Here is a 57671-nt window from a genome sequence, read left to right on the forward strand (position 1 = left end):
TATAAAAAATAAAGTTGTAGCCTCTTTATACGTTTTATCGGCAGGAATATTATCTAAAAAATGATTGAGGTCGTCATAAGTTTGGTCTATGTGTTGCAAAATAGTTTCGGTACGCTGACGAAGCAAGTTTCCTTTTCTTTTCATAGTAGGGTCTCCTTCTAAAGCTCGGTAGTGTATGTCATATAAAGCCTCTAAACTATCAGCAGCTTCTCTATTTTGTTTCTCTAATTTTTCAAAATGCAGAGCAGGCGAAAAATCAGACATTTCTGTTTCTTCATTTTTATTTGCTTGATTTTCTGAGCTACAAGCAAGACAAAACAAACTCAATATTCCTATTTTAGAATAAAAAAAGAATTGAAAACTAAAAGAAGATAAAATTTTCATACTGAATAATGAGTTTGTTTTCTTTTACAAAATTTACAAGGAATTGAAATTTTTATTAGCAATATAAAAGTTATTCATTGCTTATCAAACGACTTTCTGGGTGTGGGAGTTGCCAACGTTTTTTGAGTTCTTCAGGCAAAGCTGCAATTTTTCTATTTTTATAATCAAAAAGAACCATTCCTGTCTTTACTTTCAAAATTTCTCTTCTTGATTCTTGGTCAATAAACTTATAATATAAATCAAAACCTGAAGAAGAAAGTCCTCCCACAGTTACATAAACTTCAAAAATATTTCCATAAAATCCTTCACCCTTAAACTGCATGGCTACATCTGCCATAATGACCCCTAAACCCATAATATCAAGCTCACTTTTAAAGCCTTCACTCATAAAAAATTGAACTCTAGCTTCGTGTACAAGACTAAGCATAGCATCATTTCCGATATGACCTCCATAGTTTAGGTCTGTAATTCGAACAGGAATTTCTGTCTTAAATAAAAACTGATCTGGTAACTCTACTTTTACTCTATTCATTATCTGTATAGTTTTGAGGTTAAAAAATGGTTTGACAATCTAAACAAATTTAAACAAAAAAGTTCTATATTTATAAATACAATGTAAAACAGGGAAGTAAATACACTGTTCAATAAATTGTCTTGTGTTTTGGATTATTTTATTCCTATCAGACCCTTTCATATAAAATTAACCGTACGACTTTGTTGGTATCCTTATCAAGAATAAATAGAAAAATAACATAGCTTTTATTGGTATTTTAGCATAGCGACACCAACAAACCTACTTATGAAATCTATTCTTAAACAGCGTTGTTGATTTTGTGTAGATTTTATAAAAAAAATCATTTGAAATTAGCTGTTTTTAACTTTATTCACAGATTATTTAGACTTGATGTACATTATACAAGACAGATTATGCAAACTAAAGAATTAGTTCTAAATATATTTTACTAAAAGAAGACTAATTAATTCTTGCATTTTAATAAAAAAATCATCAAATTGATACATTGATTAAATCCCTTACTAGAAATAATCAGAAATCAATTAAAATTGAATCCAAACTTCCCCTTTACATTCTTATAAAACTCAAATGAGAGTAGCATTTTATTATATAAAAACAAAAAGTAATGTTATTTATTCCCCTATAAATAATTGCTTGTCTTTGTTTTTTATAAATGTTTTTATATTTATTTCTTTGTCAGTTATTGCACAAGTAGATGAGACTTCGCCTTTTTATCAATTAGAAAAAGGAAATTATAATCAGGCTATTCGACACGCAAAAGCTGCACTAGAAGGCAGTAATAATGCACTTCAACGTGGGCAACTTCTTACCGTTATTTCTCGGGCATACCGTTATCAAGACGATTATTCTACAGCTCTTAATTATGCCGTTCAGGCAAATACACAATTTGATAGAGTCGAAAAGGAAAAAGAAAAAGCTGTTTTAGGTAAAGCTGAAATTTTTACAGAAATAGGACTTTTGTATCAAAACTGGCTTTCTTATGATAAGGCAATAGAAAATTTTGAGAAAGCAAAACAGCTTTATAAAGCCAACCAAAATCAAAAAGAAATAATAGAATTAAACAGAAAAATAGCTCATAATCAGTTTTTAAATGGAGAGTATGAAGAGTCTGAAAAAAACTATATAAAATTACTAGAAGAAGATAAAAAGACAGGAGACAAAGGGCTGATTTCTTTTTCGCTAGGAAAGCTGGCAATTGTAAGCAGAATTAATAATCCTGAAAATTCCCTAAAATACTCCATTGAAAAGTATAATTTAGAAGTAGAGAAAAACAATAACTTAGAGCAGGTCGCTTTTGCAGCAAATAGTATTGGTTATTTATACAGACAGTTAGGACAAGAAAAAGAAGCTGTTTCTTATTTTGAAAAAGCACTTGAGGCTTTAAATAAAATTGATAGAAAAGACGAAATTGTACTCAATAATTTGGGGGTGACTTATACAGCTCTAAAAAAATATCCTGCTGCACAAGAACAATATCAAGAGGCTTTAAAAATAAATCAAGAAAAAAATAACATTGCAGCTATTGCAGATTCATATAACTATTTAGGTGCAAATGAATATCTAGCAGCACATGCACAAGAAGCTAGAGTATATGTAGGAAAAGCAATTACGATTGCTGAAAAAAATAATCAACAACAGGCTTTGGCAGATTCATATTTGCTTTTATCTAAAATATGGGAATACGAAGGCGATTTTAGACAGTCTCAAGAAGCATTTAAGAAATATACAGATATAAAAAATAAGTTAGAAAAAGAAGCTTCCAAACAAAAAGAAGAGCTACAAAGACAACGTACAGAAGCTGAAAGACAAGAAAGTCAGCTTGTACAGTATGAAAATGAGAGAGAACAAGAACGTTTGAGATTGGAAAAAGTGAAAAGTGAAGCTGAAAAACAAGCAAAAGAAAATGAGCTTTTAAAAAGTGAAAATGAACTTCGCCAAAGTGAAACAAAAAATGCAGTTTTAAAAAATCAACAAACTCAACAAGCTCTTTTACTTGCCAAAAGTGAGCTTGATGCAGCCAAAAGAAAAGAAGATATTCAGCTCTTAGAGATAGAGAGACAAAAAAATAATGCAAAACTAAGAGAACAAGCTCTTGAAGCCGAACAACAGAAAAAAGAAAAAGAAATTCTTGAACAACAAAACAAACTTCAAGAACTGGAAACAGAAAAGGAACGCTTAGAAGCATCAAAACAAAAATCTTCTAAATATATTGCTTATTTAATCGCTGTGGCTGCCATTATTCTTTTTGCATTTGCTTTAATAGCCTTTATTCAAAATAAAAAGAAAAACAAAAAAATTGAAGCTCAAAACAAACTTTTAGAAAATCAAAAACAAGAAATCACACAAAAACACGAAGAACTTCAAGCATCAGAAGAAGAACTTAGACAAAATTCGGAAGAGCTTCAGACTACAAATGAACAACTTACTTTAGTCAAGATGAGTATAGAAGAAAAAAATCTTGCTTTAGGAGCTTCTTTAGTAGAATTAGAAAATCAGAAAGAAATTATTGAGAAAAAAAATCAAGATATTACTTCTAGTATCAATTATGCTAAGAGAATTCAGACAGCAATGTTACCTGATTTGGCTAAAGTAAAAAAAGCGTTGCCCGAATCATTTATCTTTTTTCAGCCTAGAGATATTGTCAGTGGAGATTTTTATTGGTTTAGTCAAGTGTCCGAACAAAAATGTGTGATTGCAGCCTGTGATTGTACAGGACATGGCGTTCCAGGAGCATTTATGTCCTTGATTGGAAATGATGTTTTGAATGAAACTGTCAATGCTAGAAATATACATGAAGCAGATAAAATCCTTCATGATTTACATTCTGGTGTTGTTAATGCACTCAACCAACGTGCTACTGATAACAGAGATGGAATGGACATGACTCTTTGTGTTATTGATAAAGAAAACAAACAAGTCCATTTTGCAGGTGCAAAAAATGAAGTGGTTTATATTCAGAATGGAAATGTAGAACAACTTAAAGGAGATAAAATGCCGATTGGTGGAGAAAGACTTGATATAGAACGCTTTTTTCACAAACAGACTGTTGATATAACAGCTCCCACTATATTTTATATGTTTTCTGATGGTTTTCAAGATCAATTTGGAGGCGACAGAGGACGAAAATATATGAAAAAACGATTTAGAGAATTTTTAGTCGAAATCTGTAATCAACCTTTTGCAGAACAAGAACAGATTTTAAAACTAGAGTTTCAGTCGTGGTTAGCAGGAGAGTATCAACAAATAGATGATGTACTCGTAATTGGCTTTAAGGTAAGTTGATTTATTACATCAAAGTAAATCACAATTATTTTTTTCATAAATTTATAGCATCAAAAAAAATATAAGAAGCGAACAAAAACTTGTTCGCTTTCTCTTTTTGCTTAGCAATCAAAAATATAATTAATACAATGAAACATTTTTTTTCTTCTGCTTTTTGGTTTGTCATTCTTCTTCTTGCTTTTACAAGTTGCCGTTCTTCTCAGCCTAATTCTTCAGACTCAGAAGAAATAGTCAAACTAACTTTTCTTCACATCAATGATGTGTATGAAATTGGAGGAGTGAGTGGGGGAAAATATGGAAACTTAGCACGAGTAGCACAGCTCAAAAAAGAATTATTAGAAGAAAATCCGAATACATATCTTGTTTTATCTGGTGATTTTCTCAATCCTTCTGTGCTAGGAACATTAAAAATAGATGGAAAACGTATCTCTGGAGCGCAAATGGTCGATGTTATGAATGCTGCAAAAGTAGATTTTGTAACCTTTGGAAATCATGAATTTGACTTAAAAGAAGATGAAGTTTTGGAAAGAATTAATGAGTCTGATTTTGAATGGATTGCTTCAAATACATTCTATTATGCTAATGAAAAAATTCAACCCTTTACCAGAGATGGAAAAAAACTTCCTATTTATCTAACCATAGAACCACAAAACTCGGCAGGAGAAAGTATAAAAGTTGGTATTTTGGGAATTACTACAAAATATAATCAACCTGAATTTGTCAGATATACAGATGAGTATGAAACTGCTAAAAATGTGCAGCAAGAAATAGAATCAAAAACAGATTTTACAGTTGCGCTGACACATCTTTTAGAAAGTGAAGATGAAAAACTAGCAGGCATTGTTCCTGAGCTTAAACTTCTGATGGGAGGACACGACCATGAAAATATGAAGTTTACCTATGGACAAACAATTATGGCAAAAGCTGATGCAAATGCAAGAACAGCCTATATCCATAGACTAACTTACAACAAAAAAACAAAGAAGGTACAAATAGATTCAGAACTTAAATCAATAGACAATTCTATTGGTTATGAACCTATTACTAGAGTAGCTATCGAAAAATGGGAAAATATTGCTGACTCTGCTTTTGAAGCACAAGGATTCAATCCAGACCGAGAAATTTATAAGTTAAAAGAAGCATTAGAAGCACGAGAAGCACTCATAAGAACAACACAAACAAATGCAGGAACTCTAATTGTTGATGCAATGGCAGATGTTTTTCCAGAAGCAGAGTTAGCTGTTTTAGGGAGTGGGTCGGTACGCTTAGATGATCAACTTTCAGGAGTTGTTACCGAATATGATATTTTGAGAATGTTACCTTTTGGTGGTAAAATATATCAATTCAATACTTCTGGAGAAGTTCTGATACAATTTTTAGATGCAGGAATAAAAAATAAAGGAAGTGGAGGATACCTACAATATCAAGAAAAATTGAAATTTGATGCACAAAAAGGTTGGCTATTAAATGGAAAAACAATAGAAAAAGAAAAACAATATACACTTGTTACAAATGATTATAACCTGACAGGAAAGGAAAATAATATGGAATTTATGAATGCTGAAACAAATCCAGAAATTAAAAATGTGATTTCTTCAGATGATATAGAAAGTCCTCAATCAGATATTAGAAAGGCAGTAATTGTATATTTAGAAAAATTATAAAATGTAGCACACTCTTTAGAGTGTGATTGTATAAATACACCAAAAATTTTAAGGTGTAAAGAATAAACAGCCATGCAATCAGAACAAACGCCAAAAGTTCAGAATACTTTAAAGGCACTAGAAGAAAAAGCAACCAAGATTGTTTTTGTAATTAATCCTGTTTCAGGAACAGAAAGAAAAGAACATATAGTTACCCTTATCCATGAAACGCTGAAACTTTCAGGGATTCATTACGATATTGTGTATACTACTTTTGCAGGACATGCTACTCAGCTTACTCAGCAAGCCATCGAACAAAAGTATGATGTTGTGGTGGCTGTTGGTGGCGATGGAACAATTAATGAAGTTGCGCAAGCTCTTATCAAAACAAAGACAGCTTTAGCCATTATTCCACAAGGTTCGGGCAATGGTTTGGCACGTCATCTAGGAATTCCTCTTGGAACAGAAGATGCCATAAAAAGACTATTAGAACCTAAAAAGATGTTGATTGATGCAGCTACTGCCAATGGAAATCATTTTTTTTGTACGTCTGGAATAGGCTTTGATGCCCATGTGAGTGCTTCTTTTGCTGCCCGTACTTTTCGTGGTTTGGGTGGATATGCTTATTTTACAATCAAAGAGTTGTTTTCTTACAAACCTCTCACTTATACACTTGAGTTTGATGGACAACAACTAAAAAGAGAAGCATTTTTAGTCGCTTTTGCAAATGCAACTCAATATGGAAATAATGCTTATATCGCACCACAAGCAGATATACAAGATGGAAAGTTAGATATTTGTATCATCAAACCCTTCTCAAAACTACAACTACCAAAACTAGTTTGGCAATTATTTAAAAGAACTCTTCCCCAAAATCAGTATGTAGAAACCTATAAAGCTGATGCAATAAAAATCACTTTTGATACTGCTATTCCTGCACACATAGATGGAGAATCAAGAGGATTAGGAACAAGTATAGAATACAAATCTATATCAAAGGCTTTACATGTCTGGGTGTAGACTTGTTTTTGATTGTCTGAGTAGTAAAATCAGTATCATAATAAAAAAGCCATTCCTTCATTACAAAGAAATGACTTTTTAAATTTTGTATTGTAACTTCAAAAGAGACTGTTTTTGCCATTATCGATGTCTTACCAACGATATATAGACTATTTCTAATCCCGAGTCCACATTATTTACTGAGTATAAACATGATTTTAATTTTTAAAAACGCATTAACTTTGCAAATCAAAATATTACTCTTCCCAAATAATATTTCCATCTAAACTAAGATAAGTAATTTTTCCAGCACGTTCTAGGCGAATAACATAACCTTGTACATATTGACGAGCCTCAAAAGAAGGTTTCAAAATCCATTTTCCATCTAAATTTGCATAACCATAAACACCACTTGTAATTAAAAGGGTAGAAGTTGGCAAAACAGAAACGGCTTCATAACGTGTAGGCGAAACAAAATTTCCACTTTCATTAATCATCAACCAGTAACCATCATCCACTTTTTCAAAACCTAAATCGACAATTGTTTCTCCATATTTAGTTTTTATTTTTCTATTTTTCTTATGCTTTAATTGATAATTTCGCATTGCTGTTGCTGAAAAATTCAAACGAACAGTATCAGGACTTTCAGTAGAGCGTCTTAACAGTTGGTATTTTTCACCTGTTTTGACAAAAGCAATTCCGTTTCTAAATTGTGTTAAGCTATCAAAATATGAGGGATAAAGGGCTGTTCCATCTTTTTTAATATGAATAAAGCCTCTTTCAGTTTCTAGTCCAATCACTCCATTTTCAAAATTGCCTATTGGATTTACATTTTGATAAGACAGTCTCTTAATTCTTTTTCCTGTTTTGTCTATCAAAAAATTCTCTCCAATTGCCATTCCTTCACCAAAATTACTTCCAGAAGTGTAAGCTGATTTAATGACAACTTCGCCTTTTTCATTGATATACGACCATTTTGTACCAGCTCTTGACAAATCTACTTTTGCCATATTATCTAAAAATGGAAAGGCTTTGTAATAAGCAAAATCGATTACTTTTTTACCGTTTTCATCCAAATAACCAAAAAGCTGTTTATCTCTTGATTTGTTGTTTTGCTGAACAGCTATTTTTCCTTCTGACAAAATTCCAATTTCTAAATAGTCAGGTTTTAAAACAACGTTTCCTTGATTATCAATGATTCCATAAAGTAGTTGCTTCGGATTTTTTGGGTCTTTAATTCCTACTTTTGCCCAAGAATTTTTGCCTACTTTTCCAAACTCTTCTATAAAATCATAAGAAGGATTTACTAAAAACGTTTCTGAATTTATATCTGTTTTGATTCCAAATTTCCCTCCTTGTTCTACAATAATTAAATTTTGGTTTGGATTTTCTTCAAGAAAATCTCCTTTTTCATCTAAATAAGAAACAACAGCAGAATCCAAAAATACTTCAATCAAAGCCTGTTTCGTATTTGGCTTCTGTAAATATTTTACTGACGAATAACGAATCGGAATAACTGTTTTGCCAAAAGGATTGATTACGCCCCAGTTGTTGTTTTGTTTGACAAAAGAAAGTGTATCATTTCTCTCGTCCATTCCTATAAAATCGTATTCGAAGGGAATGATTGTATTATTGTGTCTGTCTATTGTTCCATACTTTTTGTTTTGTTTTTGGGCAACTGTTACGGCATCTTTGACATCATAAATTCCATAAAAATCAGCTACTTTTGAAAATTCTAAAGGCAAGATTTGTTTTCCTTCGTGATTGATATAACCAATTAGATTATTCTTTTTCACTTCTGAAATTCCTTTTTTAGCAAAATAAATTTCCGAAAAATTGCTTTCAATCGCATCATATAAAGGCTCAACAATTATTTTTCCTGTTTTATCAGCATAACCTACTTTATTATTCTCTTCTATTAAAACAAGTTCTTGCCCTGCCTCAAAAATATCATCTTCAATAAAACTATAGTTGAGTTCTAAAACCCAATCTCCATTAGTTTTGATGATTCCATTTTTTTTATAAAAAGCATTTTTTGTTCCGTATCCATCTTCTTCAATATAGCGTTCCGAACTTACTTTTGCCATTCCATTTCTAATTTCATTAATAAAATCAGCTTTGATAGAAGGTTCTAAAATAACTTTGGGAACATTATTTTGATTCGATAAAAATCCCCACAAATTATTTTTTCTAATAATGGCTACATTTTCAGAAAACGTACTGATATATTGATATTCAAAAGGCAAAATAGGTTTGTTTTGCGTGTCTATAATTCCCCATTTTCCGTCTTTTCTAGCTCTGATAACTCCATTTTCTATACTTAATCTTTCATACTGAGGTTCTATGATTATTTTGCCTTTATTAGTGGTTACACCTACTTTTTTACCTTTTACAACTAAAGCCATATTGTTTTCAAAACTACCAATGTATTCATATTCTAGTGGCAAAATGACTTTTCCTGTGTTATCAATTATTCCAAAACTTTGCCCTAACTGAACCTTTGCCACTCCATTTTCGAAAGGCATAATAATTGAATAGGTTGGAGGCAAAATTACCTGTCCTTTTTCGTCCATCAGTCCATATTTTCCACCTGCTTTTATTGGCAATCGTTTTTCAGAAAAATAGGTCATTGAATCGATTGTAGCTCCTGCAATTTGAGTAACTAATAGTCCTGCTTTTGTCAGAATGGCATTTTCTTTTGTGCTATCTGCATAAGCTCGTGCTACATCTGCTGTTCTGAAATCTTCTAACTCAGCATAAAAAAGTTTGTTTTGGCTAATGAGTTTGCCATTTTTGTGGTCAATCAGCGCAGCAGCCGAAAGACTTCCATTTACATTATTTCTACCTAGTGTAAAACCTGCAATTGGCTCTACTGAAATTACATCAAAACCTTCTTTAAAAGCTGGTTCACGTTGTTTATTTAATAAATGCCATTTTTTGGTATTTGGATTCTGAAACCAACGGTAATCTGTCGAAAGGCGATTGGCTAGTTGTGCCGTAAAAACTTCTGGTTTATCTAATTTTGAATAATTGGAAGGCAAAGTTTGGAAAGAAGGAAAAACGGTTTCTTTCTTTTTATTGTTTGATTTATCAAATTCTAAGACAGTAATTTTTTCATTTTGATAAGCAAAAACAATCGTTTCATTTTTCTTAGGAGTAAAAATATCAATTCCTGTATAAATTGGATTCAAGATTAGCTTTCCACTTTTATCAATAATTCCGTCGCCTTGTGGTGTAGTTACTTTTGTGAAAGGAGAATATTCTGTAAAATCATAAACAAGGTCAAAATTTTGACTAAGAATTTTCTTTCCATTTGTATCTAAAATTGACCATTTATTAAGTTCGTTCTTTCCTACAAAAAGAAAATTTTGAAGGTTATAAATTTGAGAATAGATGGGCTGTAAAATAAACTTTGCGTCTTTATCCATTACGCCACAAGCTCCATTTTTACAGGCTGTAATTCGTATTTCTTTTTCATTATTTTTACCTGTATTGTCAATTTCTACCACTTCAAAAAATGAATATTCGGCTGTCGTAATTTCTTTTTTTGCCTTCAAATCGTACAAAGACCATTCTGCTGTCGGAGATTTCAATGCCAAATAATCCATTGAAAGCGCAACAATAGAAGCATATTTTGGCTCAATAACTACCTGTCCATTTTCATCTGCAACTCCCAACGGACGACCAGCACCAAAACTGGTATAACCATTTGGCAGTAGTGTAATGTTGTAAAGTGATTTTTGAGCTAGAGTTTCATTTTTTAGATTGGGCAAATACTCCTCTTTTCCTTTTTTGGCAAGAATGACATTACTCTGAACTTTGATAGTTGGACTATTTAAAAAATAAGCTGTATCAATAGTTGAAATTAGAATGGTAGCTTCTGGACTAATCAAACTGTACTTTTTAGTTTTAGTATCAAATCCTAAAGCATAAGAATTTCTCATTTTATGGATTCTATCAAAATTAGCTGTTGTTTTGCTGCCATTTTTACTCAAAAAAGTATATTTATTTTCTTGATTTTTATAGGCAATCAGTAGAGAATCGATTACTTTTATTTCAGTAGCATTTTCTGTAAAAGATAACAGAGGTTTTCCATTTTGGTCGGCTGCAATCCATTTACTTTCTGTTCCATTATCTTTTTTAAGAAGTAAATAATTAAACTCTGCTACTTCTACAAAATCGTACTCAATGGGAACAATCGTTTTTGAATTTTGGTCAATTACTCCCCACTTTCCATCTTTCCGAACAGGCAAACGAGTAGTTTCTGAATTATTATTTTGAGAAAAGGAGGGAATAGAAAAAGCAAATAAAAAAATAATCAGTAGTAGAAAACGCATATTTTGATAGAATTAAGTTGATAAATTTTCAGATGATTTATGGAAAGTGAACGAGTGAATATACAATAAATTGCCTGAAAACTCATCAGGGTTATAATTTTATTATCTTTGATAAGCAACATTTAACTAATAGAATTAAAACCTAAATCATTTAATTTTTAAGTAAAAAAACTAATTTTATATTTTTTTTCATACTTTGTTACTTTCAACTTATTACAAATAGGGTTGTAAAAATTTAATCTGTTTCTTGAAGATAATAAAGGTTTTACGTGGTTTGGCACAAAAGACGGACTTTGTAGGTATGATGGTCATGATTACAAAACATACACAATAAATGAAAAACAAACTCACTTACTCTATTCTAATCATATCAATTCATTAGCTTTATGTTAATGATTCATTGATTTATGTAGGTACAGAAGCAGGATTAAATCTACTTAATATTAATCAAAATACAATTCTGCCAATTAAACAGTTTAACAAACTACCTATCTCTCAAATATTTATCAATAGTAAAAAGAACATTTGAGTAATAAGTATGAAACAGATTTTTCATAAAAATGAAATCAGATAAAATATGAAGTTTATTTCTAGAGAATAATAGTAGTTTCAGTAACAAAAAACGGTTGAGTATTATAATACAAAAAGTAGATAATCAATCAAAAATTTTTGTTGTCTGACAATTTTTGTGGTGTAAATAACGTGAACTCGGTAGTAGAATTTATGTATTTATCAGTCTATGCTTAAGGTAAACGCACGAAAGATTTATGAGAAAATCAGTTTTTCTAAGTAGTCTTTATTTAAGCTTGCTTTAAATCTTCTTTTTTTTAGACTTAATTTTTCATCCGAACGCTTTACTTTATTTAAAGCTATTTTTCTTAAAATATTTAGATTCACTTGTGAATGAGCTGTTCTGCTTCTATTTTTATCTTCCTCAAAAGTCATATCTAAATGCCAATGAAGTTGATTCTCAATACCCCAATGTCCTCTAATAGCTGTATTAAAATAGTCAGCAGAAGCTAATTTACTGCTTACATAATACCTTGTATTACAAAATGTTATGTTATTTTCTATACGTTCATAATCTATTCTGATAATTGTTTTCAAATGTGTCCACTTTTCTATAAAGTGAGTCACTAAAAGTTCTTCTGCTTTCATTATTTTACATTTCCTTATTTCTATTCTACCATGCGTTGTTTCTCTTGTAGTATCTGTATTTTCTTCTTTTACTTGCGTCCAAATGAAAGCATCATTTACTTCTCCGAAAAATTTTTTTTGAGTTGAAAGTATCGTGAGAAGGAATACCGTTAGGAAGTTCTATAAATTGTAAGAGCCATTCAAAGCATTCTTTTCCCAAAGATTCCATATCTTCGAAGTCTTTACCATTAGATATCAAGGTGCAAAGAGCTATAAAAAGTATATCACAAAGTTTATGTAGAACTTTCCAAGGTTGTCTGAAATCTTTAATATCAGAAAACAAAAAATTAATAGAGTCTTGCATTAAATAGAAAATAAACCAATAAAGATAAGTTTTTTTCGTGCGTTTATCCTACATATTTTTTATAAAAATTTACTTTCATATTTTAAAAAGAAGTTTTTTTGTAACTAAAAAAAAATGTTGATTTTATGTTGAATTGACGTTATAAAATTTCATAGCAAAATTATTTTTACTTAAATTATACATCATTGCTACTCAAGTTATTGAGCAGTTATTTTATTGAGCTTATCCATTTTATAAAAATAATATTTAATATGAAAAAAAGACAAATACTACAAACTTTTGGTTTTTTGATTCTACTTATTTTTAATGGAGGAATATCAATTCCTTTATTAAAAGCTCAACTTTCTCTTATTCCTAGTCCTAGTGGTTATAATTCTGATAATAGAGGTTACAGAGATTCTCCAATTGTATATAATAATGTTTTATATATGAGGTATTTAGGAGATGATGGAAATTATGATTTAGGCAAATATGACGGCACAACTCTTTCTATTATTCCTAGCCCTAGTGGTTATGATGCTAGTAACTATGGACATAATAAAGAACCGATTATCTATAATGGAAATCTTTATATGCGTTACCGTGATAACGGTAATAATGACGACTTAATGAAATATAATGGAACAACTCTTACTCCTGTTCCGAGTCCTAGTGGTTATGATGGAGCTACACATGGATACAGAGGAGAAGCCATTGTTTTTGATAATAAACTTTATCTAAGATATAGAACCAATGCAGGAGAATTTATTTTGGTAAGCTATGACGGAACTACATTAACACCTATTCCCAATCCTGTTGGTTACGAATATTCTAGTCAGCCTATTGTATATGATAATGCACTTTATTTAAAATATGTAAACACAACAACATCTGCTTATCATTTATTCAAGTATGATGGAACTACTTTTTCACATATAACTAACCCAAGTGGTTATGAAAATGTAGGATATGCAGGTAATCCTATTGTATTCAATGGAAAATTATATGGACAATATATAGCTAACACAGGTAATAATGTCCTTATGGAGTGCAATATAACTACTCTTACTCCTATTTTTCCTAGTGTACAATCTAATTATACTAATTCGGCAAGAGGATACAGGGCTGAAGGAATTATCTATAATAGTAATTTGTATATAAAATATAGAAATAATGCTGGAGCATACGAACTATATAAATTTAATGGAACTAATCTTGCTTTAATATCCAATCCTTCAGGTTATGAAAATTCAGCAAGAGGGTATGAAGGAGAAAGTTTTGTTTATGCAGGAAAATTACATGTGAGTTATAGACATAATACGAGTTATTATACTTTATTTACTTATAATGGAACAACTTTAACAGAAGTGCCTAATCCTGTTGGTTATACAAGTAGTGCAACTGGTTATAATTCATCCTTAAACTTAAATCAGCACGGAATTGAATACAATGGAAAAGCCTACATGTATTATACTACCTCTACTTTTGCAGGAGTATTATTTAGCTATGATGGAACTACACTAACTGAAATTTCTAACCCATCAAATTATACGAATGAAGGAGTTGATGATGTCAGTCCTTTTATTTTATTTAACGATAGGCTCTATTTAAGTTATGAACACGATGATGGGAGTTATGATTTAGGAGCTTTTTTCTCCGCTTCTCTAGCTACAGTTACAACAACAACTCAAGCCAACATAACATCCACCACAGCCGATTTAGGAGGAAATGTAACCAATGATGGAGGTGCAACAGTAACAGAAAATGGCATTGTTTGGGGAACATCATCAACTCCTACAACATCAGATAATAAAGTACAAATAGGAACTGGAACAGGAATTTTCAATCAAACTATAACAGGATTACCTTCTGCTACTACTGTTTTTGTTCGTGCTTATGCAATCAATAGTGAAGGAACTTCTTATGGAAATCAGATTAGTTTTACTACATTATCAGCAGGACAATGTACTATATCTAATACCAGTTCAACTGTTACACAAGCTAATGGCTCTGATATTGGACAAAGTTTTACGACGTGCCAAGATGGAAAATTAGATAAAATAAGATTTTTGGCAGGAAATTCTATGACAGGAGTTACACTCAATATCAAATCTGGAAATGGAACTGGAGGAGCAACATTAGGCACATTATCAGGATTAGGTTTTACAGCTTCTGGTACAGCTACAGATTTTAAAGAAGTCGATGTAAGTAGTCTGAACATTTTAGTAACTAACTCTAGTAACTATACATTTTATTTTACTTCTGCATCTCTTCTTGTAGAAAATTCAGGTGCTAGTACATATAATGGAGGAACTTTTTATTTTAATGGAAGTCCAAATGCTAATTTTGATTTAGTTTTTGAAGTAGATATTATAACTCCTACAAATACATCACCTACAGTAACAACAGCCACTCAATCAAACGTAACAGCTACCACAGCCGATTTAGGAGGAAACGTAACTTCTGATGGAGGTGCAACTGTAACAGAAAGAGGAATAGTTTGGGGAACAAGTACAACACCTACTACTTCAAATAATAAAGTACAAATAGGAACTGGAACAGGAGTTTTCAATCAAACTATAACAGGCTTGCCTTCTGCTACTACTATTTTCGTTCGTTCGTATGCTATCAATAGTGAAGGAACTGCTTATGGAAATGAGATTAGTTTTACGACACTCAATAGTGCTACTGAAATAATTACGACAGTAGCAGGAGATGGAACAAATAACACTACAGGAAATGGTACTGGTGCTACAAGTTCAGTAGCAATTGATGAGACTGGAAATATTTATGTAACTACTTCTGGCTTTGGGCACAGTGTTCGCAAAATTACTCCTGCTGGTATACACTCTACTTTTGCAGGAACAGGAACTAATTCTTCTACTGGTGATGGTGGATTAGCTATAAATGCCACACTAAATTCTCCTACTGATTTGTACATTAGTAATGGAGCTTTATATGTTGCAGAAGGAGTGGGCAGGTATATTAGAAAAATAGATTTATCTACAAATATAATTACGACAGTAGCAGGAGATGGAACAAATAACACTACAGGAAATGGTACTGGTGCTACAAGTTCAGTAGCAATTGATGAGGCTGGAAATATTTATGTAACTACTTCTGGCTTTGGACACAGTGTTCGTAAAATTACTCCTGCTGGTATACACTCTACTTTTGCAGGAACAGGAACTAATTCTTCTACTGGTGATGGTGGATTAGCTATAAATGCTACACTAAATTCTCCTACCGATTTGTACATTAGTAATGGAGCTTTATATGTTGCAGAAGGAGTGGGCAGGTATATTAGAAAAATAGATTTATCTACAAATATAATTACGACAGTAGCAGGAGATGGAACAACTAACACTACAGGAAATGGTACAGGAGCTACCAGTAGTGTAACTGTCGATGCTTTAGGAAATATTTATGTGACTACTTCTGGTTTTGGACATAGTGTTCGTAAAATTACTCCTACAGGTATATACTCTACTTTTGCAGGAACAGGAACTAATTCTTCTACTGGTGATGGTGGATTAGCTATAAATGCTACACTAAATTCTCCTACCGATTTGTACGTTAATAATGGAGCTTTATATGTTGCAGAAGGAGTGGGCAGGTATATTAGAAAGGTAACTACATTACCTACTATTAATACAGCTAATGCTTTAAATATAACAACAAATACTGCTGATTTAGGTGGAATAATAAATAGTGGAGATGCTACTTTATCTATTTCAGAAAGAGGAATTGTTTGGGCAATTACTCCAAATCCTACTACTTCAAATAATAAAGCACAAATAGGTACAGGAGTAGGAAGTTTTTCACAAACAATAAGTAGCTTACCTTCTAACACTATAATTTATTCAAAAACCTATACTATTAATGAGGGTCTTACAGTTTATGGAAACCAAATTAGTTTTACTACGCTTTCTGCCTGTTCTGCTCCCACAGCTCAAGTAACCAATCTATTAGCAGGAAATAACCCAACAGTTAGTACATTAGATGTTGTAAGTTATGATGCACCAACAGGAGGAGCAACAGGTTATGTCATTAAAATAAATAGTACGAATGGTTTTACAGCTCCTACTAATGCAGCTTCTCTCCCAACAGCAGATTTGAGTTGGAATGATGCAGGAGAACAGGTAATTTATGCAGGTACTTCCACGAATCCAAATATTGTAGTTACAGGATTAGATCCTAGTACACAGTATTTCTTTAGAGTCTATTCCTATAATGATTGTGCAGGAACAAATACATTTGAAACTATAGGTACTGGAGAAGCAGGAACTACCCTTACACTTCCATTACTTGCTGCCACTATTACAAGCATAAGTTGTTCAGGAGGAAGTACAGGAGCAATTGATTTAGATGTTTCAGAGTTTAGTGGTAGCCAAACGTATGCTTGGTCAGATGGTGGAGTTACTACTCAAAACCGTACTGGACTTTCAGCAGGGGAGTATGAAGTTACTATTACTGATGGAGGAACAGATTATACAGCTACTTATGAAGTAGGCTATGATTTAACGTGGACAGATTTGACTGAGTTTACTCTAGTAGATAAAAGACTTACTAAATCTACAGCTACAACTGGCTGGACAAGCAAAGCCTTTTCTGAAGAAAAAATAATTGCTAATGGAGGAATTACCTTTACAGCAGAAGAAAAAGATGCTTATAACTATATGATCGGACTCTCTTACTACAAAGGAGCTGTCGGATATGCTAGTATTCGTTATGCTATTTATCTTACAAATGCTGGAAGTATCGTGGTTTATGAAAATGGTGTTGTATATGGTGTTGGAGGTACTTTTGGTACCTATCAAAATGGCGATATTTTCAGAATAGAGCGTACAGGAACAACCCTTGTATATTCTAAAAATGGCACTCCATTTAGAACAGTTGGGGGCGTTGCAGCAGGTGATTTAATTGCTGATGCCACTATGTACACACCCAATGGACGTATTCCTCAAGTTCAGTTTACAAGTTGTCCTATTGCTTTAGAAATTACCTCATTTACTTCTAATACTTGTCCTACCGATGGAGCTGGTGCTGCAACAGCAACTCTACTTGGTGAAGCACTTGCTACTACTTATGCTTGGTCTAGTGGAGAAAATACAGCAAGTATTTTAAATAAAAACACAGGCATTTATTCAGTAACAGCAACAGGTGTGTATGGAACTCGTACAAAACACGTAGCTATCGGATATGAAGTAGATTTTGAGAACCAAGCAAACGTAAGTAGTGCAGGTAATGTTCTTACAAAAACAAATGCTACAGGCTGGACAAGTGGAGCAAACTCTGCTTCGACACAACAATTAGCTGCTACTGCCAATGGTTGGGTAAGTAATACTATCACCAGCAATACAAGTTCTTATATGATAGGTTTAGCAAAACCAAATACAGCTGCCTCTTATACTTCTATTGATTATGCGTGGTACTTTGTAGGAAACTCTAATGCTGTTCCAAGCTATAATAAAAATCCTGGTACAGCAGTAGCCTACCAAAAAGGAGATGTATTTACAGTAGCAAGAGAAGGAAGTCAAATGAAATTCTATAAAAATGGAACTGTAGTACACCAATATACTATTAATGCTACTGAAACATTAGTCGCTGATGTAGCTATTAATTCAGGCAGTACAGGAGAAGTACAAGTTTCATTTTGTGGAGCAACAGGTGGAAGTCAAACCTATACAGCAGCCGTTACAGGAATCGACTGTGGAACTGGAGGAACTGCTGGTACTATTGATATTACAGCAACAGGTGCAACTTATGTATGGTCAAACGGAGCTAATACAGCAAATATTACTGGACTCAGTGCAGGAACTTACCAATTAGAATTGACCAAAGATGGAATCACCTATAACGCTTCTTATCTCATTGGCGCACCTCTAACGTGGACAAACCTAACAAATCTAGCCCTAAATGCAAATGGACAATTAGACCATACAAGCACAACAGGATGGAACACTAATGCAAACTCTACTCAGAAAGTAATCGGAAATGGGGGAATTGTATTCAATGTAGATAATGCAACTACTTCTTCTTTGATTGGACTGTCCAAAAAAGAGAATGGAACTGCATTTAATTCTATAGAATATGCGATCTACACTACTTCTAGTGGAAAAGTATATGTAGTTGAAAAAGGAGTTAATAAAGGGGATTTTGGAAGCTATCAAACAGGAGATGGATTCAAAATTGAACGAGTAGGTACAGAAATACGATATAGTAAAAATGGCTCTGTATTTTATACTAGCACAAGCGTAACAACACAAGATTTAGTCGTAGATGCTGGTTTATACACAGCAAATACCACACTTCCTAAAGTTTTATTTATCAATTGTGCTTTAGATCTAAGTATTTCAGCTCCTTTATTGGATTGTGGAGTTTCTACTGGCTCAGCTACTGCTACAGTGACAGGAGGAACGTTTGCTACTACCTATATATGGAAAAATGCTGCAAATGCAACAGTAAGTACCACTAATACACTGAGCAACCAACCTGCTGGATATTATACAGTTACAGCAAGTGGAGCATTTAGTAGTATTACAAAAAATGTAGTACTGAGTTACCCTGTTGATTTTGTAGTGGAAGCAGATGTAACAACAAGTGGGGCAACAGTAAACAAAACCACAGGCACTACTGCTTGGGATGCAGGAGTACATACAACCAATACCTTGGCTGCAAATCAAGACGGATTTGTAGAAAATACAGTGGCTCAAAATATATCTTATATGTTTGGATTAACGACTCAAAATACAACTCCTTATTTCAGTTCTATTAAATACAGATGGTATGTACTTGCAAATGGAAAGGCAATTGCAGGATACACGCCTTCTTCTGGGGTAATTATTGACTATCAAGTAGGAGATAAATTACGTGTAGAGAGAGTAGCCAGTGTAATAAAATATTTCCATAACAATGTAGAAATAACACAACAAAGCATAGATGCAAGTGAAGAATTGATTGCTGATGTAGCTATTTATACACCAAATGGAAATGCAGGGAGTTACAAAGTATCATTCTGTCCTAATCCTGCTACTAGAATTGCAACGAAAGTAAAAGCAAATCAAAATGAGTTTGAACAAGATACATTCAGTGTGTATCCAAATCCGAGTACAGGAATAGTGAATGTACGTTTTGAAACTGCTTTAGCAGCAGATACACAGGTAACGGTTTTTGATGGAATTGGTAGAAAAGTAAGCTCTCAAAAATTTCAAAAAGGAAAAAATGAGTTGAAAATAAATCTTACCAATCAACCGAAAGGAATGTATCTCATTCACTTCAATCAAAATGGTGCTACCTACTCAAAAGCAATTATTATTGAATAGAATTTTTAAAATATAAAGTAGTTATACAAAACCTTTACTCTTTGAGTGAAGGTTTTTTGTTTTTCTTGTGTCGTCCTAACACAGCGTGACCCAACCAATTTGATTATAGAAAGCCTACCTTGACTCTTGAATTTAGAAAAATTCCACTAAAAAAGTTATCTATGAGATAGAGTTGGTTTTTTGTGTATCCTCAAAGAAGGTAGTGCGAAAAGCTAAGCAGAAGATTTTAAAAAAGTGCCTTCCCTACCATTTGAATATGGAAAGGACGCTTTTCTAGGTTTGCTACTCAATCTCAAAATCATTTACAAGAAAAAAACAAATCCTATAATCCTACTTATTACAGATGGAAAAACTAACCTCAAAGATTAATAAGACTAACTTTACTTGGATTAAAGGGGAAGAATAGATTTTGTTATAAATTAGAAATAAATCAAATATAGAGTTAGCTATTACTCATAAAGCAAGAAAAAACAAAATTCTATTTAATTAAAAAATAAAGTATCTTGTTCATTAAAATACTGGATATGGGAAATATTGTTGTTAGTGGGGATGCCAACAACGGCAAAAAAATGCTTTTATACTAAAATAATTACCATTTTTTGTGAAGACACCTACAATTTTACCACTCATGTCTACTACTGTACTTGTACATATTTTTAAATCACTTATTTCATAAATAACTCTACTTAACTATCAAGCATCAATGACTTTTTGGTTAAAAATATTTCTAGTTTTCCTGTTTTATTTATCTTTTTCTTATTCTAGTTTTTCTCAAAATTATGTCCTTAATTACCAACACCTCCAAACAAAAGATGGTCTAGCAAATGCCTTTGTAAATTGCGCTCTGCAAGATAAAGAGGGTTTTATGTGGTTGGGAACAAATGATGGATTATGTAGATATGATGGCAAAAACTTTCTAACTTTTCGTAATAACGAAGAAGATAGTATTTTTTTGGGTTCGAATGAAATTCAAGCTATTGTTCAGTTAAATGAGCATTTTCTTTTGCTGGGTACAACAGCAGGACTTAGTAAGATAGATTTATATACTCAAAAAATTTCTACAATTGTTTTTTTTAATCAGAAAAATATTCTATCTATTTTGATTGATTCTGAAAAAACAATATGGATTATTGCTAACGAGCAACTATTTTTCAAGAAAGTAAATCATCACAAGTGGCAAAATTATTCAGATGAATTCCCAAGTTTTTCCAAAAAAAAAATAACAGGTATTTATGAACGTATTTTAAAAAATAAAAATCAAGAAGAAGAAAAATATCTACTTATTACTGAGGAATTAATTGATAAAAATATCACATTAACAAAAATTTCATACAAAAAAAAGACAAATCAAGAGTGGAAAGATATAGCATTATTCCCCTTTTATAGCGACTATTTTGGTAAAAAAAATGAGTTATGGTTTTCGTATAATTTATATACTAAAAATTATAGTCACTTATATAAAGTCTATGACACAACAGTATTCAAAATAAATATTTTGCCTAATTTTTTTAATACTTGTGACAAACTAGGACTTCCCTTTTCTTCTCAAATTCAAGAAGATGATAATTTGTATAGTTACAACTCACAAGGTATTTTGATAATTGATAAAAGTCAAAAAAAAATCTCAAACTATATTGATTTTACAAATTCTTCTCTCAACACAAGCAAATATTCCATTGTATTTATCTACAAAGACAGAACAGATAATTTATGGATTTGCACCTATGGGGCTGGTATTGCAGTTGTTCCTCTGTATACCCTTTTTAGTTTGAGAGAGTATAAATTAGGAGAAAGTGTACGCACTATTTTTCAAGAACCCACTACTAAAAATATGTGGATTGGAACATATAATGAAGAAAATAATATAGATATTTTCTTGGGAGATTCAATCAAAAAAACGTGGGCTTATAACTCATATCCAAATTTATTGAAACAACAAATCTATACAAAATATACTTTTCCACCTCCTCTATGGTTTGCAACAAATCAAGGAATTATAAAAATCAATCTAACCACATTTCAAAATTCCACTGAGTACAACACTAAAGAAAATTGTACGGCTCTTTTACCACTCAATGACTCTACAGTTTGGTTTGCGGAAGGAAATATACTTCAAAAATATAATCCCATTACAAAACAAATACTTTCTTCTACAAAATATGGAAAAGTAACTTGTTTGTATTATACAAAACAAAATGAAATTTGGGTAGGAACTCAAAATAATGGCATTGCTTTACTTAAAAATACACACAACAAACCCATTTTTTATAATCCAAACTCAAAATCTAAAAATACAACTTGCTATGTTTTATCTATTCATCAAGATAAAAAAGGAATAATTTGGTTAGGCACTAAAGATGGATTTTATCGTTTTGATACTCTAGCTAAAATTTTCAAAAAATATACTATTAGTGATGGATTGCCTAATGAGGTTATTTATGCTGTTTTGGAAGATGAGCAAAATAATCTTTGGCTAAGTACAAATTATGGCATTTCAAAATTTAATAAAAAAACAGAAATATTTGAAAATTATGATGAGTCAGATGGATTACAAAACAATGAATTTAATACGAAAGCCTATTTCAAAAATGAAGAAGGAGAACTTTTTTTTGGTGGAATAAATGGACTCAATGCTTTTTTTCCTAATCAAATGAAACGAAATAATTTTATACCTCCTTTATATTTTACTAAAATCACTAAGCAAGATTCTATAATTAAATTTGATAAACCATTACATCAAATAAAAAAATTAGAATTACCGATTGAAGAAGCTCAAATTTTGAGTTTTGATTTTGTAACTCTCAATTATTACCGTCCAGAAAAAAATCAATATGCCTACAAAATAGATGAACTTCAAGACGATTGGGTAAGTTTAGGAAATGAAGGTAAACTGACTCTTACAGGACTTGCACACGGAAAATATACTCTCCGAATAAAAGCTGCTAATAATCATGGCATCTGGAATAACAAAGGAATTACTCTAAAACTAATTCTTGTTGCACCTTTCTATCTTCAACCTTGGTTTTTATTTAGTTTGCTTATCTTATTTTTAGCGTTGGTTTATCTTATCTATAAATGGAGATTATATCAAATCGGATTAGGCAAAAAACTTTTAGAAGAACAAATCCAAAAAGCTACTCAAGCATTAGCCAACAAAAATATTCTTTTTGAGAAGCAAAATAAAGCCTTAGAAAAGGCAAACTTCACTCAAAATCAGCTTTTTGCTATTATCGCCCACGATTTACGGAGTCCTTTAATAGCTTTTCAAGATATTTCCAAACAAATAGATTATTTTTTAAAAAAGAATAATTCTGAAGGGTTGCACCAATTAGGAGAATACATTGATAATTCAGTTCAAAATCTGAATACATTACTTAATAATTTATTGAATTGGGCTTTAACTCAACAACATCAAATAAAACACAGCCCACAAATTATTGATTTACAAAATATTACAAAAGAAACAGTCAATATTTATCATAATCTTGCTCAAAGTCTGCACATAGAAATTGATGTACAAATCAATACAGATTTATTTATTTATGTAGATAAAGATTCGTTTCAAACCATTATAAGAAATCTTATTTCGAATGCTTTAAAATTTACACCCAAAGAAGGTAAAATCAGCATTTTGGCATATCAAGAAGAAAATCAAAATGAAATTATCTTGCAACTAACAGATACAGGAATTGGAATGAGTAATGATGCTCAAAAAGAAATATTTGAGCTTAATTTGGCTCATACTAGAAAAGGATTACGAGGAGAAAAAAGTACAGGTTTAGGACTGGTTTTGTGTTATGAGTTTGCCAAAATGAACGGTATTACTATTGATATAAAAAGCAAAAAAAATGAAGGAACTACTTTTACTCTTGGTATTCCAACCATTTCTCCGACGGAGTAAAAACCATTCATTCATCAAAAACAACCATTTAATTTAAAAAATCTACCTTTTAGAATTATTTCCCTCAATGTTTGATTTGTAATTTTTATATTTACTTAGGAATGATTGTGACCTGCAAAAGCAGCGAAGCTAATTAAATATTACGGATGTAATACATTGAATATCAATAATTTATTACTTCAAAATAAGTATCTTATTTAATTTTTATTACCTAAAAACCTCTGCCGTTGTCGGTGTCCCACCGATGACATAAAATACACAACATATATGAGAATTATTGCAGTAGAAGATGAACCTATTTTTGCCAACACTATTAGAAGAATTGTTGAAGATGATTTGGGTTATGAATTGGTCGGAATGACAGATAATTCAGAAGAAATGCTTCGTTTTTTTGTGAGTATGAAACCTGATTTGGCTCTGATGGATATTCATATCAATGGTTCGATGAATGGAATTGAGGTTGCCAAAAAAATTTCTAATTCAGAGTTTTCTGTGCCTATTATTTTTATTACTTCGTATGAAGATAAAGCTATTTTTGACTCTGCCAAAGAAGCAAATCCTTATGCCTATATCACAAAACCTATTGATGCTGACTTGTTGCAACGCACTATCGAATTAGCTATTTCTCGTTATGCAAAGTCCAATCATATTGAAGATGGAAAGCAATGGAAAAGTGATATTTTGATTCGTGACCATTTTTTTATCAAAACAGAAACTAATCAACTACAAAAAGTAGCCATTAAAGATATTTTGGTTGTTGAAATAATAGAAAAAACCTGTCAGATTACTACAAAAGAAAAAACATTTACTGTCAAGATGCCTCTCAAAGAAATTGAAGAGCGTTTGCCAATTACTGATTTTGTACAAATACACAGAAATACCATTGTTAATGCTTATTTTATAGATAATATTGATTTGCAAGACAATGTACTTACCATAGGTAAAAATCATTATGATATTAGCCGAAGGCACAAAGAAAACTTACTTAGTAGGCTCAATATGCTCAAATAGATAAAAATTAAAAAAAAGTTAAAAACGCTTAACTCTTAAAATCAACCACTCAACACCAAATTTCAACCACTGAAGTACCTTGTTAAGTTTCACATATAGAGAATAAGTATTTTTGAAGTAAAATTTACTAAAAAAAACTTTTACCTCATGAAAAAGCTACTACTTCTACTTAAAAATAGCATTTTACTTTTTATACTACTTGCAATTTCCTATCAAATAAAAGCACAAGATACCACTCCCCCTGTTTTTGCAATGCCTCAAAATGCCTCTTTTGATTGTGTACAAAGTGGACAAACTAGAGTATTGAATTATCAAGTGGCTGCTGGAGATAAGGTTGATGATGCACCTATTATAACAGCTACTAATGTTACTGATGGAGCTGCAATTGCTCTAAGGCTTGATGGATCAGGAGTAATTTTTGACATTACACCTACTAATTCAATGGTTATTACTTCTCTTGATGTTTCACCTTATACAAATGGAGTGGCAGCAAACCCTTATTTTGTTGAAGTATATTATAAAAGAGGCACAAGGTTTGGCTTCGAAAACAATGCTGCTGCTTGGACATTGGCAGCTAATACAACTATTTCATTTACTGGAGCTAATCTATCCTATTATAATGTAGAAGTTGGAAATTTAGCTCTTCTAGCAGGGGAAACATATTCTATTTGGGTTAGAGGTTATTCACCTACTGTACCTTCTATACTTGCATCTTCAGTAACAGCAAATGCAAATATAGGAGATGCTAACTTTACTACTTCTAATCATATTCTTGCAAGGGGTCTTTTTAGTGGAACTGTATCTCTTACTCAAGATGCTTTTTTCTTAGGTAAGATAAATTATGTTTTGGCTACTTCTACTATAACACAAATAGCAGGTTTACCTTCTGGGAGTGCCTTTCCTATTGGTGTTACTACCAATACTTTTAGAGCTACTGATGTAGCAGGAAATATAGCTACAAAATCATTTACAGTTACAGTAAATGAAGATACACAAAAGCCAACACTGACAGCAAAACCAAATTATACAAGAAATGCAGATGCAGGAAATTGTACTTTTACAAATACAAATATTCCAAATGGAATAGCAGCAGATAATTGTACAGTTGCTTCTTATTCTTATGTTCTGACAGGTGCAACAACTGGAACAGTTACAACTTTACTAAATCAAGTTTTTAATGTTGGAACTACAACAGTTACTTGGACAGCAACTGATACAAATGGAAATATTTCCAATTCTGATGATTTTACAGTTACTATTTCAGATAATCAAAAACCTATTCTAATAAGAAGACCAAGCTATGGAGTAACTACAAATGTAGGAAATTGTAGTTACATAAACTCAGGGGTATTAGCTTTTCCAAATGGAACAGCTACAGATAATTGTTCTGTGGCTTCGTATTCATATATTTTGACTGGGGTAACAACTGGAACAATTACAACATTAGCAAATCAAGTTTTCAACGTAGGAATTACGACAGTTACTTGGACAGCAACTGATACAAATGGAAATATTTCTCTAAGTGACAGTTTTACAGTTACTGTTTATGATAATCAATTACCAACTCTGACAGCTAAAACAGACTTTACAAGAAATGCAGATGTAGGAAATTGTAATTTTACAAATACAGATATTCCAAACGGAATAGCAACAGATAATTGTTCTGTGGCTTCCTATTCTTACACTTTAACTGGTGCAACAACTGGAACAGTTGCAGATTTAACAAATCAAGTATTCAATGTAGGAATTACGACAATTACTTGGACTGCAACAGATGTAAATGGAAAAATTTCTTTAAGTGATGAATTTACAGTTACTGTAAATGATAATCAATTACCAACACTGACAGCAAAAACAGACTTTACAAGAAATGCAGATGTAGGAAACTGTTCGTTCATAAATACAGATATTCCAAACGGAATAGCAACAGATAATTGTTCTGTTACTTCCTATTCTTACACTTTAACTGGTGCAACAACTGGAACAGTTGCAGATTTAACAAATCAAGTTTTCAATGTGGGAATTACGACAATTACTTGGACTGCAACAGATGTAAATGGAAATATTTCTCTAAGTGATGATTTTACAGTTACTGTAAATGATAATCAATTACCACTTCTAACAGCGCAAACAGACTTTACAAGAAATGCAGATGTAGGAAATTGTAGTTTTGTAAATACCGATATTCCAAACGGAGTAGCTTCTGATAATTGTTCCGTTGCTTCTTATTCTTATGTTCTGACTGGTGCAACAACTGGAACAGTTACAACTTTAGCAAATCAAGTTTTCAATGTGGGAATTACGACAATTACTTGGACAGCAACAGATATAAATGGAAATATTTCTACAAGTAATGAATTTACAGTTACTGTAAATGATAATCAATTACCACTTCTAACAGCGCAAACAGACTTTACAAGAAATGCAGATGTAGGAAATTGTAGTTTTGTAAATACCGATATTCCAAACGGAATAGCAACAGATAATTGTTCTGTTACTTCCTATTCTTACACTTTAACTGGTGCAACAACTGGAACAGTTGCAGATTTAACAAATCAAGTTTTCAATGTGGGAACTACAACAGTTACTTGGACTGCAACTGATGCAAATGGTAATGTTTCTTTGAGTGATGATTTTACAGTTACAGTTTCTGATAATCAATTACCACTTCTAACAGCACAGACAGACTTTACAAGAAATGCAGATATAGGAAATTGTAGTTTTGTAAATCCAGCAGGAATAGGAAATATTCCAAATGGAAGTGCTACTGATAATTGTTCTGTTGCTTCCTATTCTTATGTTCTGACTGGCGCAACAACTGGAACAGTTACAACTCTAGTAAATCAAGTATTCAACGTAGGAACTACAACAGTTACTTGGACTGCAACTGATGAAAATGGTAATGTTTCTTTGAGTGATGATTTTACAGTTACAGTTTCTGATAATCAACTACCAATTCTAACAGCAAAGTCAAATTACACAAGAAATGCAAATAATGGAGTTTGTAATTTTACTAATACAGACATCCCCAACGGAGTAGCTTCTGATAATTGTTCCGTTGCTTCTTATTCTTATATTCTGACTGGTGCAACAACTGGAACAGTTACAACTTTAGCAAATCAAGTTTTCAATGTGGGAACAACAACTGTAACTTGGACAGCAACAGATACAAATGGAAATATTTCCAACTCTGATAATTTTACTGTAACGGTAAATGATATTCAATTACCAATTCTGACAGCACAAGCAAATTTCACAAGAAATGCAGATGTAGGAAATTGTAATTTCACAAATCTAATAGGTGCAACCAATATTCCAAATGGAAGTGCAGCAGATAATTGTTCTGTTGCTTCCTATTCTTATGTTCTGACTGGTGCAACAACTGGAACAGTTTCAGATTTAATAAATCAAGTTTTCAACGTAGGAATTACAACAATTACTTGGACTGCAAATGATATAAATGGAAATACTTCTGCAAATGATGATTTTACTGTTACCGTTTCTGATACACAAAACCCAGTCATTACTTGTCCGACAAATATAATTGTCAATAATGACCCTAATGTTTGTGGCGCAGTGGTAAATTTTGCCTTGCCTATTGTTTCTGATAATTGTACGATTGCTTCACTCAATCAAACAGCAGGAATTGCTTCTGGAGATTTATATCCTGTTGGAACAACTACAAATACATTTATTGTAACTGATAATAGTGGAAATACAGCCACTTGTTCCTTTGATGTTACAGTCAATCAGCGTTATGAACTTCTATATTCATCAGCAAGTTTTTCTGAAATTTATCCAACCACTTCAGGCGTTTTGGGAAATACAATTTCTATAAAAAGTTATGCCTGTGATATTTTTACAGGAACAAACGGAGAAGATTTTGTAACCACTGGAAAAGTAAATGTTTCAAATATTCCTGCTGGACTGACAGCTTCAATTATTAAAATTTCTGATACAGAATTAGCTTTCAAACTCAATGGTTCGGCTATAAATAATGCAGTTGCTGATGAAATTGAAAACTTAACAGTAATTTTCAATGATGCTGCTTTTGTGGGTGTTACGGCTGCAAATGTAATCACTTCTACCAAAACAGATTTAGTGATTCGTTTCTTAGATTTCATTCCTTTGAATCTTCGTGCAAATTCAGTTTCTACTTCTCAAATAAATCTGACGTGGGAAACAAATGCTATCCATAGAGCTTATAGATTATATAGAAATGAACGTTTTATAAGAGAGTTTTCGACTACAACAACAAGTTTTGAAGATCAAAATCTGAATGCAGATACCTATTACAGTTACAAATTAGTAGGGATTGTAAGTCAAAACATAGAAACTGACCCTTCTGCTGATAATGAATGGACGTTCCCAGAAAACCCTATTTTGATTTCAGTTTCTGCTGTTTGTGGAAATGGAAATGCAACTCTAAAAGTAAGAGGTTCAGGAGCTATATTCAGGGTGTACAACCAAGAGACAAATGGAGATTTACTTCTAGAAAGTGACCACACAGACTTTGAATTACCTTCTGTTTCTCAAAATACCACGTTCTATGTTTCTGTTATCGGAATTGGAGGAAAAGAAAGTGCAAGAACAGCTATAAATATAGAAGTTCAGCCAATTTTTGAAGCCAAAATACTTGGAGAAAATAGTCAAATAAGCTGTGAAAATACAATTGAACTAACAGCTCAAGAAGTAGAAAATGCAACTTATACATGGTATTTGAATGGAAATAATTTGGGATTAACCACCCAAACAATTACAGCAAACCATTTTGGCGATTATCAAGTCCAAATTACAAAAGGAGTTTGTAGTTTTATGTCTGAAAAAGTAACAGTCAGATTAAATCAAAATCCAGTTGCAAAAATCCAACAGCAAAATGCCATAAAATTCTGTCAAAATGGAACTATCAATGCCGTTGAAACAGGACAAAATTTGATTTATAAATGGCTTTTAAATAATGTGGTCATTGGAAATACTCAAAGTCAAGAAGTTACTCAGTCTGGAATTTATACACTTCAAGTAACTACCGAAAATAATTGTCAAGCAAGTACAAGTATTGAGGTTGTGGTGACAGATATTCCTCAAATTCCTGTTTTAGAAACTACTCAAAACACAATTTGTCCCAACTTTGAAACTACAATTTCTATTCAAAATGCAGAGAATGGAGTAAATTATCAATGGTTTAGAAGTGGAAAACTATTGACGCAAACAGGAAATTCAATTTCTACCTCTATACAAGGAAAATATCAAGTAGAAGCAATCTCTCATCAGAATAATAGGTGTAGTGTAGTTTCAAATGAGATAGAAATCAATCACTTTACAACTTCTCCTATTTACTTGAGGCTCAGTGAAGATCAAAAATCTCTTTTCTTAGAAGACATACAAGTTTCTCAAAATGAAATTGCTAGTGTAGAATGGTATTTTAATGGAGAATTGAACACTAATTTAGGAACAGAATTTAAAATTATTCCAACAGAAAAAGGATATTATTCTGCCAAAATAATAAATCAAAATGGCTGTATAATTCAGACTAGAACAGCATATTTTTCTACTCAAGATATTATTACAGGAGAAGAAAATTCAAAAACTGATATGTTCAAAATCTATCCTAATCCAAGTACAGGAATATTTACTATTCACTTTGGAACTGTTCTCTTAGAAAACATTGAAATTACTATTCTTGATGGAATCGGTAGAAAAATATATAGCACTACATTTGAAAAAGGCAGTCAAGATTTCAAAATAAACCTTCAGAAAATGCCTAGCGGAATGTATATGATTCATTTCAATAAAAATAATTCCACTCAATCAAAACAACTTATTATCGAATAGAAAAAAATAATCAAAAAAATCAATGGATTAAAGTAACATATAGAAAAAGCCATTCTTCATTGAGGAATGTTTTTTTTGTGCAAAAAAGTGCATAAAAAAACGCCAAATTCTAAAATAAAAATGGCGTTTTGTTATTTTTAATTATCTAGGCACATCTAATTTCTGTATCATTTCTTTTACCAAATCTTCGCCTGTCAGTCCTTCCATTTCTCGCTCTGGCGTTATCATAATACGATGTCCCAAAACTGGATAAGCCACTTCTTGAATATCTTCTGGTGTTACGAACATACGACCACGCAAAACTGCCATCGCCTTCGAAGCACGCATAATAGCAAGTGAGGCACGAGGCGAAGCTCCCAAGTAAAGCGAACCATGATTTCTAGTTTGGTAGGTAATTTCGGCAATATAATCTAATAGTTCGTCTTTGATATGAACTTCTTCTACAATCTTACGACACGCCAAAATATCTTCACCTTTCAAAACAGGATTTACAACCGAAATATCATTTTGAAGTTGATTTTTAAAACGATAAAGAATTTGTTTTTCTTCGCTAAGTGTTGGATAATCTAAGCTAATACGAAACAAGAAACGGTCTAATTGTGCCTCAGGCAGACGATATGTTCCCTCTTGTTCGATAGGGTTTTGAGTAGCAATTACAAAAAATGGAAGTTTCATTTTGTGTGTTGTTCCATCAATTGTTACTTGGCGTTCTTCCATTACCTCAAAAAGTGCTGCTTGAGTTTTGGCTGGTGCACGATTTATCTCATCAATCAAAACGATTTGAGAAAAAATAGGACCTGGTGTAAAATTAAACTCTGCCTCTTGAAGACTATAGATAGTTGTACCCAAAATATCAGTTGGCATCATATCAGGCGTAAACTGGATTCTTGAAAAATCAATCGACAAGGTACGAGCTAATAATTTGGCTGTAATTGTTTTGGCAACCCCCGGAACACCTTCTAAAAGCACGTGTCCATCAGCAAACAAACTTACTAAAAGCAAATCTATCATTTCATCTTGACCAATGATTATTTTATGAATTTCAGATTTTACTCTTGAAACAGATTGATAAATAAAATCTAGTTGTGCATTGGAAGAAGATGTAAAAGTAGATTCTTGATGCGAATTTTCATTCTGATTTATCTCTCCTGACTGAAAATCATTTTGATATTGATTTTCGGATGAATTATCTGACATATTATCTGAATAATCTTGCATAAATAAAGTTAGAAGTTAGATTTTTTAAACTAAGAATTGACTACTCTGAATTTCAGTTGGTAATTAATTTTTATTTACAATGTGTATAAAATTCTTGAATTTGATTGTGTATTTTTCGTAAAAGCCATTCAGATACTTCGTGCTGTCCGTTTACTTTCTGAATATCAGCCAAAAGCAAATCTATCAGTTCTCTGTTTATATCTGAACGCTCAGAGAGTTTTTTTCTAAAATCTTCGTCTATATGTTGTGTATTCATATGATATTTGGTACGAATAAAATCAAAGAAAAGACGGATTTTGAGTTGTGAAAGTCGTTTATGGTCTTTTTGTAAATAATAAAGTTGCCCTACTGTTTTTGTAAACTCTAATGATGTATTTTGTTCTTTTCTTAAAATTGGAATGATACGTTGCATTCTTTTTCCTCTAAAAATAACAAATAAAAGCGCACTAATTAATAAAGTATAATATCCCCAAGCCAATGAAGGTTGTGAAAGGATATAACTTAATGGACTAGGACTTCTACCTTGCTTATTATATTCGCCTTTTATTTGTTTGTAATAATGTGAACGTTCGTCCCACAAAATATCGCCTTCTGGAAGGTAAGATAAAGTCCTTTCGACATATTTTTTTCCGTTTTCTTGAATAAGATAATAGTTGGTAAAAAGAACTGGGTTTTTATGAAAATAGAAATATCCTTTTCCGTATTTTACACGAATGAAATTAGTATGATTACTAAATTTGTCTGTCATATAATTTTCTTCACTCTCTTCTATATCTGAGTCTGTATATTGGTCATTATAATTTTCATCCTCATAATTTTCATTATACTCTTCCTGCTCTTCGTTTAGGTAATTATCATTGTTTTTATTTCGATAAGTATCTGCCTTATTCATTTTAGTCTTTTTATGAAGAAAGCCTAATACTTTATTTGTTTTCTTTTTCTCCAAAAGATAATCATTGAAATAACTCCACGAGTGAGCTACTGATTCATTTCTTATTGAGTGATTAAATACAAAGTCTTTTTCTTCTATAAGAGCTGAGTTTGTAAAGTTTGTAGCAACCAATGAATCATATACATATTGATATACTTGATTGTCTAATTCTAATAGTGTAAATAAAGTATCAGGAAAGGTATTAGCAGCAAAAAAAGCAGTATTTCCACTCTCTACAAAATTCAGTAAAGAATCTATCTCGTCATCTAATAAGTAAGGAAAATCACCTAAAAAAACATAAGATATTGGTTCTTTTGCATTTTTGATTTCTTCTTCTGCAAGTTTTTCAGTCAATAGGTCATCTACAACAACAAATTCTTTTTCTGCCTTATAATTCTTCAACAAATTAAAAACCATATAATTATTATAGGGTTCTTTGCTTTTTGTTATGTAAGTTTCACTCCAATCTACATGTTGGTTTTGCAGATAAGCAAAAAGCCAAAAACCAATCGGAATTAGTGCCAAAACACCTAAAGTGATAAGAATATTTGTAAAAGTTCTTTTTTCCATGAATCTATTTCTTTTGATTTTCTGACTTGATTTTTATGTAGAAGTCTACTAAAATTATCCTTTTTTTTAAAATTTTATTTTATTTCGTATTTCATTCTCTTTTTTAATTTGAAAACTAAATTTACTAAAAATAACGTAATTAATTCGATATTGACTTACCTTTATAAAAATCTTTACCATTTTTTGCTATAAAATCATATTTTTTATTTCTAGTGAATTATCTTACTCATAACTTTACATAAAAATGAAGACACTTTATTTACACGGTTTAGACAGCTTTTTGTCTGATGAAAAGCGAGTTATTTTAGAAAAATATACAAATAACCTTATTGCTCCTTCGATAGATTATCGTCAAGACCCTTATACGATTCAGACTTTATTAGAGCGTTATCAGAATCAAAAAATAGAGCTTGTCATTGGTAGCAGTATGGGAGGTTTAACGGCTTATTATCTATCTTGGTTTTGGCAAATTCCGTGTTTGGCATTCAATCCTGCCCTGCCTTACAGAAGCACTATTCAAGAATTGCCTGCTTTGCCCATTACCATAAATAAAATAAAAAACCTTCGTAAAGAATATTTACGTGTAATTTTGGGAAGACACGACGATATAATAAATCCTTTTGACACTTTGCCTATTTTGATGAATGATATGAATGAAGACGAACCTTTATCTATTCATCTTCGAAATGATTTAGCTCACCAAATTCCATTTGATATTTTTGATGATGAATTGAATTTCTTTTTTGAAAAAATAAAAAATTAGGATAGAAAAACTATTAGATTTACAAACCCAATTTCATAAAAAAACCATTCTTCAGTGAAGAATGGTTTTTACTATTTTAATACATTTGATTTTAGTTAATAATAATTTGTTTTGTATATGTTGATTGATTCTGATTGAAATGAATCATATACATTCCACTTGAATTATTTTTAAGATCGATGTTGAAGTCTTGGCTTCCTTTTTTGAAAGTAGTTGAATAAATAATTCTTCCAATTCCATCAAAAACGGTAATTTGTATATCTTCCAAAAGAACAGTTCCAAAATGAATATTAAATAGTCCTGTACTTGGATTTGGATAAATCTTAAAAAGACTACTTTCTTCTGTTTGTTCTCCTGTAACTACTGGTAGAGCAAAGTAAGCGACTCTAGTTTCTGTAATACAACCATTTTGATTAGTTATTTTTGCAGAATAATGACCATTTTCTGTTGGAATAACTTCTGAGTTTGTACCTAAAGACGCATCTAATTCTCCATTTAAATACCATTCTACACTCGCAATATCAGATTGAAAGCCATTTGCATCTTCTAAGAAAAGAGATTTTTTGTCTTGACTTACTCTTAAATATATTGGTAGTACATCAAAACGACTAACTTTTAGTTTTTCTGAGGCAATAGAACAAACATTACTTTGAGAATAAACTTGATAATCACCTTGTATTGAAGTAGTGAGAGAGTTTCCTATCTGTCCTATATTTCTACCATTTCTGAACCACTGATAAACAACGCCATTTTCAACGTTTTGTACGGAGATTGTAGTTTCAGTAGTTGGACAAATAGCATTTTCAGTAGCTGTCAATATAGGTAGTTGTGGAGATGACGAAATTACTACTTCCACTTGTGCTGACACTTGACAGTCATTTTTAGTTACCTTAAGTGTATAAATACCAGATTGCGAAACTGAAACATTCGTACCTTCTCCAACTACTATATCGTTTAATAGCCATTGATAGTTAGATTCCGAACTGATATTACTTGCACTTAAAACTCCTTCATTACAAAATTGCACGCCATTTGGTTGTTCTATTTGAGCTATTGGAGTTTGATTAAGTTTGACTACTACCTTTTCTGAAGTAAATGCACAACTGCTTCTTTGAATCTTAACTTGGTAATTACCCGAGTTCTCAACTATTATGTTTCTTCCAGTACGACCCAAGCTCCTTCCATTCAAAAGCCAAGTATAAGTAGCTCCTTGTACTTCCCGAGCAATTAATTCTATTGAATTTTCACAACTCAACTGAATACTTTCTCCTTCAATACTAGCATCAAATCCTATTTCTGGCTCTACTCTTACAGGTATTCTAGCACTTTCTTTTAAAATAAGAGGATCTTGACCAATTACACTTATATAAAAAGTAGTGGTTTGGCTGATAAAAGGAAGTAGAAAAGCATCATTTCCATCACTCGTCATAAGCATTGTTTCGCTTATAGAATCTGCATATACATTATAGAAAAATGCACTACTAGTCAATGTAAGCTGTGCTTGTCCACTTTCACAAATTTTACTTAAAGATATGAATGTTGGAGGAAGAGGATATGTCCAATCATTTGTTCTAGAAATTTCCATTTCTGTTCCATTTACAAGTCCAAATATATGGTATTGATAAAAGGTATCAGCATCCAAATTTTCATCTATATAATAAGTTGCTGTACTTGGCAAATCAGCAATTCTAGTGATTCCTCTATACAAACGAAAAGCTTCGTAGCCTGTATTGTCATTCCAATATAATCTTATCTGTGAGGTAGAAATACCAGTTGATCTTAAATTTATTGGAAAATGGTTTCTAAAAATAACTTGTAGGTCTGTACGAACAGAATTATTCACATCAGTTGCCACAACTCCATTAAAAGCATTATCATTAAAAGCAACAGATAAATCGTTTATGCTCTCTGCTTGTGTATTTGGGTTTGCAGCTCCTTGCAGTGAAAAGCGAAGTTGTGTATCTGATACTTTTATTATTGAAGCTATAAGACCATTAGGTATATTAGAAACATTTACTTTTCCTGTTGTTACATAATCTTCTCCAACCAAACCAGCAAAAATGTCACAAGAATAACTCTCAATAGTGATTACATTCTCTATTCTACCAGAATTAGTAGCATAAGTCTCTTCTGTAAAGATAGTTCCAGAATAAATCAATTCATAAACTTGATTTATAGTAACATCAAATGAACAAGTTGTACTATTTCCATTTACATCAGTTATTTGAAATGTGTTCGTTGTTGTGTTGGGAGGGAATGAGCTACCAGATGGCAATCCTGCTGTTTGAACGATAGAAGCAATACCACAATTATCTGTTGCTGTTGGAAGATTGTAAGTTACAATACTACTACAACTACCTGTATTTGAAACTACAATATCAGCAGGACAAGTAACGATTGGTAATTGATTGTCCAAAACAATAACTGTAAACTCATCACTTGTAGAAACATTTCCATTTACATCGGTTGCTGTCCAAGTAATTGTTGTAGTTCCAACATTGAATACTTGATTTACTAAAGTAGTGACTGTTCCTGTGGTTGCGCCTGCCAAAACATACTGATAAGAAGCGACAGCACAGTTGTCAGAAGCGACTCCATTTGGAATGTCTATATTAACAAAACTGCAAGTTCCATTATCTGTATTTCTTGTAAAGTCTGCTTGAGCTGTTAGCATTGGATTTTGTGCATCATTTACTGTAATTGTAAATACATCATTTACAGAAATATTTCCACTTACATCTGTTACTGTCCAAGTAACAGATGTAACTCCAACATTAAATACTTGATTTGTAAGTGTAGTTACTGTTCCTGTTGTTGCACCTGTAAAGACATACGAATAAGAAGCGATTGTACAGTCATCTGTTGCTACTCCGTTTGGAATATCAGTATTAGTAAAAGTACAAACTGCTGCATCAACATTTCTTATAAAATCGGCTTGAGGTGTTAGTGTTGGAATTTGTGTCTCGCTTACTGTAACTGTAAACTCATCACTTACAGAAATATTTCCACTTGCATCGGTTGCTGTCCAAGTAACAGTCGTAACTCCAACATTAAATATTTGATTTACTAAAGTTGTAACTGTTCCTGTTGTTGCGCCTGTCAGAACATACTGATAAGAAGCGATAGAACAGTTGTCAGAAGCTACTCCATCTGGAATGTCTATATTAACAAAACTACAAGTTCCAATATCTGTATTTCTTGTAAAATCGGCTTGTGCTGTCAGAGCTGGAAGTTGATTATCTTCTACTATAACTGTTGCTGTACAAGTAGATGTATTTCCACTAGCATCAGTAACAGTCAGAATTACATTATTCGTACCCACATTTGCACAAGTAAAACTGCTTGGACTTACAGAAATTGATGCGATACTACAATTATCTATACTTCCATTGTCTATTTGTGATGCTGTGATACTTGCATTATTTGTTGCATCTAATTGAATAGTTAGGCTCTGACAAACTACTGTAGGAGCTTGTGTATCATTTACTGTTACATCAAAAGAACAGGCACTTGTATTACCTGCTGCATCTGTTGCAGTATATTCTATAGTCGTAGTACCTATAGGGAAGGTTGAGCCAGAAGAGAAACCTGTTAAGTCAGTCTGTGCAACTATTGCCCCACCTCCATTAACTAGATTAATATTTACCTGCCCATGTCCTGTGTTTGTAGCACCTACTAGGTTATTTGAAATAGCTGTTGGACTGACAAAAGATCCACCACCACCACCAGCATAATTGGAGTAGTAGTCTCTACCACCACCACCACCAGAATACCCACCGCCGCCGCCAGCACCCATATTATCAGAGCCGCCACCGCCGCCACCGCCAAAACCACCATCGCCTCCTTCATCACCTCCTGTATCAATCCAACGAACACCTCCAAGTCCTCCATTTAGAGGACGACGCCCACCTTGAGCACCTTGAAAACCTGTATTAAAGTCATAATTAGTTCCGTTGTTTCCTCCTGTTCCATCAGTGAACCAACCTGCACCAGCTCCAGCCCAATAACTATTACCTCCAACATTATTTGTTCCTCCATTTCCTAATGTTCCTCCATTACCTAATAAGTCAGCAGATTGATTCCCTTGAGTTGTTAAGTTAGCGTTTGCCCCAGCATGAGTTTGGCGTCCACCACCACCACCACCACCAGCAGCAACAAGTAGTTCTCCTGTAGTAACGTTCCAAATAAAGCTACCACCCCCACCACCAGGTGAAGCATTATCTTGATTCATTGCACGAGTATCTTCTCCTTTTTGACCGACAAGAATACGTATGACATCACCTGCTGTTAAATTAAATTCTCCCTCAACCTCAGCACCCTTTCCACCAGGAAAACCTGGAGCATATCTTTGTTTCCCTCCAGCTGCACCAACAGCATTAATCAAATATAGACCTGTTGTAGGTACAACAAACTCTTGAATACCTCCAACTGATGTTACTATTCCATCTAAGTAACCACCTGTATAAGCAGCATCAAGTTGAGCTTGTGTTGGACCTGATTTGCCTGTAGCACCTGCATTAGTAAAGCTAAGTGGTGGTATAATTACACCTTCACAATTATCAGTTGCTCTTAATGCTGTCCAGTTTATAATAGCTCCACATACACCACTGTCATTATCTACTGAAATATCAGATGGGCAGTTTGTAATAACAGGAGCAACATTATCAGTAACAACAACATCAAAATAACAAGACGTAGAATTTAGAGCTGCATCTGTAAAAGTGTATGTTACTCTAGTAGTTCCTACACTAAAAAGATCACCTGGACTATGTGAACGCACCACTGTGGGTGTACTACAATTATCTGTAGCTGTAGGTTCTGTCCAACTTACAGAAGCCTCACAGGTTGTAGCTCCTACTGCTGTCGTACCAGTTATTGTTCCTAAATCACATCCTGAAATTACAGGAGCTTCTGTATCAATGACTGTGACAGTTTGTGTTGCTGTTGCAATATATCCATTAGAAAATACAGCAGTCCAAGTAATTACTGTTGCTCCAATAGGCAGGGGGTCTGGAGCATCATTAGTCAAGCTAACAATAGTACAAGTAGCTGTAGTTGTAGCTGTACCTAAAGTAACACTACTAAGTGCTGCTGCACAACCAGATGTAGTAGCTATATTGGTTATATCTTCAGGTGCTGTAATAGTAGGGTTTTCCACCACAACTGTAGCTGTGGTAGAATTAGTACATCCACCTAGTACTGTGGCATTATAAGTTACTGTATAAACACCAGTTGCAGTGTAGGCATGTGAAACTGTTCCTCCACTTGTATCTAAAGGGCTTCCATCACCAAAATCCCACGAATGAGCAATTACAGGAACTGTTTGGTTGGCTGAAATATTATCCAATCCCCAGTTATCATAACCTGTTCCTGAGTGATTTGGTTGTATCCAACGAAACATTGTAGAAACTGTATATGCAGCAGGAGGAATGGGAATATTCTGTAGTATCCATTCATAGCCTATTGCTCCTCCTGAAATATCAGTAGGATCAAAATACTGGATATCTACCCAGCTAGTTCCTCCATTAATAGAATACTGGAGAAAGACACCTTCAGTAGCATCCACTTCCTCACAACCTGGTTCAGGATCATCTTTTCCAAAGTCAATCTCAAAAATAAGGCTTCCACCTGCAGATGCATCTATAGCACTAGTCTGCACAAAACGAGGAACACCAGGACCACCTGCAGCAGACCAAAAATAGTTTGTACCGTCAGGTGCTGGATTAAAGCAAGGCTGACCAAGTGTAAAAGCAGAAGCTACCCAACCTGTAGGGAAGGTAGCACCATTGAAGTCAAAAGCTGTAGCTACACCCTGTCCTGTACCTATGAAGGTCAGAGGTTCATTGGGACAAGCTGTACCTGTAGGGGTTATGGAAGTGATTTGTGCTTGACATTGTGCGTGTGTTTCTTGTACAGCAATATTACACCAAAGTAGAATAAAGCTAGTAAGAAATATAAGCAACTTATTTGTAGAGTACATATTTGCAAAAGTATTTTTAGAGAGTGAAAATTTTAAGTAGTTCAAGCTTAATGTCTGTTAAAACAGTAGGAACAATTTTACCACGCTGTCCTGTGAAGCGATAATGAAGTGTAAGAAGATTCTCTTCCTCTGTCCTTGGAAGATTTCCCTCAATGCTCTGTCCTGCTTTGAGTGTAAGCCCTACATGATGTTCTCCACTCTTTGGGTTGTAAACCTCTTGTCCATTGCTATAATTGAGACGATAATCCCAGTTAATAGCTACATCATGAGAGTTAGTATTTTTTACACGAAGTATATAATACTGAGAATTATTGGGTGTGTAGTCACGTACTTGATACTCTACACGGATACCTTCTGTTTCCTTGAGAAGTTTCCAGTCCAATTCTTGGGCATGGGTTTGAGTAATGAAAGCCAAAAGTAGCAGTATGCTACAAGCTAATATTTTTTTCATTATAAGATTGATATTAAAAGATCTAGTCGTTAAAAATTATTACAAAGGTTATCCAGTGGGTTATCTCTATCTACAATAGAAACTAAAGGACCTTCTCTTTATTAGATTGATTCTATTTGAGGTGTCAGTATAGTTCTATTTACCTCTAACAAGAGTTTGAGTTAGCTATTCTGTACTACTCTTATACAGAGCAGTAGTAGTAGTGCACTACATTTTAAAATTGTAAACGTTTCACAAATAAGAATAAAGGTTAGTAAATAAAATAGTAATTGATAAATACATAAATTAAATCATATTAAAACAGAAAGCTTTAATGTATAACCAATTTAGTAGTGGAAATAATTTGAATACTTATATAGGTATATTATTTAATAGTTTTTAGAAGTTATCACAAAGATAGTTAAGTAAGTAGCTTATTTGCAAATTTTTGGAACAAAAATAACATGTAATAAAACCAAAAATATTATACCATATAGTTTGATATTAGTTCATTTTTATTGTTTTTGGCAACTTTTTGAAAAAAAACATAAACATACTTATTAAGTAATTTATTTTATTACAAACTTAAATAAAGCAATTTTGAAAAGCAGATTAATAAAGTAAAATAGTATAAAGCTCCATTTTTTGTCACCAACTATATCTAAGTTGGGCAAAAAAAGATAATAAAGTGTAAATAGAGAGAATAATCACTACTTTAGAAACAAGTAGCTTTATAAACCTTTGAGAAGTCAAATCATTTTTTTGAAACTATTCACAATAATATGGATTGGTAGAAACAGTTTTTATTGAGTAAATAATTATGAAATACTACTATTTTTATCTTATAGTCTCTATTTAAAACTACAAGTAACACAGGATTGCTTTGACCTAAAAAAAGCATAAATTATATTTTATGCTCATAAATATCACAAAGTAACTTATTTATTAGAAATATGTGATATAAAAATAAAACATGAAAGGATAAAAAAGCAAGTTTTTATTTATAAGTTAAGAACACTACCTCATTACTCAAAATATACCTAAGTAATTAAAAAGAGTAGAGAAATCATGTCTTCTTACCCTAATGATGATACACTTTTGGTTAAACTCCCTATTCTAGGAGCTTTAAATTGTGAGATAGGCATTTGCAGAAACAAAAAGAAGAGCTAGAAAAAGCTAGAGATTTGATAATTTCTTATAGGGCAACCCTACCAAAATTTTCACCCTTCGTTATTGAGCTATAAACTAGATTTTTAACTTTGACAATTAATTCAGCTTTCAATAAAAAAGTTTATTTGTATTGATTAAACAGCTTTTACTAATTTAGGTACAACTGCGCTAAATCAAGAGAAAATTTTACACTTCTATTCCTATAAAAGTAATATCATCACGTTGTTCTGCATTTTGTTGATGTTTTACTAGTTCATTTTCTACCTCTTTTATTTGCTCTTTAATAGACAAGTGTGATGATTGTTCTATCAAATAGATAAGTTTTGAAGTGCCTATTTTCTCTCCTTGTGTATTATTTTGGTCAACTAATCCATCTGTACTTAGATAAATTCTTGATTTTTTATTTAGTAATAAAATATGCTGTTCAAAATTATTTTGGTTGCGTTGTTTTCCTCCTACTGATTTGCGTGTGCCCTGCAAACGTTGTATTTTATTTTCTTGATTTTTATTATAATCTGTATAAAATAAGGGCCGTTTTGCACCTGCAAACACAATTTCTGTCTTTTTATTATTAAAATTTACTCTACACAAACAAACATCCATTCCATCACTATTGGCATTTTCATCCTGACGCAATGCTTCTACAAATTGCTCATTGAATTTGTCTAAAATAAGGGAAGGCTCATAGATTTTTTGTATTTCTACAATTTCTGTCAAAAGTGTATTTCCTATCATAGACATAAATGCACCTGGTACGCCATGTCCTGTACAATCAACAACAGCAACAAAGAAATAATCTGTAGTTTGACTTGTCCAATAAAAGTCTCCACTTACAATATCTTTTGGTCTGAAAATAATTTGATAATCCTCATTTGAAAGACGAAATGGTTTTTCTATTTTTTTCTCACTTGGTAAAATAGCGTGCTGAATAGTTTGGGCATATCGGATTGAATCAGTAATTTTTTGATTTTTTTCATTAATAAGTTGATAAGCAGAGGAGTTATCTAAAGCAATCGAAACATAAGAAGCTAAAGAGCGCAAAAATGTAATTTCACGCTCTGAGTAGGCATTTTCCTTAAACGATTGTACTGTAATTACTCCCAATTGTTTATTTTCCAATTGTATAGGCAAATAGACAAAAGAAAGTGGATTTTCACCCTCAGTAGCATCTAAAATATACTCAGGATAATTTACTTTTTCACTTTCTACATCATTAATAATTATTTCTTCTGAATTAACGAAACATCGAACAGCAAAAGTTTTTTCGTCTAAAGTATTAAAATGATAGGGTAATTTTTGTCCTTTTTCCATAAAACCTGAAAAACTAATGCGATCTTGAGATGTATCAAAAACACCAATACCAAAACCATCAGCAGGCATTAATGCATTTACATTCTGATAAACTGCTTGGATAATTTCTTCAAGATCCAAAATAGCTGTTATTTCTTGTCCTATTTCCGATAAGAGTTGTACATTTTTATATGCTTTTTCAACTTCTATTTTTTGTGATTCTAAATCCAAATTCAATGTTTTTAGATTTTCACTTTGCGCTTCTATTTCTTCCTTTTGTTGATTGAGTTGTGCATTTTGCTGCAAAACTTCTTGATTACTTTCTACTAGTTTGCTAGTACGCTCTTTAACCGTACTCTCCAGTTTCTGATTTGCTTTTTTAAGACGTGTTGTATTTATCCAAACAAATCCCCAAATAGCTAAACTTGCCAACCCTACATATAAAATATATGCCCACCAGCTTCTGTACCAAGGAGAAAGTATAGTAAACGAATAACTAGTTATTTCACTTTCTATTTGATATATATTTTTGGCTTTTACTTTAAATATGTATTTTCCCTCTGGAAGATTGGTATATGATTTCTTTGTTTCTTTTGTCCAATTAGAGAATGTTTTATCATATCCTTCTAATTGGTAACTAAATGTATTTCTCTCTTGAAAATTAGGAAGCGCAAAGCTAAAAGTCATTGAATTTTGTTCATATTCAAATTGGGGTTGTTGTTCTTTTGGTTGTGAAAGAAGTAATTTGCCATCTGTATCAACATAATTTCCAGCAAAAAACACAGAATCTTCTCCCAAAATCACGCTTCTTATTAAAGGAGTTGGTATTTTAGTATAGTCATATTGTTTGGATTTTTGAGGATAAAAGCGATATAAACCTTCACTTCCTCCCACCCACACTGTATTTTGATGATCTATAAAAATAACTTGTGCAATTATAGAAGGAACACGTAAAAAAGGTTGCTCTGTTTTTATTGCTTTTCCATCCTCTAAATTTATTTTACTGGCTAAATAATTTTCATTGCTTTCTAAGAGGTATATTTCATTTTTCTGAGTAGAAGCAAATCGTAAAACTTGGTAATTTTCTTTTGAAGCATTTGTAAAAACAGGATGTGGCTCTACTTTCTTACTTTTTTCATTCCATTTATATATTCCATTGGTTGTTGTTATAACAAAACCATCAGTATAATAAAAAACTTTATTGTTTGCCATCAAGGGCAATCCTTGAGAAGTATCAACCTTTGTAAGTTGAGAAAGAAGTAATGAATCTTTATTAAAAGGAACGTAATAAAGACCTTCTTCAAGAGTTCCAAACCAAAATTTATCTTTATATTTAGCTATTGTTCTAAACTCAACATCTTTTATAGTTTGTCTATTGATAAAATTTACCTTTCCATTTTCATCAAACTCTGCTAACGAAATGTCTTCCTTTCCTGCTAAAATAAATTTATTTCCATCAAAAATATGAATTGAATTAGCTGAATTAGAAGCTGATAATTTTATAGCCACCGAATCTTTAATTTGAAAAAAATCATATTGGGAAATAGCATAAAGTTGGCTTACACCACCAATATCCATAACTTGAATATCCCAACAAAACTCGTCTATTCCTTTTATTTTTTGAAATCTATTAGTTTGAGTATTTAAACTATAAAGTCCTTCTGGAGTACCAATATACATTTTATCATTAAATTCCTGTAAGGCAAGTATTGTTCCCTCATACTTACTTTCTGTACTTTCCCAAAATCTAAAAGGTGTTTCAAACTCCGTTTTCACAATACCATTATCAGTAGCCAACCATAAGTTTCCACTTCTATCTTGATAAGAAAAAGGAACAGTAGCCGTAGTAAGTCCATTTGTTTTATCAATATGCTGAATAATTTTGCCTTGAGAATCAAACAAATAACCACCTTTAAAAATAGTAGATAGAAAAAAAGTTCCATCTTTGAGTTTACTAAGGTGATAAGGAAGTGTAAATTCTCCACTTTTTATTTCAATGGCTATTTGAGTATTGCCATCTAAGAATGGAGTGAGTTTTTGTTCTTTTAGAGAAAAAGTAAAAATATTGCTTCGCTGTGTAACAAAAAGAAGGTTATCTTCATCTAAAATAACAACTCCTGTCAATGGATTATTTTTGAGAACTTCAGTATTAGCAATAAGTTCTGGATCTTGCCCCTCTTCTTTTATGCGTACTAATCCTTGTCCCCTTTGTACAAAATATAAATATCCATCATAGGTAATCCCTCTAAGTTTAGTGTCGATAATTTCCCAGTACGCAAATTTTTGTGTTTGCCAATCAAATCTAAATATTCCTGAAGAGGTATGAAAATAAATAAGTTGATGATCTGTGTAGATTTCCCAAGTATCTCCAAAGTTCTTCAAAGAGTCAGGTAACTGTTGGGATAAACTCACAAAGTGCATATCACCTACTGAATCTGATGCTTGTAAATAGCCAAAATTATCTTTTGTACCTGCATAAATCCGTCCTTTATCATCCTTTGCTAAAGAACGAATAACTACTGCATTAGGAATTGTAATTGCTTGCCATGATACTCCATCATATGCGTGTATTTGTTCACCTGAAAAATACATAATGCCATTATTACCTTGTTGAATAGACCATATCTGAGGGTCTCCTTCATATATTTTGGGAGAAAATGATGTAATAAAAGGAGATCCTATATCTTTTTGTGAAAAACAATTGAGATAAGCAAAAAACAGAAATAGAGTAAAAAACAGATATTTCATTGAAATAATGATAATAAGTAGATAGTAAAATCAAGCCTAAATTATATACTGATAAGGATATTTTTACGATAATACAAAAATTTATAGACTTTAAATCGAAAAAGAAAGTAATTTATTCTGTTTTTATAAATTTATTTTTAAAAATCTATTTGACAAAAGAATAAATCGTATTTTCGTATCTTCAAATATAGATAACCAATTATATACTTCTAGTGGAAAAAACTACTTCTTTTACACCTCCAGCTTCTCATAATCCAAATGTTTCTGAAAAAGATAAAAAACGCTCTGCACAAGTTCCGATTTTACTTTCTTCAATTTTTATAATTGCTGTTTGTGGCATTTTGTATGAACTTCTAATAAGCAGTATTTCGACCTATTTTTTGGGAAGTAGTATTCTTCACTTTTCGATTACGATTGGGCTTTTTCTTTCTGCTATGGGTTTAGGCTCATTTTTGAGTAGATATGTTTATCGAAACCTGTTAGATTGGTTTGTAGTTATCGAAACTATTCTTGGTCTTGTTGGAGGATGTTCTACACTAATTTTATATTTTAGTTATACAGTTTTAGATAATTATTATGCTGTTGCACTTATTATTATTGTTTTTTTGGGAGCTTTTGTAGGTTTAGAAATCCCGATTGTTACACGTCTCTTAAAGCAACACGATAACTTAAAAGATACTATTTCCAATGTTTTGGCCTTTGATTACTTGGGTTCTTTGGTGGCTTCTGTTGCTTTTCCAATTTTACTTTTGCCTTATTTGGGACTGATGCGAACGGCTTTTTTTATTGGAATAATAAATCTTTTAATTGCCATTTTTAATGCTTGGGTTTTTAGAGCAGAGCTAAAACAAGCTGCTGCAAAACTTGCTTTTTCAGCAATTTCAATGGCTGTTTTATTAATTGGTTTTATTTATTCGTTTCAAATAAGTGATTTTTTTGAGCAAATGATGTATCAAGATGAAATTATTTATTCTGACCAAACACCTTATCAGCGCATTGTAGTAACTAAATACAAGAAAAATACACAACTTTTCATTAATGGAAACTTACAGTTTTCTACTTTAGACGAATATCGTTATCACGAAACACTTGTACATGTTCCTGCACTTATGACAGGACATTTACAAAACGTTTTGATATTGGGAGGTGGCGACGGTTTGGCTGTTCGTGAGCTTCTAAAATATGATGAAATTGAAAGCATTGACTTAGTGGATTTAGATAAAGCAATTACAAATTTAGCAAAGCACAACCGAATATTTAGAGAAGTAAATCAAAACTCACTCTCAAATCCGAAAGTGAAGATTCATAATGTAGATGCCTTTAAGTTTGTAGAAGAATCTGAAAAACAGTATTCATTGATTATTGTCGATTTGCCAGACCCTCATGAGGCTTCTTTGGGCAAACTCTATTCAGTAGAATTTTATCGTTTGGCTAAGAAAATTTTGTCAAGAGATGGTGTTCTGATTACTCAATCTACTTCACCTTATTTTGCGCCAAAGCCGTTTTGGTGTATTCAAAAAACAATGCAAGAAGCCTTTCCTTCTGCATTGCCTCTCAATGTGTATGTTCCTGCTTTCGGAATGTGGGGATTTAGTATGGGAATAAATAATCCAAAGTTCAACCAAAATGACAGTACAACTATTGGATTGCCTTCTCAAAATCAGTTAGACAAAATTTATACATCACTTACTCAAAAAATGGAAAAACGAAAGCTAGATTTGAAATACCTAGCTCCCGAAGTTTTGCCTAAACTTTTTGTTTTCGATAAAGATATGTTTTTAGGAATAGATATTGAAGAAAATGGAGAAGGCGATTCGATAAAAGTAAATCGCCTAGACAACCAAATTTTGATTCAATATTATGAGCAAAGTTGGAAAAGATGGGAATAAAATTCAAAAGCAGAATATTTTTTACGTAAGCTAAAACATACGATACAATTTACTCACGCTAAAGCGTAAGCTACATTATTTCAAAATCTGATTTGAAAGAATATATTCCATTTTCTCAAATGTTTTTTCATTATCAATTCCATTTAATTCTTCTCCAAAAATAACCTTTCCTTCTTTATTCAAAATCATAATAAACGGTTCGTTTGTCGTTGGAATATATAAATCTTCAAAAATAGAATTACTAGTTGGAATAATATCAGCATAGAAAGGAGTTCCTATCAAAAACTCTTCTACTTCTTTTTTCTTATTTTCTGTAAAACCGTAAAAAGTAATATTATTTTCTGAATAGGTTTCAATCATTTCGTTTAGCTTTGGAATTGCTTCAATAGATGTTGTAGACGTTGGCGACCAAAAAACAAAAATAGTCAGTTTATTTTCTAAATTTTCTTTCACTATTTCATTTTCTGAAATGAGTTTAAAATTAAAATTGGGAAAGGCTTCAAAAAGATTTCTTTGCATTGTAAAACCTTCAAAAAGAGCTTGTTTTTCATTTCTGTTCATCTTTGAAAATGGATAAGCTGCACTAGATTTCATGATTTGAGTAGTATCAATAATTTGTTTTTCCTTCTTAAACTCATCAAAACCATAACTTTCAAGCTGTGTAAATTTTGCACTCGTAAAATCACCATATCGAACGAACATATTCATAACAGAATCTTGTTTTATTTCTAATGTTGAATCAATCGAAATCTGATTTGCTTGAAAATCATCTTGACTTTTTCTAAAAAACAAATAAATAGGTTTGGCAACTGTTTCATAAGACGTTGTTCCAACTCTCTTTTGTAGTCCATTTTTTACCAAAAAAGTATTGGGAGCAGTTTGATAAATAGGCGAAATATGTTGATAGTTTTTGAGCCATAATTTTCCTTCTTTAAAAATAATTTCTTTACCCAAACCATAATTTCCTAACAAGTCTTTTGCATTTTGTGGCAGATTATACGGATTTGGGATAGGTTTAGTAATTTCTTCAAACTGCTTAAAACGCTGTCCATATTTTTTGATATAACTAAAACTACTCTTCAAAACACTTTCTTCATACGCCATTTTATAGGCAATATCAAAAGCCTTATCTGTGCTTGTAGAATCATAAGAAGAAACAAAAACATCTGGTTTTACTTCACTTTTTTCTGTTGTTTTAATCTCCATATCTGGAATATTGAGCCAACTATACGCACTTGTCCCTATTCGCTTTGTAATTATTGGTTGTCCCTTTGTTGGCTCTCCTATCACAATAGCATTTCTATGCTTTTGCAAAACCTGTACAATCCATTCGGCAGCGTCAGAAGTATTTTTATCTGTCAGAATATAAATTGGACGCTCAAAATATCGAAGTGTATAGTATTTTTCATAATTTTTATCAACTTCTAAAGGATAACCTGAATGATACCAATAATTATCTCTCTTAAAAAATGGTTTTACTTCTTCTGTTTTGGTAGTTAATGAAACAGTAGGATTCTCATAACTTTTACGGCGTGGTTTTCCACTATCTTTTAAGTATTCTCTTGTATGAAAAACTTTTGCAGTTCCTAAATTGTAAGTAGTATCTGGTCGTAAAAAACGCTCTACAAACCAAATAGGAACACTCATCTCATTTACTTCTTTGTCTTTTGTAAAAAACTTACTTTCAGATTCTAATACAAAACTTCCTCTCAAGTCTAAAATCAATGCATCTGTAAATAAAAACTCCTCTATCAAATCTTTCATAAAACTCTCATTGACATAATTAGCAGAAGGCAAAAATGAACACTTTAAATAGCCAATATTTCCTTCTAAAATTTCTTTTTTATCAAAACCATTTCCTAAATAATCTAAATTGAGTTTTTTGTCATTATAAGCTCCTCTAGTCCAATTATAACTTACTTTTCGTCTTGCTCTTTTCAAACCTCTCTTTCTGCTTAAACTTTTACCTTGAGCCACCCTTTTATTAAATCTTTTCTCACTTCCCAAAAATCCATATCTCCAACGCCAGAATAAACCTCTATTATATATATAATGAGTTTCTTCATCTGATTTGTATTTTTTTCGTTCATTTCTCCAATATCCCCAATGCCATTCGTGTTCTCGTCCACAATTACATAAGCTAGACTTTCTATGAAAACCAAATTTTCCATTATTTCCATCCATCATAAATCCCTCCTGTGGCGCAGTATTTTCTAAAGAAAGAACCGTGTTTTTATCCAATTCATACCAATAATTGTTCAAATAAAAAGCATATTCTTGTAAATTATATTCAATCAAAGAATCCAAAAAAGGATTATTTCCAATTTCTAAAATAGGTTTTCTATACAGTGAATCTGTTGTGTAAAGACAAAGAGCAGAATCTAGCGTAGTTTTGAATTTCTCAACCTCTTCTTTTTCTATAATTCGTTCGGGTTTGCGTTGTGCCAAAACAGAAGTAGAAAAAATGAATAAAAATAAAATGGAAAGCAGAAAAGATAACTTTGATTGAAAAGAATACATATATTTATTTTGTGAAAAGCATTTTTGAGTTGAATAATTCCACAAATCTAAGCAAAATAATTTAACAACTAAAAAAATAGTTGAATAAATTGTTTTTTTAGTTACTTTTCAATTAGACAAAAAAACTCCTCAAAACGAATATTTCATTTTGAGGAATTATATATTTTCTTCCAAGTAGTTAAGTAATTTCACTTACAACTAACCACTTATAATTTATCACTATTTTTAAAAGTGTTTTTTAAAGAATTTAGAATTTTTAACTTTAGAAGCTGTTGAGCTTACTGTATCTTCAAAACGAGATTCTACATTTGCCATTCTAGTTTTGAAACTTTCTTCTTCTAAAAATGATGGCTTTTCTTCTAAATCAATTTGTTCTTGAAGGCTTTTTGCTACTGGCATAGCAATCCAAAGAGCCAAATAAGCTAAAAGTCCGAATCCATCTAAAAATAAAGTTGCTACAAAAAGCAAACGTACAATAGTTTCATCAATTCCAAAATATTTTGCAATTCCAGAAGCAACACCAGCTACTTTCTTGTCCACCATACTACGCATAAAACGTTTTGTTCTGCCGACTAAAGAAGTAGATTGTTTTTCTTCTACCAATCCTTCTTTTGGATCTTTAGGCATCGCAAGCCAAGAAGCTGCATACAAAGGAATTCCGAAGCCTCCAGCAAAAACACTGGCTACAAAGCCCAAACGCACAAAAGCAGGGTCAATATTGTAATAGGCTGCAATTCCAGAAGCAACACCAGCTACTTTTTTGTCTCTTTTCTGAAGCGTAAATTTCTTACCTACATTACGCAATTCACGTTTAGGTTCAGCTTTTTTGAGTGTTTGCCATTGGTCTTTTCTTTCAAAATATCCCAAATCTAAATCAATTCCTTCTGCAAGAGCAATTTCTTTTGCTGTTCCTACTTGCAAAACCATTAATTCAACATCATTTTTGTCGATTGTTCCTTTATCAATACTCAAACGCTCTAAAAGCACCTCTGCCATACGTGTTTCTATGTCTTCTATAGTAAGCGAATCTTCTGGAAAACAACGTTTCAAATCCATTAAATAGGCTTTCAAAGCAGGATAAGCTGTTTGTTCGACATGAAATGAAATAGAAGCAATATGAACTTCTAAAGTATTGTTGATAGACGAGTGGTTGTGTAGTGGAGGCATGATGGAATAAAGTTAGAATTTAGATTTCAAAATTTAGAACTAATAATTATTTTGAGAGTCTAAATTTTTGAATATGGTTGATTAATAGTTAGTTAGTAATAGGTAATGGCGAAAAATTACAGTTTTGAGTAAAATTATATTTTAGAGGTTGTTATAGTTGTATTACTTCTAAAATCTTAATTTTAACTTTTAAATTGGTTTTACCCTGCTTGTCTTTGTTCTTGTCTGTTCTGATTAGTATTTTCTAAAATAGTAGTGGCAGAAAAAACAAGTTGATGCCAAGAAAGAGTTAGTTCTTTGAGAAATTCGTGTCCATTATCAGTCAATCGGTAGTATTTTCGTGGTGGTCCTCCTGTGGATTCTTGCCAGGCATAAGTAACCAAACCTGATTTATTTAGACGATTTAGAAGTGGATAAAGTGTTCCTTCAACCACTAATAACTGTGCATCTTTCAAATGACGAAGTAAATCTGAAGCATATACTTCTCCATTAGCAATTACATTCAAGACACAGAGTTCTAAGATTCCTTTTCGCATCTGTACTTCAGCGTTTTCTAATGTAATCACATTTTATTGGGTTAAATTTTAATTTTTTTTAGTAGGAATTGAAAGAATTTGAAACACTAACAATGTCCGTATGTCTTCTTATACGAGAGAGTTGAAAAAAGGTTACTATGTTATGCAAGGTAGTAGGTAAAAGATTGTAAAAACCCAATTGCCAATGCCTAAATTACAGATGATTATTAAAGAAGTAAAAAGCAGGGAAATATTTTTTTGCTAAAATTAAACTGTATTTGCAAAAAATAATGTATATTTAGCTAACTTTGAGCAAACTAAATGAGAGTCATCATTTTATTGTTTATGAGTTGATAATTTTCAAAAAACTGAAGAAAATAGAGTTATGTCAAAATCAAATACACCTTTCGGATATATCAAAACATCTATCAATCAGCCTGTCAGCATTCTAAAATATGCTATTGGCGTGATTGCGATTGCTGCTTTGGTGGCTTTTATTTTTAATACAACTCAAGGTTCTGATAAAAAAGATGTAGAGAATACATTTTTATTAGAAGATATTCGCAAAACAAATGAAGAGCATCTAAAGACAATTGCAGATTTACAAAAAGAATTAGACGAAGTAAATAAAAATGCTGCAAAAGTAAAGGAAGAGTTAATCCAAAAACAAGCTCAAATAGACTCAAAGGGCGCACAAATAGATGCTAAAGAAGGAAGTATCGGCACACTTCAAACACAACTTAGTGATTTGAAAAATGATAAAATGCGTTTGCACCAAATCATTGACGAGCGTGGAAGAGAACTTGCACAAATGACAGAACGCAACAAAGAACAAAACGGTCTTTTAGAAACCACACAAGAAAATCTTCAAAAATCACAAGAACAAACACGTCAAGACCAACAAGCCATCAAAAACCTTCAAGAAGAATTACGTGGACTGAATGAAAAAGTAAATATTGCTTATAACCACGAAAAAGACCTTCAAAGTCAAGTCAATAAATTGCTTACTGATTTGAATCAAACTAGAACAGAACTCAATCAGTCAAGAATGGATTTGAGTGATGCAAAAGCTGAATTACGTATTTTGAAAGAACTTCATCCAATGAACAATAATGTTCCTGTTCAGCAAATAACTGTTTCTCAACCTCAAGAAGAAAGTAGTGCCAATGCTCTCAAAATGGTAGCTATTGTTTCTGTAATCGTAATGTTTATTGTCTTTGTAGTTTATATGCTTAGAGACTAGATATTTTTCAAGTAATTATATGTAAAAAGCAACTTTAAAAATGGAGTTGTTTTTTTTGTGTCGCCATTTTTTAGCTATTATGAGCTTAGAAATAGCAAATCTTTTAAAAAATCAAGTTTTGCAACTCTTTTTTCATCTAAAAAAAATCAATCTTTACCGAGTAGAGTAATTTGTTCGTCGATTGCTCTTTAGTTGTTATGTATGATTTTTTGCAAATATAGGTTGCTTCTTTCTATCTTTATAAAAACACAAATTAGGCTTTCAACCCTATTTTATAGCTTATTATGAGTAAAACAGCTAGTTTTATCTAATAAACTATCTACCTATAGTCTCTTATTTGATTGATTATTTAATTCGTTGTTTGAGTTTTTAGGCTACTTAATGAGTGTAAGCATTATAATCAAAAAGGTATAGTTCTTGAAAGTTTGATAGTAGCTTATCTCTACTAGATAATGTGCTAATTTTAGATTTATTCTATACTCTAATTTGGAAGTAGGCTAACATTCTATAAACCTACTATTCTTATTCTATTCTCATTTGATATCAAGATTTTACGCATATGAATTATACTACTCCAACTAACGAAGAAAAAAATATAGAAAAAATACAGCAAGAACTAGAATTAGAGCTAGAATCTAATTCAATTCATGATGATTTGAATACAGAAAATTTGAACATAGATAATTCATCTATTACAAACAATAAAGTTGATTCTATTTCAGACTTGCCAAATGAAAGTCCGATTGCCTTTGATAAATCGGCTATTTTGCCTTTAGAAGAATTAGAAGTAAATTACGAATGGATTAGCACAAACGAGCAATTTAATCAAACCCACACACAATTACATGTCTCAGAAGATTTGGATGCAGAATCTGATTATCTTGATGAGTCATCTACCTTATCAAAAAAATCTTCCCTATCAGATATGAAATCCAAATCTAATTTATTTTTAGGAATTATACTCTCATTAGTTGGAGCATTAGGAGCAGCCTACACGTGGGGCAAAACAACTATGCTTATAGACGAATATATCGAACAACATCACTATGCTTTTATGGCTATCTTAGTTGGTCTTTTAGCAGCACTAGGAATGAGAATTGGAGGTAGGGGGCATCGTCCTATTTTTGGAATAATGACTATTTTAATTACCATTTTAGGATTCTTTATAGGCAATGTATTAGCAGCTGTCGAACCTATCGTACAAAGTTTTCAACTTTCTTATATAGAAACCTTTACTACTTTTGATATTTCTCATTTGTGGGGATTCTTAAAAGACCGTTTTGAATATGTAGATATTGCATTTTATGTTCTTGGATTATTTTTCGCTTATTATTTTTCTTTCAGTAAGCCAAAACATTTATTTAGATAAAATATATTCTCTCAATTGTAGCAATAAGCATTTTACTTTATAGAGGTAGAATGCTTTTTTTTGTAGCTTTGTTTTTTCATTTTAAAATAAAGAAAAAAGTAAGATACAACTTCAAAAATTTCCCTTCTCAACTCATTTTTTGTGATTTCTCATGTTATACTATCTATTTCGTTTTTTGCGTGAACAGTTCGAACTTTCTGGAGCAGGTCTTTTTCAGTATATTAGTTTTCGTGCTATGTTGGCAGCTTTTTTATCACTTTTGATTAGTGTTGTTTTTGGTAAAAAAATAATTCTCTTTCTTCAAAAACAGCAAATTGGAGAAACTGTCAGAGATTTAGGACTCAAGGGTGAAAACCTAAAAGCAGGAACGCCCACTATGGGGGGAGTAATTATTTTGGCTGCCACACTTATTCCTACACTCCTTTTGGCTCAACTCCATAATATCTATATTTTACTTCTCATTATTTCTACTATTTGGCTTGGGATAATTGGTTTTGTAGATGATTATATAAAAGTAATCCGTAAAAATAAAGCAGGACTTTCAGGAAAGTTTAAGATTTTAGGACAAGTAGGAATAGGAATTTTGATTGGTATAGCTATGTATTACCACCCTGATGTTTTGATGAGAGAATTCAGTACAGGTATAAATGCTGCTGATGATTATACTAGTTATGTAAACTCTAGTTATGAAGATATAAAGTCTCTGAAAACGACTATTCCATTTATTAAAAACAATGAATTGGATTACAGAACACTTGTTCCCGACTTTCTAGGAGAATATGGCGTAATAATTTTTTATATTCTTGTAGTTACTTTCATTATTACAGCCGTTTCGAATGGTGCAAACCTAACAGATGGCTTAGATGGACTAGCAGCAGGAACAACAGCCATTATTGCCACTGCTTTGAGTGTTTTTGCCTATGTTTCAGGAAATTTAATCTTTGCAGATTATCTCAATATTATGTATTTACCTAACACAGGTGAAGTTGTTATTTTTTGTGCTGCTTTTATGGGGGCGTGTATTGGATTTTTGTGGTATAACTCTTTTCCTGCACAAGTTTTTATGGGAGATACAGGAAGTCTTTCATTAGGTGGAATTATTGCTGTTTTGGCAATTACGCTTCGAAAAGAACTTATGATTCCGATTCTTTGTGGTGTATTTTTGATAGAAAATTTATCTGTAATGATGCAAGTAGCCTATTTTAAATATACAAAAAAGAAATTTGGAGAAGGCAGACGTATTTTCTTGATGTCGCCTCTTCATCATCATTATCAGAAAAAAGGATTGCACGAAGTAAAAATTGTTACTCGTTTTTGGATTGCAGGAATTTTACTTGTCATTGTGGCTTTAGCAACTCTCAAGATTAGATAAAAAATATCTCTCATTCATTTATAATTTATAATTCATCATTTATAATTTAATACATAATGGTACTTGCTCTCTTTCGTTTTTTATTTCGTTTTCGTGGTTGGAAAATTGTTCATAGTGAAGAAGTGACAAAAGAAGTATTAGAACGTTGCGTAATTATTGCAGCTCCACATACCACTAACTGGGATGCCGTTTATACAATTGCATGGTTTGATATTGCAAATATAAACTGGCGTTTTACTATCAAGAAAGAATGGATAAAACCTCCTTTTGGCAATATGTTATTAAAAATGGGAGCAATAGGAATAGATAGAACTCCAAAAAAAATAGGAGAAGAGCGTCCATCAATGGTACAAGCAATGGCAAATCTTTTTACAGAAAATAAAAAACTAGCTGTTGTTTTTACACCTGAAGCGACACGCAATAAAGTAACAGAATGGAAAATGGGTTTTTATCATGCTGCTAAATTAGCCAATGTGCCAATTGCACTTGGTTACTTGGATTACAAAAAAAGAGAAGCAGGAGTTACAAAATTAGTCATGCCAACTGATGATATGGAAGCTGATTTGAAAATAATCATGGATTTTTACAAAGATAAAATAGGTAAGTTTCCAGAAAAATTTTCAGTTGATTTGAGGTATGTCTAATTTCTAAATTTACTCAAACTTGTATATAAAAAATCCTTATCAATGCTTTATAACTAACTATTGATAAGGATTTGAAAAATTATTTTTTGTTTACCATCGCAGATTTAGCTTGGTCTGTGGGTAAAATCAAGACATCAGCAATATTGACGTGAGCAGGTCTGCTAACTACAAAATAAATTAGTTCTGCTATATCTTGTGCTGTGAGTGGCGTATAGTTTTGATACACTTTTTCAGCTCTTTTTTCATCGTTTTTGAAGCGAACCTTTGAAAATTCTGTTTCTACTAATCCCGGTTTTACTTCACTTACTTTGATATTTTCTTTTAGTAAATCGATTCTCATGCTTTCACTAAGCATTGCAACGGCTGATTTGGTGGCACAATACACATTTCCATTTGCATACGAATCAATACCAGCAATCGAACCGATATTTATAATCTGTCCTTTATTTTTTTCTGACCTTGTGTCATTTAATAATTTTGGTAAAATTGCTCTCGTTACGTACAAAAGTCCTTTTATGTTTAGGTCAATCATTGCATCCCAATCATCTAAATTTCCTTCCTGAATAGGAGAAAGTCCGTGGGCATTTCCTGCATTATTGATGAGAATATCTATATTTTGGAAATCTTTTCCAAGAGAATCAATAGCTTTTTTCACTTCTTCTCTATTACTGACATCAAAAGCAAGTGTATTTACTTTTACTTTTTGAGATAATTCTTTTTCTAGTTCTTGAAGCCTTTCGGTTCTTCTTCCACAAAGAATAAGGTCAATATTATTATCTGCAAAAATATGTGCTGTGGCAAGTCCAATTCCTGAAGTTGCGCCTGTGATGAATGCGAGCATAATGAAAATGGTAAATTGTGAGTGGTAAATGAATTGCTAACCAATGAAAGTAACTTGAGTTTTTAATTCTTTTCAAAACTAGTAACTGATTACTGCTAACTGCTAACTGATTTGGGTTTGATTTTTTCAGCCAAAAGATACAAAACAGCCATTCTGATAGCTACACCATTTTCTACTTGATTGAGAATAATAGAATGCTCAGAATCAGCTACATCGCTATCAATTTCGACACCTCTATTGATAGGACCTGGGTGCATAATGACAATTTCTTTATTGAGAGAA

At 32.0% G+C, this 57671-nt stretch carries 28 protein-coding genes (2 of these 28 running past the window's edge); 13 read left to right on the plus strand and 15 right to left on the minus strand.

The window, feature by feature from the left end:
* Both V9L04_RS03750 and V9L04_RS03755 read right to left on the minus strand, forming a co-directional pair.
* Positions 1 to 384 carry the 5' portion of a hypothetical protein gene (locus tag V9L04_RS03750; RefSeq protein WP_338792734.1) on the minus strand. It extends 276 nt beyond the left edge of the window, so the window shows 384 of its 660 coding nt (coding positions 1–384); it begins with the start codon at positions 382 to 384; its stop codon lies off the left edge, out of view.
* A 70-nt stretch (positions 385 to 454) separates the two neighbouring features.
* The gene (locus V9L04_RS03755; RefSeq protein ID WP_338792735.1) at positions 455 to 916 is read right to left on the minus strand and encodes a thioesterase family protein; all 462 of its coding nucleotides are present in this window, start codon (positions 914 to 916) and stop codon (positions 455 to 457) included.
* A gap of 642 nt (positions 917 to 1558) precedes the next feature.
* On the opposite strand from V9L04_RS03755, the gene V9L04_RS03760 reads away from it, so the two are divergent.
* The 3 genes from V9L04_RS03760 to V9L04_RS03770 all read left to right on the plus strand — a co-directional run bounded on the left by V9L04_RS03760 (position 1559) and on the right by V9L04_RS03770 (position 6864).
* On the plus strand, positions 1559 to 4201 hold the full coding sequence (locus V9L04_RS03760) for a tetratricopeptide repeat protein (RefSeq protein ID WP_338792736.1): 2643 nt from the start codon (positions 1559 to 1561) through the stop codon (positions 4199 to 4201).
* 128 nt (positions 4202 to 4329) lie between these two features.
* On the plus strand, positions 4330 to 5865 hold the full coding sequence (locus V9L04_RS03765; RefSeq protein ID WP_338792737.1) for a bifunctional metallophosphatase/5'-nucleotidase: 1536 nt from the start codon (positions 4330 to 4332) through the stop codon (positions 5863 to 5865).
* Between the two features lie 72 nt (positions 5866 to 5937).
* Positions 5938 to 6864 (plus strand): diacylglycerol kinase family protein, encoded by a 927-nt coding sequence (locus V9L04_RS03770; protein WP_338792738.1) that lies wholly within the window; start codon positions 5938 to 5940, stop codon positions 6862 to 6864.
* A gap of 236 nt (positions 6865 to 7100) precedes the next feature.
* Here V9L04_RS03770 and V9L04_RS03775 read toward each other — a convergent pair whose 3' ends face one another.
* The 3 genes from V9L04_RS03775 to V9L04_RS03785 all read right to left on the minus strand — a co-directional run bounded on the left by V9L04_RS03775 (position 7101) and on the right by V9L04_RS03785 (position 12681).
* Positions 7101 to 11180, minus strand: a complete 4080-nt coding sequence (locus V9L04_RS03775) for a WG repeat-containing protein (RefSeq protein ID WP_338792739.1) — start codon at positions 11178 to 11180, stop codon at positions 7101 to 7103.
* A 765-nt stretch (positions 11181 to 11945) separates the two neighbouring features.
* On the minus strand, positions 11946 to 12470 hold the full coding sequence (locus V9L04_RS03780) for an ISAs1 family transposase (RefSeq protein WP_338794183.1): 525 nt from the start codon (positions 12468 to 12470) through the stop codon (positions 11946 to 11948).
* A complete protein-coding gene (locus V9L04_RS03785; protein WP_338792740.1) occupies positions 12430 to 12681 on the minus strand; it encodes a transposase family protein in 252 nt (83 codons plus the stop codon). Before V9L04_RS03785 ends, V9L04_RS03780 begins: the two co-directional genes overlap by 41 nt.
* A 251-nt stretch (positions 12682 to 12932) precedes the next feature.
* Between V9L04_RS03785 and V9L04_RS03790 the strand changes: the two genes are divergently transcribed.
* From V9L04_RS03790 to V9L04_RS03805, 4 genes are all read left to right on the plus strand, one after another.
* Entirely contained in the window at positions 12933 to 19985 is a 7053-nt protein-coding gene (locus V9L04_RS03790) for a T9SS type A sorting domain-containing protein (RefSeq protein WP_338792741.1), read from the plus strand.
* A 703-nt stretch (positions 19986 to 20688) separates the two neighbouring features.
* Positions 20689 to 23886, plus strand: coding sequence for a two-component regulator propeller domain-containing protein (locus V9L04_RS03795; protein WP_338792742.1), 3198 nt, complete (start codon positions 20689 to 20691; stop codon positions 23884 to 23886).
* 267 nt (positions 23887 to 24153) lie between these two features.
* Positions 24154 to 24897 carry a response regulator gene (locus V9L04_RS03800; RefSeq protein ID WP_338792743.1) on the plus strand — a complete coding sequence of 248 codons (744 nt, stop codon included), beginning with the start codon at positions 24154 to 24156 and terminating at the stop codon, positions 24895 to 24897.
* A 147-nt stretch (positions 24898 to 25044) separates the two neighbouring features.
* Positions 25045 to 30729: an HYR domain-containing protein gene (locus tag V9L04_RS03805; protein WP_338792744.1), complete on the plus strand. Its 5685-nt coding sequence runs from the start codon at positions 25045 to 25047 to the stop codon at positions 30727 to 30729.
* Between the two features lie 141 nt (positions 30730 to 30870).
* On the opposite strand, the gene V9L04_RS03810 is transcribed toward V9L04_RS03805, so the two are convergent.
* Positions 30871 to 31947 (minus strand): MoxR family ATPase, encoded by a 1077-nt coding sequence (locus tag V9L04_RS03810; RefSeq protein WP_338792745.1) that lies wholly within the window; start codon positions 31945 to 31947, stop codon positions 30871 to 30873.
* Between the two features lie 70 nt (positions 31948 to 32017).
* Entirely contained in the window at positions 32018 to 33448 is a 1431-nt protein-coding gene (locus V9L04_RS03815) for a DUF4350 domain-containing protein (RefSeq protein ID WP_338792746.1), read from the minus strand.
* 244 nt (positions 33449 to 33692) lie between these two features.
* On the opposite strand from V9L04_RS03815, the gene V9L04_RS03820 reads away from it, so the two are divergent.
* Positions 33693 to 34211, plus strand: a complete 519-nt coding sequence (locus V9L04_RS03820; RefSeq protein ID WP_338792747.1) for a YqiA/YcfP family alpha/beta fold hydrolase — start codon at positions 33693 to 33695, stop codon at positions 34209 to 34211.
* Positions 34212 to 34302: 91 nt separating this feature from the next.
* Here the strand turns inward: V9L04_RS03820 and V9L04_RS03825 are convergent, their stop codons facing one another.
* The 3 genes from V9L04_RS03825 to V9L04_RS03835 form a co-directional block, all read right to left on the minus strand.
* Positions 34303 to 40191: an HYR domain-containing protein gene (locus V9L04_RS03825; RefSeq protein WP_338792748.1), complete on the minus strand. Its 5889-nt coding sequence runs from the start codon at positions 40189 to 40191 to the stop codon at positions 34303 to 34305.
* 16 nt (positions 40192 to 40207) lie between these two features.
* A complete protein-coding gene (locus tag V9L04_RS03830; RefSeq protein ID WP_338792749.1) occupies positions 40208 to 40642 on the minus strand; it encodes a hypothetical protein in 435 nt (144 codons plus the stop codon).
* Positions 40643 to 41977: 1335 nt separating this feature from the next.
* Positions 41978 to 45829, minus strand: a complete 3852-nt coding sequence (locus tag V9L04_RS03835) for a SpoIIE family protein phosphatase (protein WP_338792750.1) — start codon at positions 45827 to 45829, stop codon at positions 41978 to 41980.
* Positions 45830 to 46041: 212 nt separating this feature from the next.
* Here V9L04_RS03835 and V9L04_RS03840 point away from each other — a divergent pair, with 212 nt between their 5' ends.
* Complete coding sequence (locus tag V9L04_RS03840) at positions 46042 to 47718, plus strand: polyamine aminopropyltransferase (RefSeq protein WP_338792751.1); 1677 nt, start codon at positions 46042 to 46044, stop codon at positions 47716 to 47718.
* 75 nt (positions 47719 to 47793) lie between these two features.
* Here V9L04_RS03840 and V9L04_RS03845 read toward each other — a convergent pair whose 3' ends face one another.
* The 3 genes from V9L04_RS03845 to V9L04_RS03855 all read right to left on the minus strand — a co-directional run bounded on the left by V9L04_RS03845 (position 47794) and on the right by V9L04_RS03855 (position 51968).
* The gene (locus V9L04_RS03845; protein WP_338792752.1) at positions 47794 to 50238 is read right to left on the minus strand and encodes a S41 family peptidase; all 2445 of its coding nucleotides are present in this window, start codon (positions 50236 to 50238) and stop codon (positions 47794 to 47796) included.
* Between the two features lie 225 nt (positions 50239 to 50463).
* Complete coding sequence (locus V9L04_RS03850; RefSeq protein ID WP_338792753.1) at positions 50464 to 51405, minus strand: PspC domain-containing protein; 942 nt, start codon at positions 51403 to 51405, stop codon at positions 50464 to 50466.
* Between the two features lie 200 nt (positions 51406 to 51605).
* Positions 51606 to 51968 (minus strand): PadR family transcriptional regulator, encoded by a 363-nt coding sequence (locus tag V9L04_RS03855; RefSeq protein ID WP_338794184.1) that lies wholly within the window; start codon positions 51966 to 51968, stop codon positions 51606 to 51608.
* Between the two features lie 337 nt (positions 51969 to 52305).
* Between V9L04_RS03855 and V9L04_RS03860 the strand changes: the two genes are divergently transcribed.
* From V9L04_RS03860 to V9L04_RS03875, 4 genes are all read left to right on the plus strand, one after another.
* On the plus strand, positions 52306 to 53163 hold the full coding sequence (locus V9L04_RS03860) for a hypothetical protein (RefSeq protein WP_338792754.1): 858 nt from the start codon (positions 52306 to 52308) through the stop codon (positions 53161 to 53163).
* 559 nt (positions 53164 to 53722) lie between these two features.
* Positions 53723 to 54532: a hypothetical protein gene (locus V9L04_RS03865; RefSeq protein ID WP_338792755.1), complete on the plus strand. Its 810-nt coding sequence runs from the start codon at positions 53723 to 53725 to the stop codon at positions 54530 to 54532.
* A 151-nt stretch (positions 54533 to 54683) separates the two neighbouring features.
* Positions 54684 to 55904, plus strand: a complete 1221-nt coding sequence (gene mraY / locus V9L04_RS03870; protein ID WP_338792756.1) for a phospho-N-acetylmuramoyl-pentapeptide-transferase — start codon at positions 54684 to 54686, stop codon at positions 55902 to 55904.
* 56 nt (positions 55905 to 55960) lie between these two features.
* Complete coding sequence (locus V9L04_RS03875; protein WP_338792757.1) at positions 55961 to 56548, plus strand: 1-acyl-sn-glycerol-3-phosphate acyltransferase; 588 nt, start codon at positions 55961 to 55963, stop codon at positions 56546 to 56548.
* 79 nt (positions 56549 to 56627) lie between these two features.
* On the opposite strand, the gene V9L04_RS03880 is transcribed toward V9L04_RS03875, so the two are convergent.
* Together V9L04_RS03880 and V9L04_RS03885 are read right to left on the minus strand one after the other, a co-directional pair.
* Positions 56628 to 57389, minus strand: a complete 762-nt coding sequence (locus V9L04_RS03880) for an SDR family NAD(P)-dependent oxidoreductase (protein WP_338792758.1) — start codon at positions 57387 to 57389, stop codon at positions 56628 to 56630.
* A gap of 95 nt (positions 57390 to 57484) precedes the next feature.
* Positions 57485 to 57671, minus strand: partial view of an aspartate carbamoyltransferase catalytic subunit gene (locus V9L04_RS03885; protein ID WP_338792759.1) — the end only. It continues 755 nt past the right edge of the window; only the last 187 of its 942 coding nucleotides appear in the window; its start codon lies off the right edge, out of view — the gene reads right to left on this strand; the stop codon is at positions 57485 to 57487.

Origin of the sequence: Bernardetia sp. MNP-M8 (genome assembly GCF_037126285.1) — a bacterium.
In the GTDB taxonomy this organism is placed as follows: domain Bacteria; phylum Bacteroidota; class Bacteroidia; order Cytophagales; family Bernardetiaceae; genus Bernardetia.

Coding starts and splice junctions, on each gene's coding strand:
- V9L04_RS03880 (WP_338792758.1), bottom strand. CDS start 57,389: ATGCTCGCATTCATCACAGGCGCAACTTCAGGAATTGGACTTGCCACA.
- V9L04_RS03785 (WP_338792740.1), bottom strand. CDS start 12,681: ATGCAAGACTCTATTAATTTTTTGTTTTCTGATATTAAAGATTTCAGA.
- V9L04_RS03820 (WP_338792747.1), top strand. CDS start 33,693: ATGAAGACACTTTATTTACACGGTTTAGACAGCTTTTTGTCTGATGAA.
- V9L04_RS03795 (WP_338792742.1), top strand. CDS start 20,689: ATGACTTTTTGGTTAAAAATATTTCTAGTTTTCCTGTTTTATTTATCT.
- V9L04_RS03825 (WP_338792748.1), bottom strand. CDS start 40,191: ATGTACTCTACAAATAAGTTGCTTATATTTCTTACTAGCTTTATTCTA.
- V9L04_RS03815 (WP_338792746.1), bottom strand. CDS start 33,448: ATGGAAAAAAGAACTTTTACAAATATTCTTATCACTTTAGGTGTTTTG.
- V9L04_RS03835 (WP_338792750.1), bottom strand. CDS start 45,829: ATGAAATATCTGTTTTTTACTCTATTTCTGTTTTTTGCTTATCTCAAT.
- V9L04_RS03850 (WP_338792753.1), bottom strand. CDS start 51,405: ATGCCTCCACTACACAACCACTCGTCTATCAACAATACTTTAGAAGTT.
- V9L04_RS03765 (WP_338792737.1), top strand. CDS start 4,330: ATGAAACATTTTTTTTCTTCTGCTTTTTGGTTTGTCATTCTTCTTCTT.
- V9L04_RS03800 (WP_338792743.1), top strand. CDS start 24,154: ATGAGAATTATTGCAGTAGAAGATGAACCTATTTTTGCCAACACTATT.
- V9L04_RS03865 (WP_338792755.1), top strand. CDS start 53,723: ATGAATTATACTACTCCAACTAACGAAGAAAAAAATATAGAAAAAATA.
- V9L04_RS03770 (WP_338792738.1), top strand. CDS start 5,938: ATGCAATCAGAACAAACGCCAAAAGTTCAGAATACTTTAAAGGCACTA.
- mraY (WP_338792756.1), top strand. CDS start 54,684: ATGTTATACTATCTATTTCGTTTTTTGCGTGAACAGTTCGAACTTTCT.
- V9L04_RS03875 (WP_338792757.1), top strand. CDS start 55,961: ATGGTACTTGCTCTCTTTCGTTTTTTATTTCGTTTTCGTGGTTGGAAA.
- V9L04_RS03845 (WP_338792752.1), bottom strand. CDS start 50,238: ATGTATTCTTTTCAATCAAAGTTATCTTTTCTGCTTTCCATTTTATTT.
- V9L04_RS03755 (WP_338792735.1), bottom strand. CDS start 916: ATGAATAGAGTAAAAGTAGAGTTACCAGATCAGTTTTTATTTAAGACA.
- V9L04_RS03830 (WP_338792749.1), bottom strand. CDS start 40,642: ATGAAAAAAATATTAGCTTGTAGCATACTGCTACTTTTGGCTTTCATT.
- V9L04_RS03775 (WP_338792739.1), bottom strand. CDS start 11,180: ATGCGTTTTCTACTACTGATTATTTTTTTATTTGCTTTTTCTATTCCC.
- V9L04_RS03860 (WP_338792754.1), top strand. CDS start 52,306: ATGTCAAAATCAAATACACCTTTCGGATATATCAAAACATCTATCAAT.
- V9L04_RS03805 (WP_338792744.1), top strand. CDS start 25,045: ATGAAAAAGCTACTACTTCTACTTAAAAATAGCATTTTACTTTTTATA.
- V9L04_RS03790 (WP_338792741.1), top strand. CDS start 12,933: ATGAAAAAAAGACAAATACTACAAACTTTTGGTTTTTTGATTCTACTT.
- V9L04_RS03810 (WP_338792745.1), bottom strand. CDS start 31,947: ATGCAAGATTATTCAGATAATATGTCAGATAATTCATCCGAAAATCAA.